The sequence below is a fragment of the Ignavibacteriales bacterium genome (assembly GCA_026390575.1).
Lineage (GTDB): Bacteria > Bacteroidota > Ignavibacteria > UBA10030 > UBA10030 > Fen-1298.
Genome location: JAPLFR010000006.1, coordinates 57672 through 115342, shown reverse-complemented (window position 1 = coordinate 115342; position 57671 = coordinate 57672). Strand labels below are relative to the sequence as shown.

At 43.2% G+C, this 57671-nt stretch carries 46 protein-coding genes, 2 rRNA genes and 1 riboswitch (1 of these 49 only partly in view); of the genes, 33 read left to right on the top strand and 15 right to left on the bottom strand.

Going from position 1 to position 57671, the window contains the following annotated elements:
• The 7 genes from NTX44_04245 to NTX44_04215 form a co-directional block, all read left to right on the top strand.
• Positions 1–51: ribosomal RNA gene (locus tag NTX44_04245) — 23S ribosomal RNA — on the top strand; it begins 2880 nt to the left of the window's first position.
• A 101-nt stretch (positions 52–152) separates the two neighbouring features.
• Positions 153–269 (top strand): 5S ribosomal RNA (gene rrf / locus NTX44_04240).
• A gap of 1034 nt (positions 270–1303) precedes the next feature.
• Positions 1304–2404, top strand: a complete 1101-nt coding sequence (rlmN, locus tag NTX44_04235; protein ID MCX6120809.1) for a 23S rRNA (adenine(2503)-C(2))-methyltransferase RlmN — start codon at positions 1304–1306, stop codon at positions 2402–2404.
• Entirely contained in the window at positions 2405–3052 is a 648-nt protein-coding gene (locus NTX44_04230; GenBank protein MCX6120808.1) for a hypothetical protein, read from the top strand.
• 113 nt (positions 3053–3165) lie between these two features.
• Positions 3166–3819, top strand: coding sequence for an adenylate kinase (locus NTX44_04225; GenBank protein ID MCX6120807.1), 654 nt, complete (start codon positions 3166–3168; stop codon positions 3817–3819).
• Entirely contained in the window at positions 3816–4607 is a 792-nt protein-coding gene (locus tag NTX44_04220; protein MCX6120806.1) for a glycerophosphodiester phosphodiesterase family protein, read from the top strand. The genes NTX44_04225 and NTX44_04220 overlap by 4 nt, the downstream gene beginning before the upstream one ends.
• Before the next feature lie 99 nt (positions 4608–4706).
• Entirely contained in the window at positions 4707–7334 is a 2628-nt protein-coding gene (locus tag NTX44_04215; GenBank protein MCX6120805.1) for a tetratricopeptide repeat protein, read from the top strand.
• A 214-nt stretch (positions 7335–7548) separates the two neighbouring features.
• Here the strand turns inward: NTX44_04215 and NTX44_04210 are convergent, their stop codons facing one another.
• The 3 genes from NTX44_04210 to NTX44_04200 form a co-directional block, all read right to left on the bottom strand.
• Complete coding sequence (locus NTX44_04210) at positions 7549–8418, bottom strand: LiaF-related protein (protein ID MCX6120804.1); 870 nt, start codon at positions 8416–8418, stop codon at positions 7549–7551.
• Between the two features lie 59 nt (positions 8419–8477).
• Complete coding sequence (locus tag NTX44_04205) at positions 8478–9143, bottom strand: sigma-70 family RNA polymerase sigma factor (GenBank protein MCX6120803.1); 666 nt, start codon at positions 9141–9143, stop codon at positions 8478–8480.
• A gap of 105 nt (positions 9144–9248) precedes the next feature.
• The gene (locus NTX44_04200; protein MCX6120802.1) at positions 9249–9515 is read right to left on the bottom strand and encodes a hypothetical protein; all 267 of its coding nucleotides are present in this window, start codon (positions 9513–9515) and stop codon (positions 9249–9251) included.
• 375 nt (positions 9516–9890) lie between these two features.
• Here NTX44_04200 and tmk point away from each other — a divergent pair, with 375 nt between their 5' ends.
• A complete protein-coding gene (gene tmk / locus NTX44_04195; protein ID MCX6120801.1) occupies positions 9891–10511 on the top strand; it encodes a dTMP kinase in 621 nt (206 codons plus the stop codon).
• A 17-nt stretch (positions 10512–10528) separates the two neighbouring features.
• The gene (locus NTX44_04190; GenBank protein ID MCX6120800.1) at positions 10529–12217 is read left to right on the top strand and encodes a S41 family peptidase; all 1689 of its coding nucleotides are present in this window, start codon (positions 10529–10531) and stop codon (positions 12215–12217) included.
• Positions 12218–12239: 22 nt separating this feature from the next.
• Here NTX44_04190 and NTX44_04185 read toward each other — a convergent pair whose 3' ends face one another.
• Together NTX44_04185 and NTX44_04180 are read right to left on the bottom strand one after the other, a co-directional pair.
• Positions 12240–12932, bottom strand: coding sequence for a hypothetical protein (locus NTX44_04185; GenBank protein MCX6120799.1), 693 nt, complete (start codon positions 12930–12932; stop codon positions 12240–12242).
• A 270-nt stretch (positions 12933–13202) separates the two neighbouring features.
• Complete coding sequence (locus NTX44_04180) at positions 13203–15848, bottom strand: glycoside hydrolase family 3 C-terminal domain-containing protein (GenBank protein MCX6120798.1); 2646 nt, start codon at positions 15846–15848, stop codon at positions 13203–13205.
• Positions 15849–16431: 583 nt separating this feature from the next.
• Here NTX44_04180 and NTX44_04175 point away from each other — a divergent pair.
• Positions 16432–17820 carry a dipeptidase gene (locus NTX44_04175; protein MCX6120797.1) on the top strand — a complete coding sequence of 463 codons (1389 nt, stop codon included), beginning with the start codon at positions 16432–16434 and terminating at the stop codon, positions 17818–17820.
• A gap of 89 nt (positions 17821–17909) precedes the next feature.
• On the opposite strand, the gene NTX44_04170 is transcribed toward NTX44_04175, so the two are convergent.
• The 4 genes from NTX44_04170 to NTX44_04155 all read right to left on the bottom strand — a co-directional run bounded on the left by NTX44_04170 (position 17910) and on the right by NTX44_04155 (position 22896).
• A complete protein-coding gene (locus NTX44_04170; GenBank protein MCX6120796.1) occupies positions 17910–19046 on the bottom strand; it encodes a PLP-dependent aspartate aminotransferase family protein in 1137 nt (378 codons plus the stop codon).
• A gap of 84 nt (positions 19047–19130) precedes the next feature.
• A riboswitch (SAM riboswitch) is annotated at positions 19131–19245 on the bottom strand.
• 132 nt (positions 19246–19377) lie between these two features.
• Positions 19378–20043: an epimerase gene (locus NTX44_04165; protein ID MCX6120795.1), complete on the bottom strand. Its 666-nt coding sequence runs from the start codon at positions 20041–20043 to the stop codon at positions 19378–19380.
• Between the two features lie 317 nt (positions 20044–20360).
• Positions 20361–21185, bottom strand: coding sequence for a GNAT family N-acetyltransferase (locus tag NTX44_04160; protein ID MCX6120794.1), 825 nt, complete (start codon positions 21183–21185; stop codon positions 20361–20363).
• Between the two features lie 46 nt (positions 21186–21231).
• Positions 21232–22896 carry an NFACT family protein gene (locus NTX44_04155; GenBank protein MCX6120793.1) on the bottom strand — a complete coding sequence of 555 codons (1665 nt, stop codon included), beginning with the start codon at positions 22894–22896 and terminating at the stop codon, positions 21232–21234.
• 178 nt (positions 22897–23074) lie between these two features.
• Between NTX44_04155 and NTX44_04150 the strand changes: the two genes are divergently transcribed.
• The 13 genes from NTX44_04150 to NTX44_04090 all read left to right on the top strand — a co-directional run bounded on the left by NTX44_04150 (position 23075) and on the right by NTX44_04090 (position 33690).
• On the top strand, positions 23075–23956 hold the full coding sequence (locus NTX44_04150) for a YicC family protein (protein ID MCX6120792.1): 882 nt from the start codon (positions 23075–23077) through the stop codon (positions 23954–23956).
• Positions 23956–24537 (top strand): guanylate kinase, encoded by a 582-nt coding sequence (gmk, locus tag NTX44_04145; GenBank protein MCX6120791.1) that lies wholly within the window; start codon positions 23956–23958, stop codon positions 24535–24537. The genes NTX44_04150 and gmk overlap by 1 nt, the downstream gene beginning before the upstream one ends.
• 17 nt (positions 24538–24554) lie before the next feature.
• Entirely contained in the window at positions 24555–24911 is a 357-nt protein-coding gene (locus NTX44_04140; GenBank protein ID MCX6120790.1) for a DNA-directed RNA polymerase subunit omega, read from the top strand.
• Positions 24912–24922: 11 nt separating this feature from the next.
• Positions 24923–26131 carry a bifunctional phosphopantothenoylcysteine decarboxylase/phosphopantothenate--cysteine ligase CoaBC gene (gene coaBC, locus NTX44_04135; protein MCX6120789.1) on the top strand — a complete coding sequence of 403 codons (1209 nt, stop codon included), beginning with the start codon at positions 24923–24925 and terminating at the stop codon, positions 26129–26131.
• A 44-nt stretch (positions 26132–26175) separates the two neighbouring features.
• Positions 26176–27003: a uracil-DNA glycosylase gene (locus tag NTX44_04130; GenBank protein MCX6120788.1), complete on the top strand. Its 828-nt coding sequence runs from the start codon at positions 26176–26178 to the stop codon at positions 27001–27003.
• 125 nt (positions 27004–27128) lie between these two features.
• The gene (locus NTX44_04125; GenBank protein ID MCX6120787.1) at positions 27129–28295 is read left to right on the top strand and encodes a VIT1/CCC1 transporter family protein; all 1167 of its coding nucleotides are present in this window, start codon (positions 27129–27131) and stop codon (positions 28293–28295) included.
• A 28-nt stretch (positions 28296–28323) separates the two neighbouring features.
• Positions 28324–29238, top strand: coding sequence for a hypothetical protein (locus tag NTX44_04120; protein ID MCX6120786.1), 915 nt, complete (start codon positions 28324–28326; stop codon positions 29236–29238).
• Complete coding sequence (locus NTX44_04115) at positions 29195–29428, top strand: hypothetical protein (GenBank protein MCX6120785.1); 234 nt, start codon at positions 29195–29197, stop codon at positions 29426–29428. Before NTX44_04120 ends, NTX44_04115 begins: the two co-directional genes overlap by 44 nt.
• A gap of 1 nt (position 29429) precedes the next feature.
• The gene (gene dnaB / locus NTX44_04110) at positions 29430–30860 is read left to right on the top strand and encodes a replicative DNA helicase (protein MCX6120784.1); all 1431 of its coding nucleotides are present in this window, start codon (positions 29430–29432) and stop codon (positions 30858–30860) included.
• 95 nt (positions 30861–30955) lie between these two features.
• Positions 30956–31831 (top strand): DUF1460 domain-containing protein, encoded by an 876-nt coding sequence (locus NTX44_04105; GenBank protein ID MCX6120783.1) that lies wholly within the window; start codon positions 30956–30958, stop codon positions 31829–31831.
• An 89-nt stretch (positions 31832–31920) separates the two neighbouring features.
• Positions 31921–32445 (top strand): O-acetyl-ADP-ribose deacetylase, encoded by a 525-nt coding sequence (locus NTX44_04100; GenBank protein ID MCX6120782.1) that lies wholly within the window; start codon positions 31921–31923, stop codon positions 32443–32445.
• Between the two features lie 20 nt (positions 32446–32465).
• Positions 32466–33449 carry a DUF2911 domain-containing protein gene (locus NTX44_04095; protein ID MCX6120781.1) on the top strand — a complete coding sequence of 328 codons (984 nt, stop codon included), beginning with the start codon at positions 32466–32468 and terminating at the stop codon, positions 33447–33449.
• Positions 33450–33459: 10 nt separating this feature from the next.
• A complete protein-coding gene (locus NTX44_04090; protein ID MCX6120780.1) occupies positions 33460–33690 on the top strand; it encodes a CDGSH iron-sulfur domain-containing protein in 231 nt (76 codons plus the stop codon).
• A 68-nt stretch (positions 33691–33758) separates the two neighbouring features.
• On the opposite strand, the gene NTX44_04085 is transcribed toward NTX44_04090, so the two are convergent.
• Positions 33759–34607 (bottom strand): RNA methyltransferase, encoded by an 849-nt coding sequence (locus NTX44_04085; protein MCX6120779.1) that lies wholly within the window; start codon positions 34605–34607, stop codon positions 33759–33761.
• A gap of 420 nt (positions 34608–35027) precedes the next feature.
• On the opposite strand from NTX44_04085, the gene NTX44_04080 reads away from it, so the two are divergent.
• From NTX44_04080 to NTX44_04070, 3 genes are all read left to right on the top strand, one after another.
• Complete coding sequence (locus NTX44_04080) at positions 35028–37097, top strand: T9SS type A sorting domain-containing protein (protein ID MCX6120778.1); 2070 nt, start codon at positions 35028–35030, stop codon at positions 37095–37097.
• Between the two features lie 415 nt (positions 37098–37512).
• Positions 37513–38349: a GIY-YIG nuclease family protein gene (locus NTX44_04075; GenBank protein MCX6120777.1), complete on the top strand. Its 837-nt coding sequence runs from the start codon at positions 37513–37515 to the stop codon at positions 38347–38349.
• Between the two features lie 299 nt (positions 38350–38648).
• Positions 38649–39299 (top strand): cation transporter, encoded by a 651-nt coding sequence (locus tag NTX44_04070; GenBank protein ID MCX6120776.1) that lies wholly within the window; start codon positions 38649–38651, stop codon positions 39297–39299.
• A 269-nt stretch (positions 39300–39568) separates the two neighbouring features.
• Here the strand turns inward: NTX44_04070 and NTX44_04065 are convergent, their stop codons facing one another.
• Entirely contained in the window at positions 39569–41293 is a 1725-nt protein-coding gene (locus NTX44_04065) for a hypothetical protein (GenBank protein MCX6120775.1), read from the bottom strand.
• A 172-nt stretch (positions 41294–41465) separates the two neighbouring features.
• Here NTX44_04065 and NTX44_04060 point away from each other — a divergent pair, with 172 nt between their 5' ends.
• On the top strand, positions 41466–42215 hold the full coding sequence (locus NTX44_04060; GenBank protein ID MCX6120774.1) for a pyridoxine 5'-phosphate synthase: 750 nt from the start codon (positions 41466–41468) through the stop codon (positions 42213–42215).
• A 49-nt stretch (positions 42216–42264) separates the two neighbouring features.
• Here NTX44_04060 and NTX44_04055 read toward each other — a convergent pair whose 3' ends face one another.
• The gene (locus tag NTX44_04055; GenBank protein MCX6120773.1) at positions 42265–43251 is read right to left on the bottom strand and encodes a Gfo/Idh/MocA family oxidoreductase; all 987 of its coding nucleotides are present in this window, start codon (positions 43249–43251) and stop codon (positions 42265–42267) included.
• Positions 43252–43399: 148 nt separating this feature from the next.
• On the opposite strand from NTX44_04055, the gene NTX44_04050 reads away from it, so the two are divergent.
• Positions 43400–45094 carry an NAD-binding protein gene (locus tag NTX44_04050; GenBank protein MCX6120772.1) on the top strand — a complete coding sequence of 565 codons (1695 nt, stop codon included), beginning with the start codon at positions 43400–43402 and terminating at the stop codon, positions 45092–45094.
• A 161-nt stretch (positions 45095–45255) separates the two neighbouring features.
• Here NTX44_04050 and NTX44_04045 read toward each other — a convergent pair whose 3' ends face one another.
• The 3 genes from NTX44_04045 to NTX44_04035 form a co-directional block, all read right to left on the bottom strand.
• On the bottom strand, positions 45256–45882 hold the full coding sequence (locus NTX44_04045; GenBank protein ID MCX6120771.1) for a response regulator: 627 nt from the start codon (positions 45880–45882) through the stop codon (positions 45256–45258).
• A gap of 478 nt (positions 45883–46360) precedes the next feature.
• Positions 46361–47638 carry a hybrid sensor histidine kinase/response regulator gene (locus tag NTX44_04040; GenBank protein ID MCX6120770.1) on the bottom strand — a complete coding sequence of 426 codons (1278 nt, stop codon included), beginning with the start codon at positions 47636–47638 and terminating at the stop codon, positions 46361–46363.
• Between the two features lie 111 nt (positions 47639–47749).
• Complete coding sequence (locus tag NTX44_04035; protein ID MCX6120769.1) at positions 47750–48556, bottom strand: response regulator; 807 nt, start codon at positions 48554–48556, stop codon at positions 47750–47752.
• Between the two features lie 286 nt (positions 48557–48842).
• Between NTX44_04035 and NTX44_04030 the strand changes: the two genes are divergently transcribed.
• The 5 genes from NTX44_04030 to NTX44_04010 all read left to right on the top strand — a co-directional run bounded on the left by NTX44_04030 (position 48843) and on the right by NTX44_04010 (position 57580).
• Positions 48843–48995, top strand: a complete 153-nt coding sequence (locus tag NTX44_04030) for a hypothetical protein (protein MCX6120768.1) — start codon at positions 48843–48845, stop codon at positions 48993–48995.
• A gap of 129 nt (positions 48996–49124) precedes the next feature.
• Positions 49125–54488, top strand: coding sequence for a CIA30 family protein (locus NTX44_04025; protein ID MCX6120767.1), 5364 nt, complete (start codon positions 49125–49127; stop codon positions 54486–54488).
• Entirely contained in the window at positions 54485–55117 is a 633-nt protein-coding gene (locus NTX44_04020; protein MCX6120766.1) for a response regulator transcription factor, read from the top strand. Before NTX44_04025 ends, NTX44_04020 begins: the two co-directional genes overlap by 4 nt.
• Positions 55118–56006: 889 nt before the next feature.
• A complete protein-coding gene (locus NTX44_04015) occupies positions 56007–56510 on the top strand; it encodes a chemotaxis protein CheW (protein ID MCX6120765.1) in 504 nt (167 codons plus the stop codon).
• Between the two features lie 95 nt (positions 56511–56605).
• On the top strand, positions 56606–57580 hold the full coding sequence (locus NTX44_04010; protein ID MCX6120764.1) for a substrate-binding domain-containing protein: 975 nt from the start codon (positions 56606–56608) through the stop codon (positions 57578–57580).
• Positions 57581–57671 lie beyond the last annotated feature (91 nt).

The window sequence follows — 57671 nt, the reverse complement described above, 5'->3', positions numbered from 1 at the left end:
ATAGTAATATGTTTAGTCGAGCGGTACTAATAGGTCGATAGGCTTAATCTTAATTTTTGTTGATCCATCGATAACATCATCTCGAAGATAAAGGTCATCATTAGAATGACGTAACAGAGTTTAGCTTTATGCATTTTTCCCAATTGAGTTTTTCTGGTATCTATGTCGAGGGTGTTACACCTCTTCCCATTCCGAACAGAGAAGTTAAGCCCCCCTGAGCCGATGGTACTATGTGGGTAACTGCATGGGAGAGTAGGTCGATGCCAGATTTATTTTAGAGTCCCGTTATAAAGAAATTTATAACGGGACTTTTTGTTTTGTGGGAGAATCCCGACTTTATCGGGATGCATAGGTCGATGAAAGCTTGCCTGCAGCAGCTCCAATGGAATGAAGGCGGGATTTATTATATCAATATCCTGCATTCAAAATCCGAGTGCAGGATGTTTTTTTATAAGTGGAGATTCCACCTTGATCTAGATTCGTATACTTTAACCATACATTAATCGATATCAATACCTTTTATACATCCATTCTTGAACAATCCAGAACAGAATTCTTCTATCTGAACTACTCTATATGTAGTCGAATTGTATTCAGCAGCCAAAATAACAATCTGAGGGGTTCAAACTTATATGATAATGACGTTTGCAGAAGAGTTGGTCTAATTGGATCGAATGGTACTCGATATCGATTGATATTTCGTTTCAGTTCATTTTCAAGAAAAGATGAGGGAGTGAAATTATACCTGTGTGTCCTATGAAATACCATGACGGAATCAATATTACGCAGCTGAGAACGCATATATTCTTTGAGTATCTCTTTTCGTAAATCGGGATATAATAGTAGAAGCTCCGTTAGTGGAACATTTTTTTGTGGAGACATAAAAGTATTGATGCTACTCAGAAAAGTATCATTGCATGGATCCAATGGTGAAGACCAAGGAGGATAGTGCTTCTGAGTGCTATTTTTTATCAATTCATTCTTCAATGTATCATGAAGATTATTATGTGTTAGGGATAAGTTTTGTGCGAGTCCTTCGTGGGAATAAATTGATAATACAAAGGAACATACAATACGTATGTCGATGAAATGAGAAAAGTACCAATGCGAAGTTGGTAAAGTCATCAATCAAATGTTAATGTAAAGTTAGGAAGCGTTTTATCCTTTTTGACGCATATCTCATTTTGCAAGTTCCTTGATATGTCGAACACAGTCGCAGATCCCAATGATTCTCGCAATTTATTCTCCATGATACAGTTATTCCCTTGCTCTCCCTAACATCTTTCCGTAACTTTACTTTACTATGACAAAGAAAAATCTCAAAGGTCTTAACCTTATCGAGCTTCAAGCGTTTGTCGAAGAACTTGGTGAAAAGAAATATCGCGCAGTACAGTTGTACAGCTGGCTGTATGCTAAAGCAGCCCAGAGTTTCGATGAAATGACCGACATCTCAAAAGAGTTTCGTACGGTTCTATCTCAAATCTCATATATCTCTAATCTTCAATTGCGAGTTCAAAGCATCTCTACTGATAGCACAACAAAATATCTCTTCAAGTTGAATGATGATTTAGCGATCGAAAGTGTTTTAATACCCGCAACAAAAAAATCGTCAGAGGAAGAGAAGCGGCTCACGCTCTGCGTTTCCACGCAAGTTGGATGCCCGCTAGACTGCAAGTTCTGTGCAACCGGAGCGATGGGTTTTACACGAAATCTCACAGCGGGGGAGATTGTCGATCAGGTGATTCAGGTTCAGCGCACCACTCAGAAACGAATTACTAATCTTGTCTATATGGGCATGGGCGAACCGATGCTCAATTATGATAACGTGATGAAGTCCATTGACATCATAAACGATGACCGTGGATTGAATATTGGTGCGCGGCACATAACCATTTCCACTGCCGGTTATGCCGATAAGATTCGCCAGCTTGCAGATGAAGAACGTCCTGTAAAACTTGCGCTCTCACTTCACTCGCTGGATAACGACAAGCGTACGAAGCTTATGCCGATTACAAAGAAATTCTCTGTAGATGAATTGATGAAAGCGCTGGAGTACTATTATCATAAAACACGCCGCCGCCCTACTTTTGAATATATCCTTTTTGACGGTTTCAATGATACGGCAGCAGATATCAAGTTGTTTGTGAAATTGAGCAGGAGAATTCCCTGTAAAGTCAATCTTATTCCATTCCATTCCATTTCGTTTATGCATCCTTCCGGTATGGGAGCTTCGCTCAAGCCGGCACCAGCTCAGCGTATTGAAGCATTTGCCGATGCACTGCGCAAATCCGATATTACCGTGATGGTGCGCGGCAGCTCCGGTCAGGATATCAACGCTGCATGTGGACAGCTTGCTGTGATTGAATCAAAGAATAAACCAAAAACCCCAGAAGGTTTGTTATAGATGAAACGATTTTCCATTCCATTGTTTCTCATACTTGGTCTAGTTCAATGGTCTTTTTCTCAAAGTGAATTTCTTCTCCGTGGTCGTAGCGGTTACGGCGGTGGAATTGGTTTGAGCACAAATCGTGAAGAAAATGGATTGAATCTCTATGCTGGGTTCTCATTTCGCGGATTTATTAATGCGAATCTGACATATTCGAAAACAAATGGTGACAGGCTTCAAAACGGAATTCTCTCGCCGAGCATTACTTTTTATCCTATCAAGCAGGAAGATGTCCAAGGTGCACCAACCATTGGGCTATCCCTTGCCTATAGCGGTTACACGATGACGACAACGACCACCAATGCTGTTCCCGATTCAGGTGCACTGACATATCACCTTCAATCGATCATCAATAATATGAAAATTAATGCAATCACAGCGGGAGCGACTATCCAGCGCAGGATTGGATATTGGAAGGTTCTTTTTTTCCAACCATCCCTTGGGGCATCCATGTTAATGGCGGATTCCGGATGGAAATTCACACTTCGCGGAAGTGTATCAATAGGAACGCGTGTCGTGCACGGGCCATTAATAATTCTCACACCAAGCATCGAACGTCAATCGGGATTGACAACATTGATGCTCACCTTCGGTGCTGTTTTCTAAGAACAAATGCAACTGTACATTCTTTGTAATTTTCTTAATCTAAACATTTTCACGTATATTTATTGCACATTCATGTACCTATCATAAATTAAAAAAGAATAAAGAACGAACTCATGAAGATCATTCTCTTTGGACCTCCGGGCGTGGGCAAAGGTACCCAAGCCAAATTACTTGTTGAAGAATTTCACTCAGCACATATCTCTACCGGTGATTTACTGCGTGAAGCGGTGAAGAACAAAACTGCTCTTGGAGTAAAAGCGAAATCTTTTATGGATGCCGGCAATCTTGTTCCCGACGATGTTGTCATCGGATTAATAGAAGAAACGCTTACGTCTGATGAAGCGAGAGATAACTTCATCCTGGATGGTTTTCCTCGAACGCTTCTGCAAGCACGCGCCCTTGATGTGCTTTTCGAAAAAATCGGAATTAAACTTGACTCTGTAATCAGTCTTGAAGTGAACAATGAAGAAATAATAAACCGCCTTGATCAACGGCGGCTTTGCCGTGGCTGCGGCCGCATTTATACAATTGCCCGCATCGGCGCCGATCTCAAAAAGTGCCCGTCATGCGGTGGTGAACTCTATCAGCGGGATGATGATAAACCGGAACCAGTTCGCAGGCGCCTTGAAGTCTATCAGCAACAGACGAAACCGCTCATCGAATATTATCGCGAAACCGACCGGCTTGTTCCGATTAATGGTATGGACGAGATCGGCTATGTACACAAACTGATCCTCGATGCGCTGTATAAAAACAGAACCAGATGAGACCATTTCAGCCCAAACCATTGCCGGGTGCGCCACCGTATGTTATTGCGCACCGCGGTATTTCGGCAAAGGCACCGGAAAACACTCTCGCTTCTTTTGAACAAGCTGCCGGTGTCCCCGGTATTGATATGATTGAATTAGATGTCCGCCTGACAAAGGAGGAAGAAGTTATCGTTCTGCATGACCGGACGCTTCAACGCACGTCCACGGGCAACGGTCCTGTACGCAACTATTCATTGGAAGAAATTCGCAAGCTTGATGCCGGCTCGTGGTTCCATCCGATGTTTGCCGAACAACGAATTCCGACACTTGCAGAAGTATTTCAGCACGTAGGAAGCCGGCTTTGGGTAGATGTAGAAATCAAATCAGATTTGCTGTATAGGGAACCATCCGGATTGTTGGAAAAAAAAGTGCTTGATGTGGTTCATCAATGCGGGATGGATGACCGCGTGATGTTTTCCTCTTTTAATCATCAACTTTTATCAAATATAAAGCGAATGAAATCTTCAGCAGTGACGGGCGTGCTCTTTGATTTTTTGCATGACTTTGGCCGCTCGCCATCGAAACTTGCTGAACGCGTTGGGGCAAAAGTATTTAAATGCGCCACGCGTGAATTAAACCGCCACATGTTAAATGACGCTCATACGCATGGCATCGCGGTATATGTCTATACACTCAATTCAGTACAAGGCGCGCAGCGAATGCTAACATGCCGCGTTGATGGCATTTTATCCAACAATGCAGATGATATAGTCAGCGTAGTGAAAAATGACAATGGCAAGCGATGATTCTTTTTGTTGAAGCATAAGTAGGAGTTTGTTATATTCTTCTCGTGTTCCAGTTGATTTAGTGCTTTCTTCCATCATGAGTCGGGAATTTCAACCATCGTGAAACGCATATCGCCTGTTCTTCTTCTCGCCATCTTCCTTTTGCTTGCATGTGATGTCGGCGATCGCCCATCGACCGACCCTACTGAAATGTATGAAAAATCGGTAGCGCTTATCAGTGAACAATCATTCAAACAAGCAAAGCCGATGTTAGAGGATGCCATTCGATCGTTTCGTGATCTCAAGAAGAATGACCAACTCATAGAAGCCCTTACATTCCTTATCCAAACCGATTTGAATTTAGGAGAATTCCGTGCCGCATTTTCTGCAGCGGAACAAGCCGCAGCGCTCATGCGCAAGGAAGGGGATGTGCACGGTGAAGTTCGACTTGCACTTCTCGAAGGTGACCTCTATGCTGCAATGCATATGAATGATCGAGCTATTGCCCATTATCGTGTCGCCGTTGCCTCTGCGACTGCGTTTGATGACAGGAACGCCAGAGCCGAGTCAGAACTAAAACTTGCTTCGATCTTGAAAACAAGCGATGATCTGAATGAAGCACTGAATGCGTATAAAAGTGTACTAACGCTCTCACAGGCAAGCGGCGATCGTCAGCATCTTGCCGCTGCACTGGGTGGCATCGGATGTATTTACCGAATGCAGCAGCGAAACGAGGAAGCGGCAAACTCGCTTACACAAGCGGTCTCATCAATCAGTCAAACAAGCAATCCATTGCTTATTGCCCGGCTGCAGGCGGAACTCGGCCTTCTTCATACTGCGCAAAACAGTATCAACAGTGCGCTCCGCGATTTCCGAGATGCTATTAATGTACTTCGCCGCGCGCGCGCTGGTAAAGATGTTCAAACGGTTCTCCTTTTCCAACTTGGACATCTTTATGAACAGAGCAGTAACCTGTCAGAAGCAAAACGTTATTATCGTGAGGCGTTGGAACTTGCGCGTTCACAGGGTGATCGTATAGCAGAAAATTACCTCTCTCTCTTCTTAGTTCGCTGTGATTTCAACACTCTGCCGCCGGATCAGCGCGCACAGAATGGGGAGAAACTGAGACGGTCGTACGAACAACTTGCAAAGAAATTTCTGGAATGCGGTCACATCGCCGGCGAAGGATTTCTGTACATTCAGCTTGGAAAAGAATATGAACGCGCAGGAGAATTCGTGAAAGCCCTCGATTATTTCTTGAAGGCAGTGACGCTTGATCAAAATGCACTGGCGGAATATTCCAATGAAGAATTGCATATGCCGTACCAGAATGCTCTTGGCATGCTGCCATCGCATCAGGATTGGTATGGATGTTTAGGCGCCTTACTTATTAAATTACAGCGCCAAAACGAAGCGTTGAAGATTGTTGAGTACGCACGGACGAAACAACTTGCAGGCACATTTCAGAATCTTACTATTTCACTGCGCTCTACACAGGTGAAAGTACGAACAAGGAATGTGCATGAGCAACTTCATAAGGCAAGAATGCTTGAAGCTGAATATACTGCACGGCTTGCCAGCACAAAACATTCGTCAGACAGTAATGATTTGAATGCACTGCATGCTGAACTTGGTTCGGCAAAACAAACTCTCAGAAAAGAATCGCGGCAAGTTATTGACGAGCATGCAAACTACGAAACGCTGGTTCTGCCGAGTCCTATAGATGCGAGGATATTGCAGGCGAGCATCCCGCGCGGCACGCTGGCAATTGAATTTCTGTCTACAGATGATCTACTCTATATCTTTGCTGTCACGCGGTCACAGCTCATTGTCCGTACCTCGGTCATTCGCCACGACGATCTTTTACAGATGATGACGGAATACCGGCAGCTTCTTCAAGATCCAAATGTGTATTCCGGTGAAGCTGGAGAAGCGAGCATGCCTTCCATGACACGCTTCGCAAGACTATCTACTCAGATGTATGATATTCTCCTTCGTCCGGTGGACGATCTCTTCGAAAAGAATCTTATCATTGTTGTTAATAGTGAGATGGATGGTTTTCCATTTCATGCGATAGAACGGCAGGATACAAAAGGAAATGTAAAATATGTTATTGAATTAACGAGCGTAGATTATGTGCCGTCACTTGCTTCGTTGCGCTATCGTGCTACTTCCTCGGTTCGCTTGCAGGATATTGTAGCATTCGGTAATCCGACAGGTAAAAACTGGTCGGTGGATTACGAATTGCGTGACATCCGCAGCTTTTTCAAAGGTGCAAGAGTGATGGTGGGATTAGAAACATCGTGGGATAATTTGAAATCCATTAAAGCCGACATCTTGCAAATTTCAACTGAATTCAGCCAGCAAAGCGCAGAATTTCCGCTTGGCAATTTTATTCTCTCAAGTGGCTTGATGGTGGAGCAATCTACGGCCGTTCCGTTTGAAAAGCTCGGCGAACTTGAAGCAATTCCTGTGATAGCACTCTCAAATCAATATGGTCAAGGCATTGGACTCTCTGCCGACCATGCGCTCTTGCTTCGTTTGAATGGAACACCTGATGTTTTTTTAAATGCATGGTCAGCAGATAGGAAATCGGCAAAATTTTTCAGTGAATATTTCTTCACACATCTTGCCAACGGTCTCGCTCCCGGCGATGCGTACCGGCAAGCGCTCCTCAATCTTATTCGCACACGTGAAGTCAGCCATCCGCGTTCGTGGGGACAATTCTTCCACTTCGGAGTAGGGTAGGAACTTATATGCGACACTCCATTGACAGTTTATCCACCCTATGGTTCAAAAATAAAGTTCCATGCATTTCACTCGAAATTCAAAAGATGATGCACTCGTTTCGATGAGAAGAGTGAAAAAGATGACAAGAATAAATGCCAAGCGTAAGGTTTAAAAAGTGGAATGGGGAGAAACTTCCTGCCAGAGAACCGGTTCAAAAGACAATTGACAGCATCTATTTTCTTTGCACTCGCACACTGCCTAAACCAGATTCCATTCGAATAGTCAATCGTTTGGATGCGTCTTGAAAATCGCTCGTTTCATACACACCGCTTCGCGTTTTTTCAAAATCATCATCAAGCTTGAAACTCGAAAGCCAGTTGTCATCATACACTAACTTGGCGGCAATAGTAGTGGGGACATAGACATTGATAGAGCCGAGCCCAACTTCAATCTGCACTTCGGCGCTTTGTCTCAGTTTACCGTCGAAATCAAGTTTATAGGAACCTACACCGCCGCTAAATTTCAGATTGCGGAAATTCAAATTGCTAAGATTTGTTGCCGTGAATTTACTCACACCCGATTCAATGGAGATATCGTCTGCGGAAATCGGATTTGGCTTGCTGCATTTCATTGTCACACTACTGGCGCCTGTCGATATTTTTACGTCTTTCACCTGCAAGTCGGTTAAGTCGATATCGCCATTTCCTGCTCCAAGTTCTAATTCAAAAGAAATCGGAACGGTACTGCCCAATTTAATATCGAGATGGCGATTATGACCGTTCCGGTCGTCATCGTCGCCCCAGAAGTGTGTGGATTCCTTTAGTTTGATATACAACGTGCCGGTTTCGTTAGAGATATCGTAAGAAATGTATAATTTTTGTTTGGCATCTTCTTCTTCACTGTAATCAACGGATGCAATTTTATCGTGTTCGCCTCGTTGAATAGAAATACTTCCGAACGAAACATCAAGAATAACCCGCAGCTCTTTCTCTTTCGTGGGGCTGAATTCACGATGTTTGTTTTCAAGAGTACGAGCAAACGCCGCGATAGTGCAAACAGCGCCAACGAGAAGAAACAACAGAAATTTCATAGAGTTTTTCATGAGATACCCCTATACCTCTTGATATTACGTAGTTACCGCGGAAGAAGTTGCACGGAATCTCAATAATGACGCATTTTGTCGCGGAGTTGTTTATAGAGGAGTTCGCGGGCGCGAAAGATGTGTGCCTTTACTGTTCCAAGCGGAAGTTTCAATGTTTTGGCAATTTCTTGGTATTCTTTTTCGTCTACGTGGCGCATAAGAATTACCTGTCTATACTTTGCCGGCAGCGAATCCATTGCATCGTCTAACATCTTCTTCCGTTGGGTGGCAATAAGTTCTTGATCCGGCTCCGGATCTGTGTCCGGCAGCTCAAACGAATAATCGCTTTCTTCTGATTCAATAGGTTTGTTGATGGAAAACGTCTGAAGTTTTCGTTTCCGGACGTGGTCAATTGCGTTGTTCGTTGCTATTTTATAAAGCCAAGTTGAGAAGGAGTATTCTTCATTGAAACTGGCGAGCGAAGTAAATGCTTTTATGAACGCTTCCTGCGTCAGATCTTCTACTTCCTCGCGGCTGCGTATCATTCGGTTGATGAGTTTGAAGATTGGCGAATAGTATTTGAGCCGGAGTTTACGAAATGCATTCTGCTCGCCAGCAAGCGCTTGCTGGATGAGTGTGGAATCCTCTTTACGCGATTCAAATCGCCTTTGCTCGAGTGCACTCAATGCTTTGGGAGTTGAAATCGGAGAAGGAGGTGGAGTATGTTTCTTGTGTGCTTGAGGCATCCTGAACTATCTGTCACCGCTTCATTTTCTAAATTATTGTAGTGAAAAAAGTTGAGAGGAGCAAGAAAGGTGAAGTTGTGATTAGTCCTCTGATGAGTTTAATGTCTATGACAGAGAGTTAAGAGATTGATCGTCGCCGTACAAAAATTCTATGTCTGATGGAGAGGGCGCAGAAGAGAATTCAATTATTCCATATTTTACAAATGCAGCAAGAATATCTTGCTTGAAGTCTGCCGGCGCGCATATCCAACATGTTTTTTTCCACTTCCATAATGCGATACCCTTAGGAGAATTATGGTCGGAATAATAACTGATGAATTTCGTTTTCAATTTCTCAGTCTCATTGCCGGCTAACAAGAACCAATGGAGCATAGAAACACCTGGCATACATTAATAAGATGACAATTTATTTAAAACCGCTATACCATAGAGTAAATACAAATATTTGTCAAACATATGAATAGTATTATAATAAAATAATTCGTCATCATCTAAAAAATATTGACTTATTGTCAAAGATTTTCATTGTTTTTCAATGGAATTGAAAGCGACAAAACCTTATTGGAACTGTCCAATATGATTCATTTGTTTGCTTAACAAAGCTAATTTAGGTATTTTAAAAGCAGTATGCAGGAATAAAAAAAGAAATACAGAGCAGTACAAAATACAAATCTCAAATCTTAACCATCACAATCAGTAATAAATCACCAGATAATTATTTAACCACTCGCCACAGCATTCATTCCCATGCTCATCACGTTTGAAGGTCTCGATTATTCAGGCAAGTCAACGCAAGTACAACTGCTTGCCGATCGTCTCACAGTGCAGGATCATCGTGTGCTCGTTCTACGCGAGCCGGGCGGCACAGACATAGGCGAAAAAATTCGCAAGATGCTGCTCGATAAAAACAACGATGGTATGACGGAAGCAAGTGAGTTATTTCTCTTCTCTGCAAGCCGCTCACAGTTGATTCAAGAGGTTGTGCGTCCGGCGCTTGAGGCCGGTATGGTGGTCATTTGCGACCGCTATTATGATTCCACGACTGCATATCAAGGCTTTGGCAGAGGCATTCCACTCGAAGTGATCCATGCAATTAACCGATATGCCACTGGCGGATTAGCGCCCGATGTGACGTTCTTTCTTGATATCCCCATACGGGAAATTGAAAAACGCATGCATTCAGCAAAAACAAATAAGGATCGGATGGAATCGAACAACATTGAATTTTACGAACGCGCCAGAAACGGATTCCTTCAAATTGCAAAGACGGAATCCCGGTACTGCGTCATAAATGGATTACAGCCCATCGATGATCTGCATGAACTTATCTGGCAGCATGTGACAAAAGCACTCACCACACAGAAATGATCTTGGAGCGAAGTTGTATGAATCGAACACGATTAAGTTCACGGAACAAAACGCATAGTGCGGTTTTTATTCTTGTTCCTCTTTTGGCGCTGACATTTTTCGGATTCGTCTCAGAAGGCGGCGATGCCGAGTACTATTTGAAAATTTACCGCGGTATTGACACGTACAGCAAAGTGTACAAAGAAATTACTATCAATTATGTTGATTCTCTCGATCCGGAAGAATTCATGCGCGCCGGCATCGACGGAATGCTGAGAACCCTGGATCCATACACAGTGTACATTGGTGAGAAAGAGAACGATGAAATCGATCTCATTACGAATGGTAAATACGGCGGCGTTGGTGTTACCATCGGTCTGCGTGATGGTTATGTGACAGTGATAAATTTACTCGAAGGATTCTCTGCCGCAAAGCAAGGGGTTGAAGTTGGCGATAGAATTATTGAAGTGGAAGGAAAACCAACAAAAGGGATTTCGCTGGAAGCTATTCGCCAGTTTGTACGCGGCGCTCCTGGAACAGAATTGAAAATGAAGATAGAACGAGAAGGCGAAAAGAAACCCATTGACTTTGTATTGATGCGTGAAGAAATTTCCGTGCACAATATTGCTTATGCAGGATATGTTGTGGATGGCATCGGTTATGTTCGGCTCGAAAGATTTTCACGGACAGCAGGAGAAGATTTACGCAACACTATCAAGGATTTGCGGGCAAAGGGAGAATTAAAGGGAATTGTGCTTGATCTTCGCGACAATCCTGGTGGATTACTCGAAAGCGCTGTTGAAGTGGTTTCTAAGTTCGTTCCTGAAAGCAGTCTTGTAGTTACTACGCACGGACGTAAAAGCGATTCAGAACGGAGATATTACTCTTCAGAGACACAGATGCTGAAGGATATTCCGACGGCAGTGCTGGTGAATCGGTTTAGTGCCAGCGCAAGCGAAATTGTCGGAGGTGCCATTCAGGACCTCGACCGAGGTGTTTTGGTAGGTACACGCACGTTTGGAAAAGGATTGGTGCAGACAATCTCCCGGTTATCAGAAAATGCATCACTCAAGATCACAACCGCACGTTACTATACACCGAGCGGGAGGTGCATCCAGGAAGTTGATTATTGGCATCGTGATGGTGACGGCAATGTAACAACCAAGCCCGACAGTCTGAGACGTGAATTCCGCACGGCGCATAACAGGCGCGTGTGGGAGAGCGGAGGTATTCTGCCGGATACAATTGTATCGGATACTGTGCGCAACATGTATCTTGAAGAACTCAATCGTAAGTCTATGTTCTTTAAGTATGCCAATCATTTTGCTGCGGAGAAGAAAGCGATTCCAGACACTTTTGAAGTCACCGATGCAATGATTGAAGACTTTGAAGTGTTCATTAAAGATAAAGGATTCGAGTATCAAGATGAAGGAGAAATGAAACTAAAAGAGCTGCGTACCCTTGCAACGAATGCACGGTACGATCAATCCTTTTTGGACGGTATCAGCAAATTGGAGAAAGAGTTGAAATCTGGAAAAGGTGAGCAGATTCATCGTTATCAAGAGGATATCCGCGATGCGCTCAAAACAGAAATCCTTGCACGGATGAAAGGCGATAAAGCCCGATTTGAATCAATGTTTGCCACCGATAAGCAATTGCAGACCGCAATCAATATTCTCAAGAACAAAAAGACGTACGATAAATTATTAGGATTGAAAGGGAGGTGAGCAAAAGATCGGCTCGTTTTGTTCATTCCCAACCTTCTTGTGCCAGCATCGCATGCAATTCAGCAGGATGATGCCGGCAATAGTATTCGAGTTTGCTTGAATCTTCATGTGCTTTAGTGTACGTCCAACCCTTTGCCATGAGGTTTCGTTCATGTAGTTCATGAAGAAGGACATACGGACGTTCTGCTTCTTCAAGGTCATTGTCAATCCAAACTTCGTTCTGCGGTACAAATTCGTACACGTGATCATGTCCACCTTCTGTAAAGTCAATATCAAAGACACTGCGCACGAGTCTGCCATCGATAATCCAGACGCTTACACCCGATTCGAGTTTCTTCCAAAGTTTTACATGTGCTTTTGTAGGATCGGGGAGATTCCCTCCTTTGGTGATCTTTTCCACATCACCAGCTTTTTTGCGTTCTGCCATCTCTGCTTTATCTGCTTTTACCAATGCGTCATCATAGGGCACACCTTTCTCAACCAAACGATATTCAACGAGCAGGTGATCGATAAAGAATTGCTGCTCGTCTTCTGCGGCTTCTTTATCGAGCCAAAATTCATCTTTTGGAATGCACTTGAAGCCATAATGCTCGCCGTAGTTTGTGAACTCTTCGTCGAGATGCGTTCGTACATAGGTTCCATCAACGACCCAAATAGTAATCTTGCCGCGCTGTCCGATTTTCTTGAGATAGGGGAGCTGTAAAGTATCTTTCATGATTTTTCCTTGGATAAATAATGAATGCTCTGCTTTGACGGAATCATCTGTATCAAATGCCCTAAGGTCTGCAGATGAGATGAAAATTGCTGTCATAAATAGAAAAATGAGACTATACAGTCGGTGAGTTATTTTCATAAGGTTAATCTCATACCTTCCAACTGCCTTCATCGAACTCATTTCTCTTACGGCATTCTCATACATGATGAAATCGACTACCTAAAAATATTTAACGTGTGACGATATCCATACGAAAGAAAAAGACACATTTTATTCGATTACATTTACTACTCCTGTTACTTCCAGCTTGGTTCTGAGTACATCACTTGAGCTCAAAGCCTTTTGCGAAGGTTGGCAGCCCCCAATGGAGAGCTGAATACTTCCCGGTTCGACTACCCGTTGATTCTTATCGTTTATTATAGAAAACTGTTCGGGCTTCAAATTGAATTCAACAATTTTCTTCTCCCCCTTCGTAAGGAAAATACGCTTGAAACCCTGAAGTGTGTGAATGGGTACAGGCACCTTGGCATCGAGTATCTTTGTATACAATTCAATAACCTCATCGCCGTCCATCTTTCCCGTGTTTTCAACTTCAACCGATATGTGTACATTCTCATTTGTTCTGATAGTTGACGGCGCCTTTATATTTGAATACATGAAGGTTGTATAACTCAAGCCGTAACCAAACTCATAGAGAGGAGTACCGTTGAAGTAGCGATATGTTCTACCTTTCATATTGTAATCTTCAAACGGAGGAAGATCAAGGACCGATGCATAGAACGTAAGAGGAAGGCGTCCTGCCGGATTATAGTTACCAAAAATGACGTCTGCTATGGCATTTCCACCTTCTTCACCCGGATACCATGTTTCAAGAATTGCATCGGCATTTTTATCTGCCCATTGTACGGATAACGGACTGCCATTCAACAATACGAGGACAATTGGTTTTCCGGATAATTTAATTCTCTTTAAAATATTATCCTGCACCGCAGGTATGTCAAGCGACGTGCGGTCACCACGATGGAATCCTTCTATATCAATCGGCATTTCTTCTCCTTCAAGCATGGGTGAAATTCCGCCGGCATAAATAATCACGTCTGCTTGTTTCACAGCATCGTCAATCTTTTGTGTATAATTCTCATTATTTTTTGCCCATTGAAATTTGGCAACTGCACCACCTACGTTTTGATAATACTCAATCCTGATTTTGTATTTTTTATCTCTGGATAAATCCATCTTGACTTTACTCAATGTAGGAGCATGGTCTGTCCAGTTTGCATAAAGGAGTGTATCATCAAGATAGACTCGATAACCGTCATCTCCGAGAAAACCGATGAAATACGTGTCCGTGACAGATGGAACAAGCCAGCCCGTCCATCGGACGGAAAATTTCATATTTTCATCCGGCAGTGGCGGCTGAGTGATAAAATCAAAGTCAACCAGCTTATCAATCCGTGTGAGAAAAGGAGCACCTTCCAAATTCATATTATCAAAATATTCAGCTATTAAACCTTTTTCGTTTTCGTGTCCGGTAAGGAAAACATCTTCTGGAATTGCCGTTAGAATGGGAGACTGGTCAGCAATGTTGGAACCGGGTTCGTATATAATTTTTGTTGATGCAGGTGCACGGTTCTTTATTCCATCCAGCAGTGTCACCGGCTTCGATGAAACTCCGTTGTAATTGCCGTACAACACTTCGATCACATTTGCATTCGGGCCGATGACGGCAATCGTTTTTGTGTCTTTCTTTAATGGCAGAAAATTATTCTCATTTTTTAGAAGCACAATTGATTCGCGCGCTGCCTTCAATGCGAGTTCACGATGTTCCGGCGTATCGTTTTCAGAAATTGGTATCTGCGCATATCGAACCGTTTCAGGAGGATCGAACATGCCAAGCTTGTAACGCGCAGTAAAAAGCCGTTTGACAGAAATATCGATGTCCGTCTCTTTCAACAAACCTTTCTGTACTGCGTTTTTTAAATACTTATAAGTATCACCGCATTCGAGATCGCAACCCGCCAGGACAGCCAGAGCGGAAGCCTCTTCCGGTGTGCTGACAAATTTATGATTCCCATAAATATCATAAATAGCACCGCAATCCGAGACAACATATCCTTTGAAATTCCATTTCTCACGCAACACTTTTTTCAACAACAACTCACTCGCACAACACGGAGTGGCGAGATAACGTTGATATGCACCCATAACGGAGAACGCACCCCCCTCAGTAATGCATGCTTTGAAGGCAGGCGTGTACGTTTCAGCGAAGTCGCGATAATCCGTCACGGCATCGAAATGATGGCGTTCTGATTCAGGCCCGCTGTGGACAGCATAATGTTTTGGCGTGGAGACGACTTTTAAATATTTTGGATCACTGCCTTGCATACCTTTTACAAATGCAACACCCATACGGGAAGTGAGGTACGGATCTTCACCATATGTTTCCTGTCCTCTTCCCCACCGCGGATCGCGAAATATATTCACATTGGGAGACCAGACAGTTAATCCTTTGAAAATGCCATGATCTCCTTTCTTCTGATAATCATTGAATTTTGCCCTGAACTCTGTCGATATAACATCACCGACACGGTTGACTAAGCTGTCGTCCCATGTAGCAGCGAGCCCGATTGATTGTGGAAAAACTGTCGCAATGCCTGAGATAGCAACACCGTGAAGGCCTTCGCTCCACCAGTTATAATCCGGAATGCCTAACCTGCTAATCGAATCGGCGGCATTCATCATCTGACTGATTTTTTCGTCAAGTGTCATTCGAGATACCAAGTCGTTGACACGAACTTCGATGGGAAGAGCAGGATTCTGGTACGGCGCCGACTTCGTTCTTCCATCCGGAGGATTGGATAAAAGATTTGCAGCGAGTGTAAGATTGATGAAGATTGTGAGCTTCATGATTTTCATATTGAAACCTTTCTGATTCTTTGAAGAATTCAGTTGCTTACAATACATCATATCATTCTTAATATACTAATCTATCTCGTATTTTATTAATGTGTGCTCGTTCCGCATTCCCGCAATGCTTTTTGCGCGACGTTCATTCCGTCAGTGAATTTGTATTATTCAAACGTAAACTCGTAATCTGTGAAGTACCATGCTCAAGGTGTCTTTTAGCTTCAGGATCATAAAAAAATCTGCTGAGAGCTAACAATTTATCCAAAGGATGGACCGAATTATTTGACCATTCTCCGGCAGCCCAGGATTCGTTCCCATTTCGATTGTATGCAAGTGGGTTGAGTATATTTGTTTCGATGTGAGATAGATGCGCGTGTGCAATGGAAAAAGAGAGAACAACTAGTAGGAATGCCTTCTGTTTCATATATACCTATCATTTTCATTGTTTGAATTGGTAGTATATAAGAGATGGGAAAAGATAGAAGAATTTCGTCTTTCCTGCAACAAGAGAACTTTTGTCTTCTTGCCTTTCCTTGCTCCAATGCCTATATTTTCATAGACAAATTTCTTTATTTATCAAAAGGAAAAATCTATGGAAAAGATTTTATCGTACATCGAATCCAATCACGAGCGCTATCTTGGCGAATTGAAAGAACTCCTTGCAATTCCAAGTGTCAGCTCACAAACAGAACGCAAACCAGAGATGCGCCGTACTGCCGAGTGGCTTAAGAATCACATGACGAACATCGGTTTGCAGAACGTGCAAATTTTAGAGACGAAGGGGCATCCGGTAGTGTATGCGGATTGGCTTAGCGTGGCGGGCAAGCCAACGATTCTCGTTTACGGGCATTATGATGTACAGCCGGAAGACCCCGTGGACTTGTGGAAGTCGCCACCGTTTGAGGCAACAATTCGTGGAGAAAATTTGTACGCACGCGGCGCTTCAGATGACAAAGGGCAAATATTCATCCATCTCAAAGCTGTTGAAGCATTTTTAAAAAATGGTGATGCACTGCCGGTGAATATTAAAATTATTTTTGAAGGAGAAGAAGAAATTGGTAGTGAGAACCTTGCTCAGTTTGTCAGCGAGCACAAAGAATTGCTCAAAGCCGATGTGATCGTAATTTCTGATTCCGGCATGTTCGCAAAAGGTGTTCCGTCGGTTACCTATGCCTTGCGCGGCTTAGCATATATGGAAGTAGAACTCACAGGACCGAGTGGCGATTTACACTCCGGCTCATTCGGAGGATCGGTGCACAATCCCATTCAGGCATTAACAGAAATGATTGCATCCCTGCACGATAAGAACGGCCGCATTACTGTAAAAGGAATGTATGATGATGTACGTTCTTTGACCAAAGCTGAACGTGTGGCGTTTAAAAAACTGCCATGGAACGACAAGAAGTATGCTACGTCACTCGGTGTGAAACAACTTTACGGTGAAAAAGGATTTACAACACTTGAGCGGCTCTGGGCGAGGCCGACACTTGAATGCAACGGTATCTGGGGCGGCTATACAGGGGAGGGTGCAAAGACTGTTCTTCCGGCAAAGGCGTTTGCAAAAATTTCTATGCGGTTGGTACCAGATCAGTCGTCGGAAAAAATTGCGAAATTGTTTGAGAAACACTTAAAGGCGATTGCGCCGAAAACCGTTTCACTCAAAGTACGCAACCTGCATGGTGGCGAACCGGCGATCACTCCTGTGGATAGCCCGGGTGTGCAAGCAGCTGTTATTGCATTGGAGAAAGGATTTGGGAAGAAACCTCTTTACCAGCGTGAAGGGGGATCAATCCCCATCGTTGTAGATTTTAAGAAACTCCTTGGCATTGATTCGGTACTTCTCGGTTTTGGTCTGCCTGATGAAAATGCTCACGCGCCAAATGAATTCATCAATCTCGACAACTTCTTTGGCGGTATAAAAACAGTTGCACATTATTACAAAGAATTTCCGAATTTCTGGAAAAGCGGAAAGAAGAAATAACGATAGATCTTACATCTTGCAAAGTATTAAACACCTCTCCGACCGCTTACAGCGATCGGAGAGGTAAGTAATCGCAAGGCTGATAGTTACTACATGAGTGCGTGGTCGAGGTCTTCAATTAAATCGGCTTTATCTTCAATCCCGACCGAGAGGCGAATCACACGCTCGTTAATACCGGCTTTCTCACGGAGTTCCGGATTCATCGAGGCGTGCGTCATTGTTGCCGGATGGCAGATAAGAGATTCAATGCCGCCCAGTGATTCAGCAAGAGCGAAAATTTTTGTTGAGCGAAGAACATTATTCACCTTTTCAATCCCGTTTTTTACTTCAAATGAAACCATTCCGCCGAATCCGCGCTGCTGACGTTTCGCAAGCTCGTGTCCCGGATGCGAAGATAATCCAGGATAGTACACTCGACTCACACCTGGATGCTGTTTTAAGAAGTCAGCGACGGCGCGTGCATTTTCTTCGTGTGCTTTCATCCGTGGAATAAGAGTCTTGATTCCGCGAAGTACGAGCCAGCTGTCAAAAGGGGATTGTCCCACACCGAGTGTGTTGACAATATATTGCAATCGGTCAACAAGCTCCGGGCGGTTAACAACAACGGCTCCACCGACAACATCACTGTGCCCGTTTAAATACTTTGTCGTTGAATGAATAATAACATCGGCACCGAGTTCAAATGGGCTTTGGAAGTAGGGAGTAAGAAATGTGTTATCGACGAAAGCGAGTGCGTTACATTCATGTGCAAGTGCGGCAAGCGCACGAATATCCACGACGTTGAGCAGAGGATTACTCGGTGTCTCAATCCAAAATCCTTTTGTGTTTTTGCGAATGGCGGAACGCACTGCATCGAGATTTGTCATGTTGACGTACGAAAGTTGAAATCCAAACATCTCGCTGTACGTTCTCAGCAATCGTTCTGTTCCGCCATAACAATCGTTGGTACAGATGACATGGTCTCCGGCACGGAGAAAATGGAGCGCGGTCGTCGTTGCGGCCATTCCCGTTGCAACAGCTTTGGCACTGAGACCGCCCTCCAGCGCTGCAATGTTTTCTTCAAGAGCCTTCCGCGTTGGGTTCGACGTTCGCGTGTAATCATACCCTTTCGTCGTACCAACATTCTCAAAACGGAATGTCGAAGTTTGATAAATTGGTGTGATGACACTGTTGTATGAATTGTCTTTGTCAACACCGGCATGAATTGCAATAGTTTGAAGACGCATACAGCACCTTTTCGTTGATGGTTGAATATAAAAAAACCTCTCCTGATGAACAGAAGAGGTGACAGATTCACAGTATCCTTCTTCCACTCATCTTTCTCCGTTCATTGCGGAGCAGGAATTAGCACCTGCCATTCCGAGAGTTCGAAACCGGTTGCTACGGCGTCACAGGGCCTTTTCCCTCAGCCGTTCTTGATAAGAGTTAGAGTATTTTTGAGAACAAAACTTTCTCTTAGTAATATAATGCAGGCACCAGCATTTGTCAAGAAATACTTTTAAACTTTATCAATTGAGAATAACGATGAGTGTTGCGCTCTGAACAATATGTTTTTACTCATTCTTGTTTTGCAAGGAGCGTGATATCTATATTCTCCAGAATATTTTTATGGTAGCCAACCTCTGCTGCATGAATCATTGCAAGGCCGACATCTTCCAACGTACAAACATTCTTTGGGGAGAGGATTTTCAATAACGGAAACAGGGTTCCCGCCGCTTTAAAGATTGGTTTTACATTCTTCTGTCCTTTGGTCGGCTTCATAAGTCCCGGCCTGAATAAGAACACTGATTTGAACGGCAGCTTTTTGAGATCATTTTCCGTTTTTCCTTTCACTCGAGCCCACATCATTTTGCCATGTTCAGTACTGTCGGTTCCAGTTCCCGACACATAACAAAACGTCATCTCGGGATTAAGTCGTGATAAGGTCGTTGCTGCTTGCATCGTAAGATCGAATGTAATTCGCGTGTATTCTCGTTCTTTCATTCCCACAGAAGAAACTCCGAGGCAGAAAAAGCATGCGTTGTACCCTTTGAGCTTCTCTTCAAGAGGAGAGTAGTCAAAGAAATCTTGATGGATCAATTCCTTCAATTTGTCATGCGTTACCATGCACGGCCTTCTGCCGACAACTAAAACTGATTCTATGTTTTTATGCTTGATAGTTTCAAGAAGAACGCCCTCCCCAACCATACCTGTGGCACCGAAGAGTATTACTTTGATTTTCATTTGTCGTTCACCTCTTTTGAATTATCCTCAATGCGTATACCTATCAACCGATTAATCTTTACAGGAGTTCCTATTTCATCTTCGACAATAAGTCCTGAGTGTGTGTCAATAGTTCCTGACCACCACATGCTCCATGCCCGGGAATCACAATGCTCGCAAATGAGTAGTCAGCAATCACACGAGTAATAGTCTTTGGCCATTCACTAAGATCAGCGTCTGCTAAGTTCCCGAGGTTCCCTGAAATCAACTCCTTAACCATACATCCTGCAAACAATATTTTTTCTGATGGAATCCATCGACACGATAAACTCCATCTCTCAGCCGCAGTAACCTGTTGCTCTATTATACATCATTGTGGGCTGCCAATATACTTCGCTTCCCAGGATCATACGCGGAGATCTGCGAAATTCTTGGAATCCTACTGACGATAACAACTCTTGAGCAATCCTATTTGCTTCCGGAACAACTGCGGTCTTCTTGCCGCGATTCAATCGCAGCTTCATTAATCCTAATCCGGCATCGGCAGTACGTGCAATAATTAATCCTCCACCGAAATCAGGAAGATAAAATCCTGCAATACCGCCTGTACTACCAGCAGAGGTGTCTGCTGTATATATCCAACCCGTTGAAAAAAACCGTTCAATGAATTGATATCGGTCTTCGCCAGTAACTTCTCTGTCTAATTGCTTCACCGTGAGAAAATCTTCCTGTCGCATTTCTCTTACATGTGAAATATGCTGAGTGGGAACGATCGATTCTCTTTTATAAAACACATACATCGAACCTATCTCAAAACCAAGCTTTCGATAGATCGGTTCACCCATCGCACTTGCTGTTAATAATTGGCTTGTACATCCTTTACTTCGGCAATAGTCTATGAGATGGCTTGTGGTTTTTTGTCCTATTCCCTGTCTTCGATATTCCGGCAAGACAATGATAGTTCCCAACCAGCTGATAGAACCATGGATGATGCCGATACCGCAGCCGACAATCTTATCATCCACTTCAGCTATCGACGGGTAAAAATAAGAATGACCAAAATGAAAAGAGAATAATCTGGGAAGATCTAAATTCCAATCTTCAGGGGGAAAATTCTGTAATAGAGGTATCTCTGATTCCAATATTTGTCTAATTCTCAGCATAACTCTTTCTCATAAAATAATTATTTCAAATTTCGACGCAAGGGAATTATTGCGAGGGAGGCAATGCAGGTTCCGCAAAAATTGTTTTCTCGCGCTCCACCATTACAGTTCCTGCCGGTACACCTTTGGGTTTTCTCACGTACTTACCTTCGCACATTGTCACAGGTACAAGTTTTGATTTTTTCATCTTACTGTAATATGCTGCAATTCCTGCAGCTTGCTCAATTGCCTGTTTGCTCACCTCACCTTTGCCTGTTCCGATTTTCAAAACCACATGCGAACCGCCGACACCGCGCGCATGGAACCAGAGATCGTTTTTTGCTGTATGGCGTGTTGAGAGGAGATCGTTGTTCTCGCCGCTTTTTCCTGCCCACACCTGAAAGCCGCCGGCAATTGTAAATACCCGGAATGGCAGCTGTTCTTCTTTTTTCATCGGTCCTGATTTTTCTGCCTTCAGTCCGAATTGTGAAAGTGCGCTCCGATTTTCTTCTGCGAAGTGTTTTAAATCGTCGGCTGAAGATATCTCTTCCATCCGATCCAAAAGCAGAGAGAGAGATTCCTGCCGCTGAGTCAATTCCGCAATGCGATGATGCTGTTCTTCAGTTGCATGCCGGGATTTATCAGCTTTCTCAAAATATCGTTCTGCGTTTTTTGACGGAGTGAGATGCTGGTCAAGCGGAATTTCTACAAGTGCATTGGAACCGCTAATAATATCTTCCACCACCGCTGTTGTTTCACCTTTCTTGAGAAGATATAACTGTGCGATGAGAAGTTTGCCGAACAACTCGTACTGTTCAGCACGATTTGGCTTCTCTGCTTCCTCCGCGATTTTATGAAGTGTACGCTCTGCGTGTTCACGCTCTCGTTCCAGCACCCGGACAATATCTTCTTTTTCTTGAAGAACGCTTTTTTCGTGATGTACATTGGCGCGATATGTTTGAATTGCTTCTGATACGGAACTAAAACTCTGAAACGTAAAATTATCTAGGTGATGCAGAGGAATAATCGAGAACCTCACTGGCGATGCCTCGTCGAAGTACACTCGCGGTGATGGGGGAGCAAGAAGTTCTTCTTTCATTCTCTTTGCAGATTCCAACAGCCGGGCAATTTCATTTTCCAGAAAAGTGTTTGCCGTTTGTGCACCATCCAGACTGGCGCGTGTCAACAATTCTTTTACAAGCACTGGACCAAATTGTGGAAACGCACGCTTGAGTGCAGTCGTTAGTGGTTGATCAGAATATGTAGAAAGAAATATTTCCGAGGTTATGGCGCCGGATTTTGTCTGAAGAGAATCAATTCCTGTAACTTTTGCATCGGATTTCTTTAAGAATGTTTCTACGATTATTCCATGTGCATCAAGCAACAAGACATTCGCTTTCGATCCGAACAATTGCACGATAAATTCGTGTTTCTCATTCAAACGAATATGCAGTTGTCGATCTGTTGGATGTAGGAAAACCTTTTGGATGACAGTACCTTGGACATCAGTAAAAAGATTGGTGGAGTTCCGCCGTGCGCGTGCAAAAGTTTTCCGTGCATAAAGAAAATTATTCGCAGGCTCGCATCCGGTAATGATAACGGCTTGTGTCTCTTTACATGAGATCACCATTTCACCCCGATGTTGAGTAAAAATTTCGTTGACGGTTTGTCCGGCAAACTCGTGCTCCAGCTCAGCTGCTATGTGAAACAGTGTGTAATAATTTGTAATCATTCGTGTTTATCTGTTATCCACAATTCATAATCAAAGTCCGTAAAAATGAAAGGAATTGCAATCCCGATGTGGATAACTCGTGGATAGCGGGGTGCAAATGATGTGCAAAAGTAAGACTTGCCGTACCCTCGAAATTTCCGTACATTTGATTGGAATCAACTAATCAAAGGAGTTTTGAGTGGTAGCAAGCATGACCGGTTTTGGCCGCGCAGAAGTCAACAAAGACGGCATTACTGTCAGAACAGAGGTTCGCAGCGTAAACAGCCGCTATCTTGATCTGACACTGCGTTTGCCGCGTAACTTTTCCCAGCGGGAAAAAGAAATGAAGGATATTGTCCGCACGTTTTTGAACCGGGGCAATTTGAATATCATCGTAAAAGTCGAGCATGATTCAAATGATGTCGTTCCATTAAAAGTGAATAAAGCCGCGGCAAAATCGTACTACAAACTTTTAAATGAAATCCGCAAGTCTGTGAAGCTGCGTGAACAGGTAAAACTTGAACACTTGCTGACGTTTTCTGATGTGCTCGAGCCTGTCGATGAAGAAGAAACGGATGAGACTGAATGGGAACTTGTACAGGAATCCGTTCGTCAGGCGCTTGAAAGTCTTAACGCCATGCGCGCGCAGGAAGGATGCGAGCTGGCTGCTGATCTCGAAAAACGAATCCGCTGGATGGATGAAACCTTGAATGAAGTAGAGAAACTTTCGAAGGAACGAATTCCCGAAGAGCGTATAAATTTGCATAAGCGCATTGCTGAATTAGTAGCAGATAAATATGTTATCGATCAAAACAGGTTGGAATTGGAAATTGCACTGCTGGTGGATAAATTGGACATTACAGAAGAATGCGTCCGTTACCGCAGTCATAATAAATATTTTCTGGAAGCACTCAACAAGAATGAAGCCGCTGGCCGAAAGTTAAACTTTCTTGTGCAGGAGATGAACCGTGAGGCAAATACCATCGGCTCTAAATCCAGCGATGCGACAATTGCGCATCTGATCGTCGGATTAAAGGAAGAACTAGAAAAAATTCGGGAACAGCTGCAGAACATAGAATAATGAGCGGAAAATTAATTATGATTGCCGCTCCAAGCGGCTGCGGTAAAACAACAATTGCCAAAGCGATTTTGGCAAAGCATCCCGACATGTTGTTCTCCGTCTCGGCGACAACGCGCCCGAAACGCAGCAGCGAAGGAGAAGGCAAAGATCATTTTTTTTTAACGAAAGAAAAATTTGAAGAGTATCTCCGTCGTGGCGATTTAGCAGAGTGGGAAGAAATTTACGGCAATTATTATGGAACATTAAAGAGTGAAATCAACAGAGCGCTGCAGCAAGATCGCATCATGGTGTTTGATATAGATGTAAAAGGTGCATTGTCGATTCAGAAGCATTTTCCAAACGAGTCCATTCTGATATTCATCAAACCTCCAAGCTTTGAGGTATTGAAGAATCGATTGGAAAGCCGGAATACAGAGAATCCGGAAACACTGAAACGCCGGCTGGAACGTGTACCGTTGGAATTGGAGCATGGGCAGCAATTTGATTTTCAAGTCGTGAACGATGATTTGCAAAAAACCATCGATGAGGTGGATAAAATCGTTCAAACGAGCATCAAGAATAATATTCAATCACATTCATAGTTAATGGAGGTAGAACAGTGTCAGTCAAACCAATTGCAATGCACGAATTTTTACAACAAACCGGTAACATTTACGAAGCCATCATCGTGGCATCTAAACGTGCGCGGCAAATTCACGATGATATGAAAATTGAGTTGACGCAGCAGCTCGAAACGCTGAAAGCGTTGAATGCAACCCCGGAACCAGAGGACGACATGGAAGTCGCAACTGTCAACCCGGATCAGCTCAAAATTAGTTTAGAGTTTGAAAAAAGTCCTAAACCGACAGAAGTTGCGATCAACGAAGTGCGCGAGAAGAAGATCCCATATCATTATAAGGAACATGTCGATTTCTTCGCGAAAGACACGTCTAAAGATACACCGGCAGAAGAGTAACGAGAAACGCAATGCGCGGCAAGCATGTCTTGGTTGGTGTCACAGGAGGAATTGCAGCTTACAAAGTTGGTTATCTTATTCGTGAGCTGATAAAGTCGGGTGCAGATGTGAAAGTGATGATGACAGAAGCGGGAACGCGCTTCGTTACACCGCTCACGTTCTCGGCACTTTCAAAAAATCCGGTCTTCACCGATTTATGGTCAAGCAACCAATCGTCGGATTCCGACATTAGTACCCAGCATATAGATCTTGCCAATTGGGCGGATGTTCTTGTTATTGCACCGGCATCTGCTAACACCATCGCGAAGCTCACGTACGGTATTTCAGATAATCTGCTGACTGTTGTCTCTCTTGCAACCGCTCGACCGATTATTCTTGCACCAACAATGGATGCAGAAATGTATCTTAATATGGTCACACAGAAGAATCTGTCAACATTGAAAGAACGCGGCTACTTCGTCATTCCACCGGCAAAAGGCGAACTTGCCAGCGGCTTGAGCGGACCAGGGCGTTTGCCTGAAATTAAAATTCTTGTTGAGACGATTAAAAAAGTTCTAGTTCATTCAAATCAGGATTTGAAAAAGAAACGGATCCTGATCACTGCCGGACCGACATTTGAAGCAATAGACCCTGTTCGTTTTGTGGGAAATCGTTCTTCAGGAAAAATGGGATTTGCCATCGCGAATGCTGCCGCCCAGCGCGGTGCTGATGTCACGCTTATCGCCGGGCCAGTGATTCGTGAAACGCCGCGCAACGTGAAACGAATCGATGTTGAATCGGCCGAGGAAATGTTAACTGCTGTTCTTGCACATACAAATAAAACAGATGTCGTGATTATGTCAGCAGCAGTCGCGGATTTTACACCAGCCCATCCGGCAACGCATAAGATAAAAAAACAACTCAACAGCGAGACAATGGAACTAACACTGAAAGCGACACCTGATATCCTCGCGACGCTTGGTACAAAGAAGCGGAAAATGGTCCTTATTGGATTTGCTCTGGAAACAAAAGATGAACTTACCGGTGCAAAAGACAAATTGCAGAAGAAAAATCTCGATCTCATCGTGCTTAATTCTTTGAGTGAACAAAATCGCGTATTCGGCTCTGATGTAAACACGGTTACTATGATTGACCATCGTGGTAAGGTGGAAAGGCTTCCCAAGCTTTCAAAGTTTGATGTTGCGAACAAGATACTCGATAAAGTCAAAACGCTTATTTAGGTAACATCTAGAGCATTCGTCGTCTCTGGATTTAATCATTTCACATGTCTCTCAACGAAGAACTCAAAAATATTCTCACCGATACTGAACGATTCTTGAAACAGCAGCAGGAATTGTATGGCGAAACGATTTTTGTAGCGAAAAATGAACAAATTTCTGCCGAATCAACACAGATGCCTACATCGGCAAACACTGCACCTGCTCTTCCCGAGATCGATCTCTTCGGGAACGCGGTTCAGCAGACAACAAGTCATCATAAAACCGGAGAACCAATCTTGCCAGCATTTCCCAATGAATCGTGGACAGAAACTAAGAGTCTAGAAGAATTAAATAACGCAATAAACACGTGCATGAAATGCGGCCTTGGAAAAACAAGAATCAAATTCGTGTTCGGCGTCGGCAATCCGAAGGCAGACGTGGTCGTGGTTGGCGAAGCGCCGGGCGCCGATGAAGATGAAAAGGGCGAGCCGTTTGTCGGACGCGCCGGACAATTGTTGAACAAAATTCTCGAAGCAGTTCAATTTAAACGGGAAGAAGTTTTTATTTGCAACATACTCAAATGCCGCCCGCCGAACAATCGTGATCCGCAAACGGATGAAATCGATTGCTGTGAGCCGTACCTTTGGAAACAATTAGAAATTCTCAAACCGAAGATAATTCTCTGCGCCGGACGCATTGCCGGCCAATCGCTGCTGAAAACGAATTCTTCGTTGACGCTTTTACGCGGCAAAGTGCATGATTATCGCGGCATTCCACTTATGGTAACGTATCATCCAGCGGCTTTGCTTCGTAATCCGAACTGGAAGAGACCTTGTTGGGAAGATATGCAGCAGTTTCGAAAATTGTACGATGAGATGAAAGTAGGCAAATAACAGCAAATCACAAAATTCAAAAAACAAATTCCGAACAAACACCAAATCCCAATACTCAAATTTGAAGTTTTTCTTTTTGAGATTTGTTTGATATTTGATTAATTGTATTTTGGATTTTATTCTTAATGGGTATGAACAAGAACAAAGAATATATCAGCAATTTAAAAAAAGCATGGCGTGATGAAATGTTGAGCGCCACGAATTACCGTGCCCTTGCCGAACAGGATAAGAACCCGGAAAGAAAATCTATTTTCACCCGTATGGCAGAAGCGGAAGACCGCCATGCTGCACGCTGGGCTGCGCGCTTGAAGGAACTTGGCATTGAGATGGGCTCGTTCAAGGAAAATCCGATAGAACTGCTGCGGAAGAGAATGCTGCTGAAAAGTTCTCCTGAAGCCGCCGCTCAAATGCTTGAAGTGGGCGAGAGTCAGGCGGATACGCTGTATGAAGCGATGATTCAAGCGGCAGAAAATGAAACTGACCGCGAGGCATTGCTCGAAGCCCAGCGGGAAGAGAATGCGCACAGTCTGATATTGCAAGAGATGTCAAGTTCGCGCGTCACGCGCCATCCGCAAAGCCGGCTCGAGCGTATCCTTGGAAAAGAAAAATGGCACGTCACTGCGGGCGGATGGATTGGTCAGGCAATTTACGGAGTGAACGACGGGCTCGGCGCGGCATTTGGCGTTGTCAGTGGAGTGGCAGGTGCAACAGCAGCGAATAGTAATTTTATATTATTGAGCGGACTCGCAGCGGCAGTTGCATCCGCATTATCGATGGGCAGCGGTGCATATCTTGCAACGAAATCCGAACGTGAGGTGTACGAAGCGGAACTAGGACGCGAAAAACGCGAGATCGAGGAACATCCGGAAGAAGAACAGGAAGAGATGGAGCTCTTCTACCAGCTCAAAGGATTTTCACCGGAAGAAGCCAAAAAAATGGCAGCAAAACTTGCCGAGCAGCCGGAACAATTTCTTGCAACTCTGGCACATGAAGAATTGGGACTTTCTGAAAAATCGTTTCCGAACCAGTGGAAATCAGCAATCAGTGCAACGATCAGCACAGCAGCCGGTGCTATTATTCCTGTGATTCCTTTTATATTTTGGTCGGGAATGGAAGCGCTCGTTATTTCGTTTATTATCAGTACAGCAGCGCACTTCGCAGTCGGTGCATCGAAGGTGCTCGTCACCGGACGTTCGTGGCTTAAGAGCGGCACCGAGATGACGCTTGTCGGATTAGGCGAAGCAATTACAACGTATCTCATCGGCATGCTCATTGCACCGATGATTAGATAGAACAAATACTTCGGTAAAGTACTTATATATGCCAAACATCGTTAAGGAAAATTTTCTTAAAAGACTTTCGGAGAAATTTGGGAAACCAACAAAACTCCAAAGCAGTCTTTCTCTATTTGATATTGGGAATGGTGTATGCAAACTTTACATTCGGTATTCAAAGGTTCATTCAAAGAAACAGGCATTTTACGGTCTTCGTGTCGAAGACTTAAGACAATTGCAGGCAAGTAATTCTGTGATAGCTTTTCTCTGGGACAATCAGACTGAACCTCTTTTCATTCCATATGGTGAATTCGAAGATGTTTGGTCGAGTGTATCACCAGCATCTGACGGACAAATAAAAGCACAAGTATTCCTGAAAGAGAATCAAACAGAGCTATATATTGCAAATGCTGGAAGATTCAATGTTGAGGCATTCCTTGGTTGGCAGATTCTTGACAGCTTAATAGATAAATCGAGTATTAAGAATATTCCTAATTTCAATCATTCACAAATACAAACTCTACTTGGTGGAATTGGCATTACCCGTGGTTTCGATGTCTGGATACCTACTGTCGATAGAAGCAAATTGGATTGGAGTCTTACATCTCAATTTGGATTGAAGAATGACATTCCAAGCAGATACGATCGAATTGCCAACACAGTTAAGGAAATAGATGTTGTCTGGTTGAAAAGAGGATCAAGTGAGTTGACGGCATTATTCGAAGTTGAACATTCTACTCCGGTTTACTCAGGATTGCTTCGTTTCAACGATCTTTATTTGTATGAACCACATCTTAAGTTACAATTTAATATCGTCTCAAATGAACTCAGACGATCACTTTTTCTAAGACAAATCAATCGTCCAACATTTAAAACGAGTGGACTTTCAGAAATTTGTAATTTCATGGAGTATAAAGATGTCTACAGTTGGCACAAGCGGGCAAGCGAAAAGAAAAGATAAAATTTCTGGATGGGTTTTATTGAAGACTTATCGAGGTCTTTTCGAAGCACCACAGTTCTTTAGAACAAAGAAAAAAGCTCAATCTGTATTAAAAGAACAATCAAAAAATGTAAATCCAGATTATGATGAGATAGGGATCTTTGCGTTGTCAGATTGTGTTTGGGAAAACAATTTTATTGGAGCCTTTTGAAATGTCAGACCCGCGAAAAATAATTGACTTCAACACACCGCAGTCGGTGTCAACGGAAGGGCGTGTACCGCCGCAGGCGGTGGATGTTGAAGAAGCCGTCATCGGAGCGATGCTGTTGGAAAAAGACGCCATCGCAAAAGCGATTGAAACTCTGGATGACACTGCTTTTTATAAACCCGCACATCAAAGCATTTATCGAGCAATGATGGCGCTGTTTGAACGAAGCGAACCGGTCGATCTCATAACGCTCACGGAAGAACTCCGCCGGCGCGGCGATTTGGAAAAAATCGGCGGCGAGTATTATCTCACCGAGCTTACGACAAAAGTTTCGAGCGCTGCAAACATAGAATACCATGCACACATCGTACTGGAACGGGCGTTGATGCGGCAATTGATTCATTCGTCATCGGAAGTCATCAATCGTGCGTACAGCGAAACCGAAGACGCGCTCGGTTTGCTTGATCAGGCAGAACAGAAAATTTTCGATATCTCCGAGCAGCGGATGAAAAAAAGTTTTGTCTCGATGAACACTGCCGTACACAAAACGATGGATATGCTGCAAAGTATTCACGGCAAACACAGCGGCGTTACCGGTGTGCCGTCGGGTTTTGCTGATCTTGATTCCCTCACAGGCGGATTCCAGCCGTCGGATCTTATTATTATTGCAGGCCGTCCATCGCAAGGGAAAACAGCGCTTGCGCTTTCGGTTGCGCGTAATGCGACAGTTCTGCATGATATTCCCATCGGCATGTTTAGTCTTGAAATGTCCACGCAACAGTTAGTGATGCGATTGATGTGTGCAGAAGCGCGCGTGGATGCACACAAGGTTCGCACAGGCCGCTTGCCCGAAGATGAATGGAAAAAGTTAAGCACCAGTGTCGGCCGGCTCTATAAAGCAAAAATGTTTATCGATGACACACCAGGACTTGCCGTACTGGAATTAAGAGCAAAAGCACGGCGGTTGAAAGTAGAGCATAACATCGGCATGATCCTTGTAGATTACCTCCAGTTGATGCAAGGACCGCGGAATGCGCAAAGCCGGGAACAAGAAATCTCCGCTATTTCCCGATCGCTCAAAGCGCTCGCGAAAGAATTAAATATTCCGGTTATTGCACTGTCGCAGTTGAATCGTTCTGTTGAATCGCGCAATGACAAACGGCCGGCATTATCCGACTTGCGAGAATCAGGTGCAATCGAACAAGATGCCGACGTTGTTGTTTTTGTTCACCGACCTGAAATGTTTGGTATAACAGAACAAGATAACGAACCAACAGAAGGTCTCGCGGAAATCATCATCGGCAAACAGCGTAACGGACCGACAGATACCGTAAAATTGCAATTTATCAAGCAGTACGCGCGGTTCGAAAGCAGAACTGTCTTTCGTCCTGAAACATACTTGCCTGAAGAAACGCCGGAAACAACACCATTTTAAATTTTGGATTGCGAATTGCCAATTGCAGATTGATGTTAAATTCTGAATAAACGATACCGCTTTTTGATACCTGATCAATGAAAACTTGATTTATTATGAATTGCCGCAGAGCTCTACAATTAATTTCTGTTCTTATCTTAGTCCCCTTTTTCCTTCAACCACAGAAGAAAACAAGTGCTGAAATTCCTGTTGATCCGAACGAATTAATCTGCAAAAATAAATTCAATCTCGCTGGTTCGATGAAATTGCGTGAGAAACCGATAAACGAGGTTGTCATTGAAATTGCAAAATCCTTCATCGGTACAGATTATGCCGCCAACACCATAGATCCACCGGGCAAGGAACAGCTCGTTATCAATCTGCAAACACTCGATTGCGTCACGTTCTATGAAAACTCGCTTGTACTCGCGCGTTGTATCAAGAAGAATAAGTTGACTTTTGACGATTATAAAAAGGAACTTCAATTTGTTCGTTACCGAGGCGGCATCATCGACGGCTATGCGAGCCGCCTGCATTATACATCGGATTATTTCTTTGATAACGGAATAAAGTCGGTCTTGAAAGATGTGACGAAGAAGCTTGGCGGTGTGACTTTCAAGAAGAAAATAAATTTCATGTCAACCCATCCGGATTCATATCTTCAATTAAAAAACTCTCCAGAGAACATTAAAGGAATCCGGAAAATTGAAAATGAAATGAATGTACGGATGATGTATCACATTCCGAAAGCGTATGTTAAAAGAATAGCATCACAGATCAAGGACGGCGACATCATCGGCATCACTACAACAATTGACGGATTGGATTGCACGCATACAGGCATTGCCATCTGGCAAAAAGGGAAACTGCATCTCCTTCACGCACCCGTTCCCGGTTCGAAAGTGCAAATCACTGAATTGCCGCTCTGGGAATATCTTGCGAAGATTAAAAAAGACGCGGGAATAATGGTTGCGCGTCCGATTGAGCCGTGAATTCGTTGAGTGAATGATGTTACAAAAATATTTATTATTTCTTGGCAATCTTTGCGTTACTTTGCGGTTAAAAAATAATGAAGTAAACCATGCCTTCTCGTTTATCTATTGTACAAGGTGACATTACCACACAAGTGGTGGATGCCATCGTGAATGCGGCAAACAACTCCTTGCTTGGCGGCGGCGGAGTTGATGGCGCAATTCATCACGCGGCTGGACCGAATCTTTTAGAAGAATGCCGCACACTGGGCGGATGCGAAACCGGCGGCGCAAAAATTACAAAGGGATACAATCTTTCCGTAAAATTTGTCATTCACACGGTTGGTCCAATCTGGCAAGGGGGCGATCATCATGAAGACAAACTGCTGGCAAGCTGTTACAGAAATTGTTTTGCACTTGCACGGAAACACCATATCGGCACCATCGCATTTCCATCCATCAGCACGGGTGTGTATCGATTTCCAGTTGAACGCGCCTCGCGTCTTGCTCTGCGCGAAATTATCCAGGAACTTGAAACCAACACGAATCTTAAACGTGTTATTATCGTATGTTTTGATCGAGGGACATACGAGACCTATATATCAGCCGAACAGGAATTATCTAAAAAGAATTAGTGTTGTGAGAACGGAGAACCATGAAATTGAAATTTAGAAAATACTGCTTCTTGCTTGTCGTTTGCTTTTTGACTCAAGTATTTGCTCAAAAACCAATTGTCAGTCCGCGCGATTCAGTAAAAATGAACTTCAATGGAAAAATAATTGCAGTGAACTATGGCAAACCATCAATGCTTGGGCGGAAAATATTCGGAGCATTTGTTCCGTACTACAAAGTGTGGCGCACCGGCGCCGGTGCGGCTACAGTGCTGACGACAGACGCCGACCTTGAAGTGGATGGAGCGGTCGTGCCGCGCGGCACCTATTCCCTCTACACGCTTCCAGCTGAAGAGCGCTGGAAACTTATTATCAACAAACAGACAGGGCAGTGGGGTACTACGTACATGCCTCAGCTTGATCTTGCACGCATCGATTTAAAAGTTGCAAAACTGAAAACACCGGTCGAAGAGTGTACATTCAAGTTGGAAAAAAACGGCACGGGCAGCGGTACACTTAAGATTGAATGGGAAAATACGTCGCTTTCTGTCCCATTCCATATCAGTAAAGATTCGCTGATGCCAAGTCCACCGGATTCATCAGTCCTTGTCATAAACAATAAACGATTATCAGTGAATTACAGCCGCCCGTCGATGCGCGGCAGAAAAATTATGGGTAGTGTGGTTCCGTACGGTGTTGTCTGGCGCACGGGAGCAAACGCAGCAACAAGTTTTGTCACGCAGACAGATATTGTTGTGTCCGGTGTTACGATACCGCGCGGATCGTACACGCTCTACACACTCCCATCTTCCAACCAGTGGAAACTTATCATCAATAAGCAGACGGGGCAATGGGGAACGGTGTACAATGAAAAACTCGATTTCGCTCGCATTCCGCTGAAGAAAGTACTATTGAAACAGCCCGTGGAAAAATTCACAATGACCTTAGAGCGCACTGCAGAAAAATCCGGTGTGATGAAATTGGCGTGGGAAAAAACCCAGCTCTCTGTAAACTTTCAACTAAAGTAGGAGAAAAGCCATGGCAGCAAAGATTACGGTGAAAAACAACGGCAGTATCCGCGTGGAAGGTGAATTTGAATTGTTCGATATAGACGGCAATAAATTTGATCTTGCAGGGCGTGCAACGATCTCGTTGTGCCGATGCGGCCAGAGCAAAGACAAACCATTTTGTGATGGCACCCACCGTGCGTGCAACTTCCAATCAGATGTGAAAGCACATAAATTACCGCCAGTTACGCCAAAGGTTTAGTCAGACGTAAGCTATCTCTCCGATCAATTACAGCGATTGGCGTGACTTGGACGTGATGAATCACGTCCCTACAATTTATTCCGTTGGCGCGTTACTTCATAGAGAAACACCGCGCTTGCACTTGCTACATTAAGCGAATCCACGCCGGACTGCATGGGAATCGCTACCGGCATATCGCATATGGAAAGAACCTGCGGCGAAACTCCATTACCTTCACTTCCAAAGACGAGACAGCAATTGCCGGAGAAATCTGTGCGCTGAATGCTGTGTTCTTCTGTGTGCGGATGTGCCGCAAAGATTTTAAATTGGTGAGAGCGTTGAAGCGTCGTGAGCGTTTCCACGAGATTCGTGCAATGCACAACCGGCATTTTGAATATTGTCCCCATAGAATTTCTCACCGAGCGTCGCAAGTATGGACTGCTGGATGTCTCGCCGACAAGAATAGCTTGCACGCCAAATGCTGTGCAATTTCGTACAAGGACACCGATGTTTTCGGCATTGGCTAATCCGTCCATCGCAACAAATAACCGCGGCGATGACGATTGTTGTAACACTGAGTCAAGCATTTCTTGTGCTGGAATTTTTCCAAGTGCCATAATACTTTGATGCAAATTGTATCCCACAATCGTGTTCAGCAATTCTTTCTGTCCAACAAAGACGGTGATGTGTTCAGGACGTGCGGCGAGTCGTTCGCGGTAATCTTCTAACCATTCCGGTGTTATAAGAACAGAAACAATTGTATGAGCGCTCTCCAAAAGTCTTTGAACAACGATTGTTCCTTCCGCAATAAACATGCCTTTGCGAAACTGCTCGACCGATTGACGCAATGTGCGATACGGCGTCAATTCCGGTTGATTGAGCGATGTAATGGAAACGGTTGTAATCATCTTGCTCAGCGTAATAACTTTTTGAGTCAAAATTATTTTCTTGACTAAAATACAAAGAAGTCGGCACCAAAACTAATTGCAAAATTAACATTTTAGATGAACCGAATTAATGGGCAGTGTCTCAGTTTAGTGCGGTCAGTCCCGTTTGCGGGACTAACCATAAATGATAGCTACCACTTTTGCCGGTCAGACATTGACATTACCTCCATAAAATTCTAAGTTTACTCATTCACACATTGACCCCAGCTGACCAAGCAGGGGACTCCTATGTGCTGGTTACATGCCTGAAGAAAACTTAGAAGCCTCTGTTGGCGAAAGCTGGCAGAGGCTTTACTGTTTTATATCTTCCAACGAGCTGTTAGAAAAACAAAAAAGATAAATGTGCAGGACTACGTTTTTACAAAAGTTAGTTGCAATTGTCTTTGAAAATTCAAGAAAGGAATGTGACCTATGAAGAACAGTGCACGGATTTTGCTGGCAATCGCTTTCGTCTTCGCCAGTTCGCACCTATTGCTCGCTCAGTGGACTCAAACCGACGGACTCTATGGTGGAGGCATTCGATCTCTATTTGTGAGTGACTCGATTGTTTTCGCCGGCAAGGACAATGGAGTTTATATCTCCACCGACCATGGTTTAAGCTGGACTTCATCCAAAATGAGCCCGGGTGGTGTCAGTGCTTTCGTCACTACGCATAGTGACACAGGCGGCACAAAATTCTTCGCTGCAGATCTTAATAGCTACGTATATCGTTCCACTGATAAAGGTGCAAGCTGGTCTGCCCTCAACAACGGCTTAACAAACCAGTATGTTATTTCTCTTGTCGCTTCTGGTGCAAATCTTTTTGCAGGCACAAGAAGCGGAGTATTTCTATCAACCAACGACGGTGGAACTTGGAACTCTGTAAGCAGTGGATTGTCAATAAACACAGCGGTTATGTCCCTTGCCGTCTCGAATACAAAACTATTTGCGGGAACGGCTGGGGATGGGGTTTTTCTATCAACCGATGGAGGCAATCAATGGGTGCAGCGCAATACGGGTCTAACCTGTATGGATGTTAATGTACTTGGCGTGTCAGACACGAGTTTTTTTGCAGGCACCACGGGTGGTGTATTTCGATTGACTGGAAATGACACAACTTGGACTCAGATGGGTCAGGCGATCAACGTTTACGCGTTTTGCCACGACTTGAGCAAACCAAATGGCATGAATTACTTTGCTGGAAGCAAGGCTGACTCCCTATTCCTCTCGACGGACAACGGAGTAAGCTGGCCGGATATTGTCGAAAATGATCAGAGCCACGGTGATGATATATTATGCCTTGCGATCTCCGGGTCGAATCTCCTTGCGGGCGCCCGATTAAGCGGAGTTTACCGTTCGACCGATAATGGTTCGAGTTGGTGCGAATCCGATTCTGGTTTGACTTTGCAGATAATGTGCCTTGCAACTCTCGGCAGTGATGTCTATGCAGGGACAGGTGGCGGTAGAATATATGCGTCGTCCAATAATGGCGCAATTTGGGAAAGGATCGGTTCATTACCTCATGGTGGCATATTCGGATTTGCAGTCTCTCCACCAGCCAATGATACAGGTTCAACCAATATTTTCGCGGCGACAAATGGTGGGGTATTTCTATCATCCGACATTGGCAAAACATGGGCAGATGTGACTACGAATTTACCTACGTTCGAGGTTCGTGGTATCGCTATTCAGGAAAGAAACATTTTCGCAGGCACAAGTGGTGGAGGAGTTTTTTACACGAACAACAATGGTGTAAGCTGGATTCGATCATCTTCCGGACTTACAAGCGATACTGTTTGGGCTCTAGGTGCCAGTGACTCAGTGATCTTTGCCGGAATTCTAGACGGACTTTTTCGTTCCACCGACAGCGGGGCAAGTTGGACCAAAACTTCTTTTCTCTCTAATGAGCCTCTTAGATTCTCGAGTGCTTGGTCGATTACTGTAATCGACCACGACGTCTTTGTTAGTACTGAAGAAGGCATCTGGGTCTCGACTGATGTTGGCATAACATGGACGTTGATGCCAGGCGAATTGGGAAAGTCGATCAATCATTTCGCCGAAACAAAGAACAATGTGTTGGCAAAAAGCTTTCTTAATGCAGGTGAGATAACATCTCTCGCGGCGAAGCGCGATTTTTTGTTTGCGGGGACTTCGCGCGGTGTCTGGAAAATTCCAATCTCGAACATCACTTCTGTGCGAATGCCCGATCGCGATGTGTCGACAGCGTTTCGTTTGGAGCAAAACTATCCTAATCCGTTCAATCCAACAACAACCATCAAATACGGACTTCCACTAAGGAGTCAGGTTAGGATACAGATATTTAATATACTTGGTCAGGTCGTGAAAGAACTGGTCAATACTGAGCAGCAAGCAGGATATCAATCCATTGTTTGGAATGCGAATGTCTCTTCGGGATTGTATTTCTATCGACTCGAAGCTACATCGAAAGACGATCCCTCGAAGCTGTTCGTCGAGACGAAGAAGATGCTCCTCCTTCGCTAAAGCTACGGCGGATATGTACTGCTGAGATAGCATATCTTATAGTCAATCTGAATTTACTAATCCGAACGTGCAGAACTCCCTTGGAGTTCTGCATTATTTTGTTTAGAAGAATTAAAAACGTACAATCCCTATGGGATTTACGTGTTTCAGATTTGAATGAAAGACTCCATAGAAGTCATATAATTATATTTGTCTCGGAGAATGATAAACGTGCAATCCCTGTAGGTTTTATGGATTTCAGATTTGTGGGAACGACTCCGTAGGAGTCGCATATTTGTAATGAAAGCTAATAAAGGGAACAGAACTCCGTTAGGAGTTCAACACACGCTGCCGATATTTAATTTGTTTTTCTAATTCGCTGAGTAGTTACATTAAATGAAAGATTTTTCTGAAATCCACATTTGATAAAAAGAGCATCGCTTCTCTTCCCAACACTCCTGGTGTCTATCTTTTCTATGGTGTCGAAGACATTCTCCTGTACGTTGGTAAAAGTAGGTCAATCCGTGCACGTGTTCGCTCGCACTTTGCTGCGCGAGACGAGCGCTGGTTGATAAAGCGCATTTGCCGCATCGAAGTTCGTGAAACAGCCGGTGAGCTTGGCGCGCTTTTACTGGAATCTCGACTCATCAAAGAATTACGGCCGATGTACAATGTGCGCTCACGACAACCGCGGCGCATTATTATTGCAAGACGTGTAGATAATGAACAAGGGTACGCAACGGTCAAATTGGAAGCGATCGATTATCTTGACATCAAACCGGGCTCACCTATCATCGGCATCTTTAAACACAAAACACAGGCAAAGGAATTTCTCGATACGGTTGCCAAAACGCACAGGTTGTGTCCAAAACTATTGCGATTGGAAAATTCCAGCGGGTATTGCTTCTCATATCACCTTGGACGATGTGACGGTGCATGCATGGGCGAAGAAGATGTTACAGCGTACAATACACGTGTGGAAGCGGCGTTTGAAGCACGCCGCATTATCGCGTGGCCGTTTGATGGAGCAGTAACTATAGAGGAAGTTTCGAAAGATAAAAAACTGCACGAAATATTTGTGATCGACAACTGGTGTTTAATTGCAAGCAATACTGGCAATGATAATATCGGAAAGAAATCCACGACACCACAGAAATCTTCTCCACACCGCTTTGATTACGACAGTTACAAAATTCTTTACAGTTATGTGATGGAAGAAGGGAACAAAGTCAAAATTCAAAAAGCAGACAAATCAACCCACCAAGTACCTTAGACTGAGAGTTATGTATTGCACTAACTAATGTTCCGTAAAGTAAGTTGATTTATAGCCACGACGTTTACGTCGTGGACAAATAAAATAAAGAAGCATCGGCTTTAGCCACATTTTGAATCGGTTTGGGCTGAAGCCCAGATTTATGGGAGATATTAAAACCACGACCTGTCCCGAAGGGATGGCGTTGCCAAAGGTCGTGGCAATATTTTATTGCAATCTGTGGACATCAGTCGCCAAAAAAATCATACCGTTAGAGACATCCTCAAGAACTGATTTCATACAATATGTGTTAAACTACTATGGAAACTAGCACTGCTTTGCAGCACTCTGATAGTGAGCGATTATTCAAAATTGCTTTTGGACTTGCAGTCTTCACAATTCTTTACAACATAGCCGAAGGACTTATTTCTATGTACTTCGGGTATAAAGATGAAAGCCTGGCATTGTTCGGTTTTGGCGCTGATAGTTTTATAGAAGTTCTTTCAGGACTTGGTATAGCGCACATGGTTCTGCGTATTCAGCGACAGCCGGACAGCAGCCGCGATAAATTTGAGCGAACTGCTTTAACCGTTACTGGATTTGCATTCTATGTTTTGGTCATCGGACTCATAACAACAAGCATATACAATCTCTGGATAGGCCGAAAACCTGAGACAACTCTCTGGGGTGTGGTGATTTCAATAATTTCTATTGCGGTGATGTTGGCTTTGGTGCATTACAAAACAAGAGTTGGCCGACAGCTGAAATCCGATGCAATACTTGCAGATACAGAATGCACAAAGGTCTGTATTTATATGTCCGTCGTGCTGCTTGTATCAAGCGGTGTCTATGAATTAACACAGTTTGCTTTTATGGACATTGTTGGAACTCTCGGACTTGCGTATCTATCCTTCAAAGAAGGACGGGAATGTTTTGAGAAAGTAAAACAGAATAGCCATTGCTCTTGCTGAAGTAAAAAAATTGAAAATTAAATATTTAATTACTTCCTAAACATTTACCTGTCCAGTCAATCCGGCGTTGAGAAACGATAGATATTTTGGCTTCCATCAAAAATAGCAAGCGGGCGAACGTGCCAAGAGACTGCCTCGTCCCGATTTATCGGGAATGCGAAATATTCTATTATTAAACTTATGCAACTATTGAGGATGGTATTATGGCGGGCAATGGATGACCGGCAACGGATTGTTGCCGGGTTTCACATCCATCTGTTAAATCATTTTCAGAACGGCCTGTTAAATCTTAGAATAAACTGTGCCGGTGCGGGATGATCGGTGCGCCATACAACACCTATGCGGAATGAACCACTCCGGTTTGTGAATGCAACGCCAACGTCATGTTTGAAATCGTTGAACTTGACTGTCTCAACTCCTTCAAATACTGAAGCCGTGGGTAATGCTTGCCGTGTGAAACCGGCATCCGACAAAAGCATAATATTCACGTTATGGAATATCCACATAGGCCAGAAGTCCACGTCTTCAAGAAAACTGCCGTTCACTATGAACTCTGCATTGATGAGAAGCATACGATTCCCGGTTTCGGACTTGAATGGAAAGGCATTCATGGTACCCAAACCGCCTAAATCAAACGCTTTTTGTTCCAGAATATCACCGACGAGGGAGCCTGCACGCAGGCGAATGTTAAAATTATCGTACTTGCCAAGCGGTTGATAGCGGCGCAAGTCAAGGATGTACTGATCGAACTCAAATTCACTGCCCCAATTCTTCTTCGCAAATTCGGCAGAAGCATTCAAGCTCCATCCTTCGGACCCATAGCTTGTTTTGGAAATTGTGCTGACGCCGCCGCTCACGATCATACTTCTCATTTTGCCGGGAACGATAAGGGGATTCATGCGAAATTTTTTACCGCCGCCGAATAATGCCCAATCAACTTTATTGGTCAGTGAATCGTATGTATCCACCAAATACGCAAACTTCAGTTCGTTCTTCAGATAATCGTGTTTGGAATAATATGCCGCGTGTACTGTGTAGCCGTTCCGCTGAAAGTAATCGCGGAAATCTTCATGAATAAATAATGCCGCTGCAGTATTTTCGTGTAATGAAATAACCCATTTATCTTTCGTATCGGTAAAACTGTATCCTTCGGCACCCAGCTCGATTATGCCGTTTCCTTCATTTGTGAGGAGTGCAAACTGCCGTACCAATCCAAGATTGCCGCGCCATGTGTGCGACCTAAATCCCCATCCCACGGAGCCGTACATATTCCAATTTCGTTCTCCATCCCAATTATATTTTTTTTCGGAGCCAAGACCTAAGAAAACACCTTCTACTCGGTTGTACCGGAAAATAAAATTATCCAAATTCGTTTGTTCGTCTGACCATGGCACATCAAATGTACGCACGGTTCGTGAAAAATTTCTGCGCGATGGACGAAAGCTCGGTTGTTCTTTGCTGGTAAAATCTTCAAACCCTTCGATGATCGCGCCGTCTTCTTTTCTTATGCTTCCGTTGATAACACGCGCACCGCCTGTAATTTTACCCGTGCGTTTCATCTGTAAATCGCCGCCTACCACCAGGACATCGCCATCGACAGTGCCATAGATAGTCAGATCACCGCCTTTCACAACAACATTGTTGTGAATTGTTTCAGCTTGTTCGATCACCTTGTCGCCGGAAAATGTTTGCGAGTTGCTGTCAATTTCGCTCTCGGTGATGTTTGGTGATATATGAGATGTGGATTCAAGAGTGTCGTCTTCTATCATTTGTTCATCATTGAAAGGCGAAATTCCTCGGTTGACCATGTTGTTGACTAACTTATCGATATTGTTCCCAATTTTATCAATTTCATTTCCAACATCATCCGCTTCTCTTCCAATGCGATCACCTATGTTTTCGCTGTTCGCTTTTTTCCGCTTTGATTGTGCGTTGGCGGAAAAAAATGGTAAAACCAATCCGATGGCAATGAGAAATATGATCAAGTTTTTCATGGATGCACCATAGTGTTTATAAAAATTGTTTCCTGCAAATATTACGGTAAAATAGAGTTCAAAGTTACAGAAATCTTGTCACAAGATAGGCTGAGATCGGCTGATATTCAATTCTTTTACGAAAATGAGTATATTATAATGAAGCTCTATAAGAAGAGAGGAAGAGGAAAATATGAGATTAGCAATCAACATCGACCATATTGCAACATTGCGCAATGCACGCGGGGGAAGCGACCCGGACCCCGTAAAAGCAGCGCTTCTTTGCGAGGAAGCCGGCGCCGTTGGTATCGTATGCCATTTGCGTGAAGACCGGAGGCATATGAAGGATGATGACGTGAGGAGACTTCGTGATACAATTAGGAAAAAACTCGATCTTGAGATGGCAGCCACCGAGGAAATTATAGGTATTGCCATTAAAACGAAGCCCGATCTTGTAACGCTTGTGCCGGAACGGCGTCTGGAACTTACAACTGAAGGCGGATTAGATGTGGTTGCGCAGAAGAAATATCTTGGTGAAGTTGTAAAACAATTCAGACGAAACAACATTCCCGTGAGTTTGTTTATTGATCCAACAGATGTGCAAGTGCGTGCATCAGCAGATATTGGGACTGATATGATTGAAATTCATACCGGCGAATATGCCGAAGCAAAGACTGAAAGCGAAGTGCAAGAACAATTCCAACGAATTCAGGAAGCGGCGAAACTTGGCCAATCGCTTAACCTCGGCGTCAATGCCGGTCACGGATTGGATTATGAGAATACTGCGGCTATTGCCGCCATTCATGAAATTGATGAAATGAGCATCGGTCACGCCGTCATTGTGCGGGCATTGTTCGTAGGGTTAGAGCAAGCAGTACGGGAGATGCTACATGTCGTTGAAGGAAGAACAAGCAAAATAAGGCGGCAGATAGAAGAAGAATAGGAGAGGAGAAAAATTCATCAATTCAAAACCAGGCCTCGATCCCACTCATCTACACTTTCATTGCCTGGTCTAATACGCGCTGGTTCTTTAATCCTTCTTCACCGGGTATCGGCGATTCAGTGTTATGAAGAATCGATTCGGAAAAAAGCGTTACTTCTTTTTCGTACAGATTTGGAACAACAATGCTTTCTTCGTGCTCTTCAATTATTTTATCATTTTCGCCGAGCACAGTTTTCAATGAAAGTCTATTGTTGCTCCATGAAAAATTTTTCGCAGAGAGAATTCCTTTTTCTCCGATGATCTCGATATAGGTGCGCCGTATCGGTGCTGCGTAAGAACAGAATATGCCGGCTGTTGTTCCGCGAGAGAACTTGAGTGCAAGTTGCGCTGTAGATTCAGTCATGACCGAAGAAGGAGCCGGATCAAGCTGACTCTTCACTGAAACGACTTCATCATCGAGCAAAAAGCGAGTCGTATCAAGACAATGAACGCCAATATCAAAAATTGGCCCTCCACCTGCAATATTCCTATCGACAAGCCACTGTCGATGGGAAATACGTCCGTCATAAATAAACTCCGATTTTATGAACGTGACCCTGCCGATGAGCCCCGATTGAATCAATTCTTTCATCCGGAGAACGAGTGGTGAGAAACGCACCATGTGCCCGACCATGAGTTTTACATTGTTTTTCTTGCATATCTCAATCATTGTTTCCACTTCTGTCGAATTTATCGCCATCGGCTTTTCTACTAAAACATGCTTGCCACATTGAGCTGCGGTTATTGTCGCCGGAGCGTGCTGCGAATTTGCAGAAACGATGAACACCGCATCTACATCCGGATGTCTCACTAACGCTTCAACTGAATCAAATACATGCGGGATATGGAATATTTGTGCTTGTTCCTTTGCGGCAATAAGCGAGCGCTTCTGAAGCGCAACTAATTCCGAGTTTGACGATGCTTGAATTGCAGGTGCAATAGTGCGCTCAGCAAATGCACCGAAACCGATGATACCATAGCGAACTTTTCGAGCCATCTCTATCTCCGTAGAATGATAATCTGCATGAAACATACTGAAGAATGTACGTGAACTCAAATATTCTTTTCATCCTCCATTGTTGAATCTCTCTTAGAGAACTTGTAGATTATGCCGTAACTGTCAAACAACTTTTTAAGAGTCAAAAATGACATCCCACGGTGGGCGATTAAAATTTACCCCGCAACGACCATTGCACATGTTGCAGCGCATGACGAGCAGGCGTAACGCCATGCTGCTCCTGCGGCTGTTTATCGCGTTTATCATTATTCTTGTTTTATATTCGATCGCATTTCAATATCTGATGAATTTAGAAGGGCGGAGATACAGTTACATATCGGGATTGTATTGGATCGTTTCAACCATGTGCACAGTAGGATTAGGTGATATTACTTTCTTAACCGATTTTGGAAGGCTTTTTACCGTTCTCGTCATCAGCACAGGTATTTTCTTTCTACTTGTGTTGCTGCCGTTTACCATTATTCAACTCTTTCAATCATCAGCACGTGTTCCACGCGAATTGCCGGAAAACACACGCGGACATGTTGTACTGGTGGAATATGGTGCTTTGACAAGCGCTCTCATTGAACGGCTTGAGCGGTATAATCAAAACTATGCCGTACTGGTGTCCGATATTGAAGAGGCGATGCAATTGCGGGATCAAGGAATCAAAACCGTTGCGGGTGAGCTTGACGATCCAAGCACGTTCAAGGAAATGCGTATTGAAAAAGCAGCATTTATTGTAGCAACCGGCTCCGATACTACCAATACATCGATCGTCTTCACGATTCGACAGGTATCCAATACTATTCCGGTTATTTCCATGGCGAGTGGAGAACCGGCGGTGAAAATTTTAGAGCAGGCCGGCTGCACGCATGTTTTGGCTCTCGATGAAATGATGGGTCAATCACTTGCGCGAAGAATAATTGCCGGTGATGCTATGGCGCACGTTATTGGACAGGTTGATGATTTGGTGATCGCGGAAGCGGCAGCCGCTGGCACGCCCTTGGTCGGTAAAACTCTTCAGCAAGCACATGCAACTCACATTGTTGATGCGTCGATCATCGGCGTCTGGGAAGGCGGAGTTTTCGTTCTGCCCCAAGAAACCATGACCATTACTAAAAAAAGTATTCTTGTGCTTGCCGGGACACAAAATCATATTGACAGATACAACGAGTTATTCTGCATCTACAATATTAATAGTGCGCCCATAATCATTATTGGCGGAGGAAGCGTCGGGAGTGCATTAGGACGTTCGATGAAAGAGCGGGAACTTGATTTTCGGATTATTGAGAAATCAAAGGAAGTTGTTCTCAACGATAAACAGTATATCCAAGGAGATGCAACGGACGTTCAGGTGTTAAAACAAGCAGGTTTTTTTGATGCGCCTGCAGTTGCAATTACCAGTCACAGTGATCCGATCAATATTTATTTAACCACCTACTGCCGGTATCTCAGGAAAGATATTCAAATCATCAGCCGTGCAACATTGGATCGGAGCGTACATACATTACATACCGCGGGCTGTGATTTTGTGGTCTCTCATGCATCGCTGGGTGCAAATAATATTTTCAACTTATCGAAGCGAGGAAATATTCTCATGATCGCAGAGGGTGTCGATGTATTCCGTGTGAAAACACCCAGAGCATTAATGGGCAAGACGATCAACGATGCATCCATTCAGGAAGAATGCGGCTGCAGCATTATCGGAATCAGTGCTCATGGATCGATGAAGATCAATCCGTTTGTTGAGACGCTCCTTCCTGCCGACGGAGAAATTATTCTGATTGGCAGCGTTGAATCGGAAGAAAAGTTTTTCCGCCGGTACAAACCGAAAGAATGAATCAAAGGTAATAAGACGCGCTTTTCGTTCTTACGGAATGCTATCCGCGCAATAGTATGGCGAATCGTCACACGGGGAAACTAAGGTCTCTTTCAGAGACTCACCTCAAAGTTGATCACACAAAGTAGTAGATGATCCCTTGGATATACATAAATTATTATTTATGCAACCTTGCTGAATATTCTTTGCTCATTATTACTTTCTGCGGGAACTTCCACGGTTGTCCGCGAAAGAGGACGGGATGCCAATAATGCGCGAACCATTTCCTCAAGTTCGAGCGGCTTGGTGACATAATCATCCATACCAATTGACAGAAAGCTTTCTAAATCGCCTTGGGAAGTGTGGGCTGTCATCGCTATGATGCGTGGTTGATGATCGGCAGGAAAATTTTTCCTTATTGCCATTGTTGCCTCCCGACCATCCATTTCCGGCATTTCAGCGTCCATCAAAATTACGTCGTACGATTGACGTCTGAGTGCGTCTATTGCTTCGATACCATTGAATGCTACGTCTGCGTGGTAGCCAAGCTTCTTGAGAAACCACAGAGTGATCTTCAGATTGACAAGGCTATCTTCTGCAAGTAAAATTTTCAGCGGATGCTGTTGCCCAATTTGGACATCAAATTGAGGAAGATTCTCAATTGTTTTCCGCAGCAACTGACGGTCTGCTTCCTTTGGGTCTTGTACCTGGTTGTATCCGGTTTCAGTTGTTTCTGCTTTGCACAAATGGTCTTGTGGTTCAACTGTTTCGCAAGAAGTTTCTGCAATTACCAACTCTGTATGTTCCATAAAATCCTCCATTTGTTTGTTCTGACGAAACCGAATCTACTCCAGAACCAACAATCCGTATGCCAATACGGTAATAATGCCAAAGATTCTTTAAAAAGGTGTTTTTAATGAATTAGGGCTACTATTTCAAAAATTAACGTGCCGTCAAATGAGAACTTTGAAGAGATTACAATAGAGGCCTTTGATAAGGAATTATTCTTGTGCCAAAAAGAAGCGGATAAGGAGATACTGAGTGAAGAACAAAGGACTGTTTCATTTAACGAAATTCGCGATAATACAAGAAAAGTAGTCTTCCCTGTTATTCTTTTCTTAACGAATTTCTGTCATTTCATGAATATTTTTAAGATTCACCATGGCGAGTTCGTCTAAAGATAAAAGCGTGCTTCCTTATTGTGAGATACAAAGGAAAGCACATGTAACGAGGATCGGTATGAGTTTGAATTTTAGATTACAACTCAATAATTAATTTTTCTATTGATTATGGCATTGGAATGGAGATGTTGAAAGTCGTACCTACTTGAAGCTGGCTTTCAGCCCAGACTTTTCCATTATGCGCTTCGATGATTTTACGAACAATGACGAGTCCCAGACCAGTGCTGGATTCGCCTGAAGTAGTTTTTACGCTGAGTCTTGGAAATGGCTTAAAGAGCTTATCCATTTCAGCCGGTGGGATTCCCTGGCCTGTATCGTGGACAGAAATCACAAGGTTTCCATTCTCGCACTTTGCATCAATTGTGACTCGTGATTGTGGGTATGAGTACTTGATTGCATTTGAAATAAGATTGTTAAATACTTGCTCGATTTTTTTGCGATCCAGTTGAAAAATCGGCAAGTCCTTCATAGGATTAAACTCAACAGTGATTTGTTTCCGTCCTGCTATGACACGATTTAATGACACGTTATTCCGAATGAGTTCCATGATATCTACCGGCTCAAGATAAATCGAGAGTTTTCCTGAATCAATAACACTGACATCCAACAATTCCTCTAAAAGGTCTCGCATAAATTTGCTGGATTGCTTGATCATCTCAAGGAATTCTATCGTTTCCTCGCTTGTCTTTTCTTTTAGTTCTTCTGTGATAAGATCAGCGGTGGTGTAAATAATTGTAAGGGGATTGCGAAGATCGTGGGCGGCAACACTGAGAAAATGGGTTTTTTCCTGGTTTACTTTTTCGAGTTCAATGTTCTTGTGCTCAAGTTGACGGTGTGCCTCCATGAGGTCGTTGTGAGCTTTATGAAGCTCATTGTTTTTCTGAACGGCATTTTCGTAGGTTGAAAGCAGTAGGTCAATAATTTGCATCCTGTCGGAGTTGATGAAATATTTCTGACCTGCAAACATAATTTCAATCTCTGAACCAGAAGATAGGTCTTTTCGCAGTTCCTGATTAGCGAATATATTTTGAATACATGAAATAAGGAAAGTATCTTCGTAGGGTTTCGTGAGGAAGTTATCGGCTCCTGCTTGAAGACCTTTGATCACATCTTCAGGATCGGAAAGCGATGTAAGCAGCATGACCGGAATAAATCTCAAGTCGGGATCACTTTTTATTGCCTTGCAGAGTGTAAACCCATCCATTTCCGGCATGACAATGTCTGTGATAACAAGGTTGGGCTTCTTGCGACGAATGCATTCCAATGCTTTAGCACCGTTCGATGCAGAATCGACGAAGTAATTATTTTCTTCGAGTATAAGACGAAGGAGTTTTGTTTGCGTCGGACTATCTTCGACGATAAGAATATGTACCTGTGCTGTCATCGCCATCACGATCCATTTTTGCAATGCGTACGGTAGATGTACCGTCAGAAATTATTCTTTATACAATAACATATGCGTCGATGCATATTCTGAAAATGATAGAACGATGCACTATAACTTTTCTGCAGCCTCGGGAAAAAACTTGGCAGCACAACTCGGACAGATACCATGAGTGAATTCAACATCCGTTCTTTTGGCCATGTATGTTTCGATTTGATTCCAGTACCCATGATCGTCCCGGATTTTTTTACAGTGCGCACAGATCGGAAGCAATCCGCTCAAAGTTTTTACTTCGGTGAGGGCATGTTGTAAATTATGATTCAACTTTTCGAGTTCAATATTCTTTTGCTCAAGCTGAAGGTACACTGCAATGAGGTCGTTATGAGCTTTATGAAGTTCACTATTCTTCTGAACGGCATTTTCGTAGGTGGAAAGCAGAAGATCTATTATTTGCATTCTGTCAGAGTTGATGACGTATTTCTGGCCTGCAAACATAATTTCAATCTCTGAACCTGAAAGCCGGTTTTTTCGCAGCTCCTGATTAGCGAATATATAATGAATACATGAAATAAGAAAAGCATTCTCGTAGGGTTTCGTCAGGAAGTTATCGGCTCCTGCCTGAAGACCTTTGATTACATCTTGAGGATTGGAAAGCGACGTGAGCAGCATAACCGGAATAAGTCTCAAGTCAGGATCACTTTTTAATGTTTTACACAGTGCAAACCCATCCATCTCCGGCATCACAATGTCGGTGATGATGAGATCGGGCTTCTTGTTACGAATGCATTCTAATGCTTTGATGCCGTTAGGTGCAGAATCAACGATGTAATTATTTTCTTCGAGTATAAGGCGAAGGAGTTTTGTTTGTGTCGGACTATCTTCGACAATAAGAATATTTACCTGTGCTGTCATTGCCATCCATTTCTGCTTTGCGTATGTTTACATATACCATCAGATGCTTTGAGTGAATTTAACATCAATTCTTTTGCCACGGTGAGCGGCTGTTGCATAGCCCAATTCGACTTGTCAAGCTTATTAAAATTTAATGAATAATTAAGTATAGACAAAATTAATAATACAAGTTGCCTTTATCCATAATTTATACCAAAATATATAATAAACAAGAGTTATCTCTTCAACTTGAGTAAACAGTTCCTTAGAGTGTCGTTGTCACAGTTGTAAAGACCTAAGGAGGATGCGCTTGATGAAAAAATACAAAAAAGAACAACAACAAACGACTGAAAGACTAATGACTCTTCGATCATTGCTCTATGAATTGATTTTACTCGGAGTTCAACAATTTTATATCATCTTGCAGCATTTCTCAACAAGCCCTAAACTCCGGATTGCTGCTTAATGTTTACACAACTGATTGACGATGTCACTTATAGAATTCTGAAATACAATAAAATGAATTCTCTGCTTGCATCACTTTTTGAATTCATTCATCTTAGGGATATCCAAGTGTTTCCAGTGGAGTAGGCCTATGATAAATACGCATAATATCTTGAGACAACAGAAAAATGGCGAATCCTTAAATATAGAACCCTTCCCATTAAGGATATTTCGACTTTCCTTTTTAGGAATCCTCATCGTTTTTGCTTTTCTTGCAGCTTATATCTGTGTGTATAAAGATTCCCCTGAGTATTATGAGCCTGTGAATTTTACTTCACTTCCTTCCGGCACTTTATTCGATAAACCGCTGATCAGCCCTTTTGGATTCCCGTTGATAAGCCCTTATGGATTCGGAAGCGATACTCTCGCTGTGACAATTACCGGCGAGAATTGGAAATTTGAAAAACATTTACATTTCCAAATCAATACAGGCCCGCAAGATTGGGCAGGTGTGACTTTCAGCATAAACCATGAACTTCTTTCTGAATCATTCTTAAGTATACGCTGGCGCGGTCGTGGCGATAACTATCGCATACTTGTGGATATCACAGACGGAAGCCTTCATGATAGTGCGGGTGCACTTGGAGAAAATTGGTATGCGTATTTCGATGCCCCGCCGAATGAATGGACTACTGTCTCCATTCCGTTGACAGAGTTTCAGCTTAACCCTGTTCAAAATCCGAAAGCGATTAAGAATGGTAAATTCGATTTAGATAAAGTTCAGGGCATAAGTTTCACTTTCTATCCCGGATTACGATCTACATTAGATATCCAAGAAATACGGTTTGTGACGAAATCAAATAAATGGTCCATGACTGGATTCTTCATAATCGTATTGCTGTGGGGATTCTTACTATGGCGCAGAACAATATCGAATAGATTACTCACAGCAAGAGAATGGGATATTCGAAACAGTAAATTACTTGTTCGAATAATATATCTCTTCTATGTCCTTTCTATTATCATAGCTCTCTGGTTGCAACTCCCTTATTTCTTTTCTCTCACATCACTCTCTATTCAGGGTCTTCTATTTCTTCTCATCCTCATAGATGAAATCCGGCCAAACACTGTGTCGACAAACATCATTTGGCAATTACGCTATTTGATTGTCTTGATAGCCGGGTGGTATCTAAATTTTACATATGAGATAAGTCAACTTATACCACTTTTGTGCCTTGCTTTTCTTCCTGCAATTCAATCCCATTCTCGCCGTTTATACTTAAGCTTACCCGCTGTCGCTTTATTAGCAATTATCGCTCACCAAGGTGGCAATTGGAGTTATACACTTCTGCTTGGGACTATCATTATAGGCATTTTAACGATTGCTCTAATTTTTTTACAAGAGATATTAGAACGAAGCAAGGCACATAGGGAAGCTCAATATGCACTTTCTCTCTACGCTGAAGTTCTTGAAAACACATCGGATGCAGTCTATATTGTCAATAGCGATGGAACCGTTGAACGCATAAATAGCGGATTTGAGTCTTTAACAGGATACAGAAGCCATGAAGTAGTTGGACGAGCGCTCACCGATTTTGTCCTTCAGGAAGATGCACAACTTGTGCTTTCCACGTTTCAATCAGATTTCCAGCGTGAGCCACGGCGGTATGATCTTCGATTTGTAAATAGACAGGGAGAAATACGTTATGCGATTGTACGTGAAACGCCATTGTTTCGAAATGATCTTTTTAAAGGACATCAAGCAGTAGCAACAGATATTACGGATAGAAAACGAGTAGAAGCAGAATTATTCAATTCTCGACAAATGCTTCAAACTGTACTGAATACGATTCCTCAACGGGTCTTCTGGAAAGATAGAGATTCGATTTTTGTTGGTTGTAACAAATCCATGGCATTGGATAGCGGGTACTCTGATCCCGATCAACTTATTGGCAAAACCGATTACGAAACAGCGTCGGCAAAAACTGCAGATCTCTATCGTGCCGATGATCAGCAAGTGATTAAGACTGGCCAGCCGAAACTCAACTACGAGGAGCCTCAAATCAAATCAGATGGCAGTCAGAGATGGTTGAGAACCAGCAAGGTACCACTGCGTGACAAAAACGATAGAGTAATAGGAGTGCTTGGAACGTATGAAGATATTACCGAGCATAAACAAGCAGAGGAATCCCTCAAACGTGAACGTAATATGTTTCGAGTATTGATTGATAACCTACCGGATGCCATTTATGTTAAAGACATAGAATGCCGCAAGACGATTGCTAACGTCGCAGATGTTCGTATTATGGGTAAACAATCTGAAGCAGAGGTTTTAGGCAAAACAGATTTTGATATATACGCGGCAGAGATTGCAGCGGGTTTTTACGCTGACGACCTCTCTGTTATCCAATCCGGAAAATCTGTGCTTAATAAAGAGGAATTTTTCTTTAACAAAGACGGCAAGAAGAATTGGTTGCTCACTTTTAAGCTACCGATGAGAGATGAACAAGATCGAATTATTGGGCTTGTGGGTATAGGTAGAGAAATTACAGAACAAAAACGTACGATGGAAGCGCTCACCTTACTCAGTCATACAGTGAAAAGTATCGGTGAATCAATCAGTATTACTGATCTTAAAAATAATATAATTTTCGTCAACGAAGCTTTTTTAAGAACATACGGTTATACTGAACAAGAACTTATTGGGAAGTCCATCGGCATTGTCTCTTGTGATCCAGTGACCCATGAACAGATGGTACTTTCTGAAACAATTAAAGGCGGCTGGCAGGGAGAACTGCTTAACAGGAAAAAAGATGGCACATTGTTTTCGATATCTCTATCTTCATCGGTCGTTTATGATGATAAAAATCAACCTATTGCACTCGTGGGTGTTGCTACAGACATCACCGAGCGCAAGCGGACGGAAGAGGCGCTCTATGAAAGCGAAGAACGATTTAGGATCATCGCGGAACAAACAGGTCGATTAGTCTATGACTGTCGTTTGGAAACAGATATTACCATATGGGCGGGGGCTATTCAAGAAGTGACAGGATTAACCTCTGGTGAATTTCAAACTACAACAATTATCGATTGGCAAAGCAATATCCATCCAGAAGACCTTGATTACGTTGTGTCTTATCTAGATGAAGCTAAGAAAACAGTAAGTCACTATCGTATCGAGTATCGGTACCGCCGAGCCGATGGAGAATATATCTACATTGAAGATCATGGAGTATATTTAAGTAATGAGTCGGGGAAAACATATCGTGTGCTGGGAGCTATTGCGAATATCACAGAGCGTAAGCGCGCAGAAATAGCACTTCGAGAATCGATGGAAAAATTTCGCATGATATTTGAGAATGCATCCGATGGAATTAATATTATAGAAGAAAATCCTGACGAATCGAAACGAAAACTTATTGAATGCAATAATCGGTTTGCAGAGATAACTGGGCGAAGCCGTGAAGAGTTATTACGCATGGGGACAATATATTCACTGATGAAAAACGTAAGTCATGAGTATGAACATAAAGATATACAATTAATCGGCTTGGGTGTCCCATTTCATGGATCAGGCTCATGGATTAGACCTGATGGAAAGTATAATATTATTGAATATACAGGTGTGCAGATTGAAATGCAGGGTAAAATATGCACGATTGGCATTGATCGCGATGTTACACAGCGTAAGCAAGCTGAAGAAGCATTGCGAGAAAGCGAGGAAAAACTCCGTAACATCGTCGAACATAGTACGAACCTTTTCTATTCACGTAATACCGACCAAGTGTTCACATACCTCAGTCCTCAAGCCAAAGATATTTTTGATTGTGAACCAGATGAAGCTTTGGTCCGTTTTACAGATTTCATGACGGACAATCCGATCAATAAACTTGGTTGTGAGCTTGCAGAGAAAGCAATTCAGAATTGCGCACGGCAGGAAGCTTATGAACTCGAACTGATGAGCAGGAAAGGGCGCCGCGTCTGGGTGGAAATTCAGGAAGCACCTGTAGTTAAGGATGGAAAGACAATTTCTATCGTAGGAGCTGCAACAGATATCACCGAGCGCAGATGGGCAGAGATGGCGCTTCAAGTGAGCGAGAAGAAATATCGGGATATCGTCACTTGGGCTCCCATCGGAATATTTCAAACCACACATTCAGGAAAATTGCTTACCGCTAATAAGGGCATCGTTGAAATGCTTGGGTATGAAAATATGAGCGAGTTAATTGGATGTGATATGGGAAAAAAAGTCTATTATGATGAAAAAGATAGAGAACGGTTAATTGCCCGACATGACACGAGCGGAGAAAATATTTCATTGAATTCTGAAACTCGATGGAAGAGAAAAAACGGTTCGCTTATCTGGGTCTTAATGACTGTCCACGATGTTCGCGATAAATCATCCGAAATTCTCTATTATGAAGGATTTGTCTTTGATATTACTGAACGTAAACATGCAGAAGAATCACTGCGCGAAAGCGAAGAACGCTTCCGTTTGCTTGTTGAGAATTCGACGGATATTGTAACAGAAATCAATGCTGAAGATAAATACCTGTATGTCAGTCCGAATGTTAAATCGATTCTCGACTTTGAACCGCTGGACCTGGTTGGTACTGATATCCTATCGAGAGTGTATGGAAAAGATAAATCTGCAATTGGAGAGTTCCTCAGCAAATTAGGCGGAAGTGCGACATATCGATACCGCGATCGATCAGGTGGCTGGCATTGGTTTGAGTCCTCAGGACGAGTCTATTATACATCCTCAGGTGAGCAGCGGATGGTCATGGTAAGTCGCGATATCACGCAGCGCCGGAAAGCCGAACAACAACTTGAAGTCTCCAGAAAGCAGCTGCAGCACTTTACAGAACACCTTGAGTATGTTCTTGAAGAAGAACGAAAACGAATCTCGCGTGAACTGCATGATGAACTCGGTCAATTGTTAACCATCTTGAAGTTTGATTTAAGTTGGCTTAAATTAGAGGGAAGCCACAACGATGCTAACATTATTGCGAGAATTGACGCGATGATGGAATCGGTAAATGAAGCGTTAGCATCAGTGAAACGAATCTCGAAAGAGATACGGCCACCGCAACTTGAAGCACTTGGTTTGATTGGTGCCATACAATGGGACATTGACCAGGTGGAAAAGAAGACGGGCCTTAAAAGTATTGTAACAGTTGAACCTGCAGAAGTGGAAATAAAAGGTCAGGTGAGTACAGTTCTGTATCGAGTTTTTCGCGAAGCCCTGACCAATGTTCTACGCCATGCAGATGCAACACATGTGTTTATAAGATTATCCCAGCGTCTGGATTCTATTTTCCTTATCATAAGAGATAACGGACGTGGTATTACAAAGAAAGAATTGAAAGGGACGAAATCATTGGGCCTTGTTGGCATTCGCGAACGGCTTCGGATGGTTGGAGGAACGTTTACCATCGAAGGCAAAACAGGAAGCGGTACAATACTGTCGGTGGAAGTTCCGCTTAAAAAAAAGAAGGGAGACAGTAAATCATGATTCGTGTTCTTATTGCTGATGATCATCCGGTAGTCCGAAGAGGACTCAAGACGATTCTGAAGGATGTGCCAGATATTAAAGTTGAAGACGAGGCAAGCGATGGTCTCGAAGTTATGGAGAAGATTCGACACGCTGAGTTTGATGTTCTCGTACTCGATCTCTCGATGCCGAAGCTTGATGGTCTCGAAGCGATTAAAAGAATAAAAACAGAAAGACCTGATTTAGCTATTCTTGTGTTGAGCATGAACCCCGAAGAAGTGTTTGGGATTCGTGCGTTAAATCTTGGTGCATCCGGATATCTTTCTAAAGACACTGCGCTTGAACAACTTATTCAAGCAATCCGTCGTGTGGCTTCTGGAAAAGTTTACATATCACAATTGCTTGCTGAATCAATTGCACAAAATGTCAGTCGGGGCTCACCGAGGCTTCCGCACGAACATCTTTCTGATCGCGAATATCAAGTGATGTTGATGATCGCGCGGGGCATGTCACTCAAAGCGATTGGAGTCGAACTTTCCGTAAGTGTGAAAACGGTAAGCACGCACCGTACACATATTTTACAAAAAATGAAATTGGAGAATAACGCGCAAATTGTAACCTACGCTATTCAAAATAGTTTGCTGACATAACTACCTTTTTGAAATTAGCGTACATAGAAAATCTGTTCGACATTTCTTGATATTCTTTTGCTCAGATATCATTGAGCGAAGTGTTCTTGAAGGCGTATCAATACTTCTTCAGTTTTGATCAACCCAAGAGGATATTTCTTATTAACTGATGTTACGCAAAGTCAGTTGATTGATAGCCACGACGCCTGCCTGCTCGCCGACCTGCCCGCCGAACAAGTTCTCTGGCAGGCGGGCGCACTTCGTGCTTAAGCGAGCCTGCCGGCAGGTTTACGTCGTGGATGAGTAAAAGGAAACAGCATCGGCTTTAGCCACAATTTAAATCGTTTTAGGCTTGGCGAAAAGCCATCCCTTTGGGAAAAGCCCAGATTTTTTTAAATATTAATACGACGACCTGTCCCGAAAGGGATGCCCTTGGCAAAGTTCGAGGCAATATTTTGTTGCATTCTGCGTGACATCAATTATTAGGAATTTTTCTATTCATTTCTCTCTCATTGTCCTCCACGCGCAGTTACATCGCTTTTCAACTTGTTCTTTGGTAATTGAAACCAACGAAATGATGCAATTTTAAGAGTAATCGGCGCAATAGACCTGATTTCATTAAAGACCTCAAGCAGTAGGTTAATTCTTATAGAAGAATCAGAGTTGTACTGATATCGTTCCTTGTCACTATTATGCAAATTGACTCCGCATGAATTTCTATAGAAACCGTTGTATGAGAACACAATAGTAACAAAGAAGAAAGAGCGTGCATACAAACGCTAAAATAGTTCTATTGAAATTATTTTTTAGAAGAAAATGAAGATCGCTTTGTCAATGAGTTGTGGATCGATTCCACACATTTGCGGCGCGTAGGACCGAGAAATATTGTATCATCGAAAGGAGTATTCTGATGACAACCAAAATAAATGTAAAGGTTCAAAAGGAAATGAAAGTTCAGGCAGAAGAACTACTTCAGCTTGTGAGTTTTAATATTGGGCAAGAAGAATTCGGATTGGATATTCAAAGTATTCAGGAAATCAATCGAATGGTGGAGATTACACGAGTGCCCAACTCACCTGAATTTGTCAGCGGTGTGATTAATTTGCGTGGAAAAGTTATCCCCATCATTGACCTGCGGAAACGCTTTGGATTTCCACCAAAGGAAAGTGACAGGAATACGCGTATTATTGTTGTCGAGTTAAACGATATGGTTGTCGGTTTTGTTGTTGATGCGGTCAGCGAAGTGCTGAGGATACCCAAAAATATAACCGAACCTCCTCCACCTATTGTCGCAGGTATTGGATCGGAGTACATCACGGCGGTTGCAAAGCTGGAAAATCGTTTATTGATTCTTTTAGATCTTGAACGAATTCTTCTCGATAAAGAAAAGCAGCAACTTGAATCGACAATTTGAATTGACGAGATGAAAGACTATGCGTAAGCAGTATTCCTGTTTTGCAAAACTCGCTTTTATAACAAATTGACTAAAAAATTTAAGAAGAGATATCCATGAAAAAACGAATTGTTCTTTTTGTTTTCATCTTATTTCTTGTGTCAGCAATGGGAACATTCGTGCTTCCACAAGAAAAATTAAGGATTGCTGTTATTCCGAAAAGCAGTACGGCTGCATTTTGGAAATCAGTACATGGAGGTGCAAAATTAGGAGCTGCTGGGTTAGGGGGTGTCGAGGTTGATTGGAAAGCCCCGTTAAAGGATGATGATCTGGTACAACAAATTTCTCTCGTCGAGCAGTGCATCAGTGAAGGAGTATCCGGGATAGCACTCGCACCAATGGATAAGGATGCCTTTGCAAAGTCGATTGCAAAAGCTGCAAAGAACAAAATACCTGTTTTAATTTTTGATAGTGCCCTGAAGGGAACGCCAGGAAAAGATTTCATTAGTGTGGTCGGCATAGACAATAAAAAAGCTGGACTTATTGCCGGTGAGCAATTAGTCAAATTACTTGGCGGCAGAGGTAATGTTGTTATGCTGCGCGTTGTCGCTGGTCAATCCAATATTACGAGTCGTGAAGAAGGCTTCCTTACTGTAATAGCAAAATCCAAAGGTATTCGGTTAATCGAGAAAGATCTTTTTGTAAGCGGCACTGCAGAAGAAACAAAAATAAAATGTATGAAGATAGCAGAGAAACTGAGGGATGCCGACGGTGTCTTCTGCTCCTATGAACAATCTACGATGGGTATGCTTCTCGCTTTACGAAATCTAAATCTTGCAGGTAAAGTAAAATTCGTTGGTTTTGATACACCGGCTCCAGCACTTGAAGCATTGAAGAATGGTGAAATCAGTGCCCTTGTCACACAGGATCCAGCACGGATGGGTTTCTATAGTGTAAAAACGATTGTCGATTATATACGCGGGAAAAAAGTTTCCTCAAAGATCGATATCGACGTCGATGTCGTAACTCGCGAGAATATAAATGACCCGGAAATCAAGAAACTAATAGCGTTACCAAGTATGTCAGACTAAAGCATGTTCAGATAAAACTTTATTAGAATAGAATTAGGTGCATTCGCTCAATAATTCACCAATGTGTCAAAAAATTGATATTAAACAATTA

Coding starts and splice junctions, on each gene's coding strand:
- NTX44_04120 (MCX6120786.1), top strand. CDS start 28,324: ATGCCAAACATCGTTAAGGAAAATTTTCTTAAAAGACTTTCGGAGAAA.
- NTX44_04115 (MCX6120785.1), top strand. CDS start 29,195: ATGTCTACAGTTGGCACAAGCGGGCAAGCGAAAAGAAAAGATAAAATT.
- NTX44_04160 (MCX6120794.1), bottom strand. CDS start 21,185: ATGCTGAGAATTAGACAAATATTGGAATCAGAGATACCTCTATTACAG.
- NTX44_04170 (MCX6120796.1), bottom strand. CDS start 19,046: ATGCGTCTTCAAACTATTGCAATTCATGCCGGTGTTGACAAAGACAAT.
- NTX44_04025 (MCX6120767.1), top strand. CDS start 49,125: ATGATAAATACGCATAATATCTTGAGACAACAGAAAAATGGCGAATCC.
- NTX44_04180 (MCX6120798.1), bottom strand. CDS start 15,848: ATGAAAATCATGAAGCTCACAATCTTCATCAATCTTACACTCGCTGCA.
- NTX44_04220 (MCX6120806.1), top strand. CDS start 3,816: ATGAGACCATTTCAGCCCAAACCATTGCCGGGTGCGCCACCGTATGTT.
- NTX44_04185 (MCX6120799.1), bottom strand. CDS start 12,932: ATGAAAGATACTTTACAGCTCCCCTATCTCAAGAAAATCGGACAGCGC.
- coaBC (MCX6120789.1), top strand. CDS start 24,923: ATGCGCGGCAAGCATGTCTTGGTTGGTGTCACAGGAGGAATTGCAGCT.
- NTX44_04225 (MCX6120807.1), top strand. CDS start 3,166: ATGAAGATCATTCTCTTTGGACCTCCGGGCGTGGGCAAAGGTACCCAA.
- NTX44_04010 (MCX6120764.1), top strand. CDS start 56,606: ATGAAAAAACGAATTGTTCTTTTTGTTTTCATCTTATTTCTTGTGTCA.
- gmk (MCX6120791.1), top strand. CDS start 23,956: ATGAGCGGAAAATTAATTATGATTGCCGCTCCAAGCGGCTGCGGTAAA.
- NTX44_04060 (MCX6120774.1), top strand. CDS start 41,466: ATGAGATTAGCAATCAACATCGACCATATTGCAACATTGCGCAATGCA.
- dnaB (MCX6120784.1), top strand. CDS start 29,430: ATGTCAGACCCGCGAAAAATAATTGACTTCAACACACCGCAGTCGGTG.
- NTX44_04090 (MCX6120780.1), top strand. CDS start 33,460: ATGGCAGCAAAGATTACGGTGAAAAACAACGGCAGTATCCGCGTGGAA.
- NTX44_04040 (MCX6120770.1), bottom strand. CDS start 47,638: ATGACAGCACAGGTACATATTCTTATCGTCGAAGATAGTCCGACGCAA.
- NTX44_04100 (MCX6120782.1), top strand. CDS start 31,921: ATGCCTTCTCGTTTATCTATTGTACAAGGTGACATTACCACACAAGTG.
- tmk (MCX6120801.1), top strand. CDS start 9,891: ATGCTCATCACGTTTGAAGGTCTCGATTATTCAGGCAAGTCAACGCAA.
- NTX44_04105 (MCX6120783.1), top strand. CDS start 30,956: ATGAATTGCCGCAGAGCTCTACAATTAATTTCTGTTCTTATCTTAGTC.
- NTX44_04050 (MCX6120772.1), top strand. CDS start 43,400: ATGACATCCCACGGTGGGCGATTAAAATTTACCCCGCAACGACCATTG.
- NTX44_04045 (MCX6120771.1), bottom strand. CDS start 45,882: ATGGAACATACAGAGTTGGTAATTGCAGAAACTTCTTGCGAAACAGTT.
- NTX44_04165 (MCX6120795.1), bottom strand. CDS start 20,043: ATGAAAATCAAAGTAATACTCTTCGGTGCCACAGGTATGGTTGGGGAG.
- NTX44_04055 (MCX6120773.1), bottom strand. CDS start 43,251: ATGGCTCGAAAAGTTCGCTATGGTATCATCGGTTTCGGTGCATTTGCT.
- NTX44_04155 (MCX6120793.1), bottom strand. CDS start 22,896: ATGATTACAAATTATTACACACTGTTTCACATAGCAGCTGAGCTGGAG.
- NTX44_04210 (MCX6120804.1), bottom strand. CDS start 8,418: ATGAAAAACTCTATGAAATTTCTGTTGTTTCTTCTCGTTGGCGCTGTT.
- NTX44_04035 (MCX6120769.1), bottom strand. CDS start 48,556: ATGGCAATGACAGCACAGGTAAATATTCTTATTGTCGAAGATAGTCCG.
- NTX44_04130 (MCX6120788.1), top strand. CDS start 26,176: ATGTCTCTCAACGAAGAACTCAAAAATATTCTCACCGATACTGAACGA.
- NTX44_04205 (MCX6120803.1), bottom strand. CDS start 9,143: ATGCCTCAAGCACACAAGAAACATACTCCACCTCCTTCTCCGATTTCA.
- NTX44_04190 (MCX6120800.1), top strand. CDS start 10,529: ATGAATCGAACACGATTAAGTTCACGGAACAAAACGCATAGTGCGGTT.
- NTX44_04065 (MCX6120775.1), bottom strand. CDS start 41,293: ATGAAAAACTTGATCATATTTCTCATTGCCATCGGATTGGTTTTACCA.
- NTX44_04030 (MCX6120768.1), top strand. CDS start 48,843: ATGAAAAAATACAAAAAAGAACAACAACAAACGACTGAAAGACTAATG.
- NTX44_04020 (MCX6120766.1), top strand. CDS start 54,485: ATGATTCGTGTTCTTATTGCTGATGATCATCCGGTAGTCCGAAGAGGA.
- rlmN (MCX6120809.1), top strand. CDS start 1,304: ATGACAAAGAAAAATCTCAAAGGTCTTAACCTTATCGAGCTTCAAGCG.
- NTX44_04125 (MCX6120787.1), top strand. CDS start 27,129: ATGGGTATGAACAAGAACAAAGAATATATCAGCAATTTAAAAAAAGCA.
- NTX44_04175 (MCX6120797.1), top strand. CDS start 16,432: ATGGAAAAGATTTTATCGTACATCGAATCCAATCACGAGCGCTATCTT.
- NTX44_04095 (MCX6120781.1), top strand. CDS start 32,466: ATGAAATTGAAATTTAGAAAATACTGCTTCTTGCTTGTCGTTTGCTTT.
- NTX44_04200 (MCX6120802.1), bottom strand. CDS start 9,515: ATGCTCCATTGGTTCTTGTTAGCCGGCAATGAGACTGAGAAATTGAAA.
- NTX44_04070 (MCX6120776.1), top strand. CDS start 38,649: ATGGAAACTAGCACTGCTTTGCAGCACTCTGATAGTGAGCGATTATTC.
- NTX44_04015 (MCX6120765.1), top strand. CDS start 56,007: ATGACAACCAAAATAAATGTAAAGGTTCAAAAGGAAATGAAAGTTCAG.
- NTX44_04230 (MCX6120808.1), top strand. CDS start 2,405: ATGAAACGATTTTCCATTCCATTGTTTCTCATACTTGGTCTAGTTCAA.
- NTX44_04080 (MCX6120778.1), top strand. CDS start 35,028: ATGAAGAACAGTGCACGGATTTTGCTGGCAATCGCTTTCGTCTTCGCC.